Here is a 57,671-nt window from a genome sequence, read left to right on the forward strand (position 1 = left end):
GTGACCGCCGTCCCTTCCCAGGGCCGTCCAGACACCCACGTCTGGGAGGTCTGTCACGACGGTCTGCCCCTCGCAGAGGTGTCCGGCCTGAGCGGGCCCCTCGCCCTGTCCGCCACGCCGTGGCCCGTACGGCAACTTCCCGCGCAGCCGCGCCAGTTCCGTGCCCTGGCCCAGGCTGCCCGCCATCGGCTGCGCCGAGCCGAACTGGACCGACTGAGCAACGGAGACCTCGTCGGCGTTCTCGGCGCGCCCTTCGGTCCCGGTGACAGCTCCACGATCCCGGACCGGACCGCAGACGCGTTCGCTCTCCTGGAGGACGTCGTCCTGACCGGCACCGGCACCGGCCGCTACCGCCAGGGCCGGGTGACAGCAACGCTGCGCAGCGGTACGGGCGAGCCTGTCACCTGGCAGACACTGCTGTTCGCCGCATGGCAGGCACTCCACGTCCACGCGCTGCACCAGGGGCTGCACTTGTGCCTGCCCGGCCCTCGCCCGGCGCCCTGGACCGAGGAGCCCGTCCACATCGAAGTACGGGACGCCGCCGACCTGCGAGGTGCGCTCACGCTGGAGGCTGAGATCGTCTCGATCAGTCTGGTTCCGCGCCCCCACGTGACGGCGGACGTGTCCTTCGGCGACGGTCGCACCACGATCGCCCGTCTGCACTCCGTGGGCTGCGTTCTGCGGGAACCGCCAGAACGCGATCTCGGCCCGGGTGACAGCGGCGTTGCTCAGCGCCGCACTGAAGACGGGCAACAGTGCTTCGCCAACGAACTGCACATGGCTCACGCTGCGGAGGGCGACCTGCGCATCGCCCATGGCACGGCCCGCAATTGTTCGGCACGCCTGGTCCGGCCCCGGCTTCCCCGAGGCGACCTGCTGATGCTGGACCGCCTGGTGGACTCACCTGCCGAGCCCGGCCAGTACCCCGCAGGCTCGTCGTATGTCACCGAGTATGACGTGCCGGCCTCGCCCTGGTACATCGACGAGAACGGGGGACGTACCCCGCACCTGTTCCTCCTGGAGACTTCCCTGCAAGCCGCCGCTTTCGTCGGAGCCTCCCTGGGTGCCTGCATGGAGTACCCGGACCAGGACCTGACCGTACGCAATCTCGAAGGCTGCTCCCGGCTGCTGCAAGCCGTGGACCTGCGCGGCCGCACCATTCGCCAGCGTACGACTTTGCTCGCCCATACGCCGCTGCCGGGCGCGTCCCTCCAACGGTACGGATATGAACTGGCCGTGGGCGGTGAGACGTTCTATACGGGAGAGGCCGTCCACGGCTTCTTCACCGAGCCGGTCCTCGCGCACCAGCAGGGGTTGGACGGGGGCCGTCTCGTGCCGCCCTGGCTTCAACTCCAGACACCACGGCCCGTTACGCGACCCCTGGAGCCGGCCGTACATTCCGGCGCCTCGGGGCGGCTCGCCTTCCTGGCACGCGCCACCACCGAGTTCGTCGAGCACGGGGGACGGTACGGACGGGGCTATCTGCTCTGCGACAAACCCATCGACCCCGACGACTGGTTCTTCGACCAGCACTTCCTGCACGACCCGGTCATGCCGGGCTCGTGCGGCATCGAACTGCTCTTGCAGATGACCCGGGCCTGTGTGCGCTCCGCGGGGATCATCACCGGCCCCCGTCCTGAGCCGGTGCCCCTGCTCGGGGCAGAACTGCGCTGGACCTATCGCGGCCAGATCCAGCCGCACCACCGAGGCATCCAGGCCGAGGTGCACGTACGCGAAGTCGTCCGTGAAGGAGGCGGCTGGACCGTGACGGCGGAAGGCAGCGTATGGCGGGACGGGCTGCGCATCTACGCCGTGCATGACATCGCCCTGCGCGTCCCCGGCGACCGCTCGGCGCGGGGGGACTCATGAGCGTGCACTTCGACGCTGCGGGGGTGCGCTCCGTCCTGACCGACCTTGGACGGCCCTGCTACGTGGTGGCTTCCCAAGGGCGGACAGGCGTCACCGACGAGCGGCCCGGGCGTGACGCGCGGGTGGTGGCCGTGGCGGCCCCTGTCAGCGTGCGGCACCTGGGTTCGCCCGCCTTCCTGGACCGCCACGGGCTGCGGTTCCCGTACATGGCGGGCTCGATGGCCGGCGGCATCTCTTCCGTGGAACTGGTCACGGCCATGGCTCGCGGCGGCCACCTGGCGTCCTTCGGGGCGGCAGGGCTGCCCGCTGACCGCGTCGACGAAGCCGTGCGACGGCTGCGGCGCGAACTGCCGAACCTGCCGTGGGCGTGCAACCTGATCCACAGTCCGGCCGATCCCGCGGCCGAACGCCGGTGCGTCGATCTGTATCTGCACCACCAGATGCCGTGCGTCGAGGCATCCGCGTTCATCCAGCCCACCGCCGATCTGGTCCGCTACCGTGCCGCTGGACTGCACCCCGGGCCGGACGGCGCTGTCCAGATCAGGCACCGTGTCATCGCCAAGGTCTCCCGGGCCGCCACGGCGGCCTTCTTCCTGCGCCCGGCGCCCGGCGAGCTCCTGGCAGAACTCGTCCGCGACGGACGTCTCACCCCGGGCCAGGCCGAGCTGGCCCGGCGGGTACCGCTGGCCGACGACATCACCGTGGAGGCCGACTCCGCCGGGCACACCGACCGGCGCCCCCTGGTGACCCAGCTCCCCCTCCTTCTGGCGCTGCGCGACCGGGAGCGCCACGAGGGAGGTCTGGGCGGCGACGTGGGGATCGGTGCGGCGGGCGGCATCGGCACCCCGCACGCCGCGTTCGCCGCCTTCTCGCTGGGAGCGGATTACGTCGTGACCGGTTCCGTCAACCAGTCCTGCGTCGAGGCGGGGACATCACCGCAGGTGAAGGAGGCGCTGGCGGCGGCGGACATCGCGGACTGCGCGATGGCTCCGGCAGCCGACATGTTCGAGATGGGCGTGGACGTCCAAGTACTGCGCCGCGGCAGCCTGTTCGCGGGCAGGGCGGCCTGGCTCTACCGCCTCTATCGCACGCACAACGGTCTCGACGACCTCTCACCGCCGGACCGTCTGCGGCTGGAGGAACAGGTGCTGGGACGCCCGGTCACGGAAGTCTGGGCCGACGTGGCCGCGTATCTGAGCCGGCAGCGGCCCCAGGAGGCAGAGCGCGCCGCCCGCGAACCCAAGGTGCGCATGGCTCTGCTTTTTCGCTGGTACCTGGGCCTGTCCTCCCGTTGGGCGACCGACGGCGAGCCCACCCGCGTCGGCGACTACCAGATCTGGTGCGGCCCCGCGATGGGCGCGTTCAACGCCTGGGTGCACGGTTCCGCCTGGCAGAACCCGCGCAACCGCCGCGCCCCCGAGCTCGCGCAAGCGTTTCTCGACGGCGCCGCATACCAGGCACGACTGGCCCAACTGCGGTTCTGTGGCGTGCGGTTGCCCACCTGGTGCAGCGCCTGCCCACCGCCCGGGGCAGACTTGCGGCTCCCGCAGGAGGCCACCTCGCAGCCGCAGCTCCCCGCTCCCGTCGTCACAGCTCCGCTCGGCCGGGCCGCGTCACCTCAGCCGTCTTCCGCGGGAAGGGACCTGCCCACATGGTCGAAGTAGACGCCTTCTGGGCCTACGCCATCGGGGCGGGTTACGCCCTGTCGACGGCCGAGGAAGTGCAGGCGGCGACCGGGGACGTCCGAAGGCAACGGGCGGTGCGGGAGCGCCAGTTGGTAGCCACCCTGCTGTTCATGGGGTCGCTGTTCGTCCCCATGGGCATGTGCCTCGCGGTCCGCTTCCCCGGCTGGGAGACCATGTATGCGGTCGGGGCACTTCCGCCGTGGGGGCTCGGTCTGTTCAGTGCCGGTGTCACCGTGTGTGCCGCGCTCGGCCATCAGTGCGCGCACCGGCTGCTGGTGGGAGGCAGGACCTGGGCGGCGGCCCTTCAACTCGTCCTGGCGTACATCGGCATGTTCTTCGTGCTCATCCATGGCTGGGACGGGACCGGGCTCCACCGGCTCCTGGCGCCGAAACCGCAAGCGGACTTCCCCCGCGCGCTTCTTCCCTCATGGCAGGAGATCACCACCTGGCTGCGCTCCCCCGTTGCCCTCACGCTCCTGGTCATGGGGCTCGTTCTCATGCCGGCGCTGCTCCTGCTGAACGCCCGGGCCCATACGCGGGGCGTCCGTGCCCGCCTCGCGCCCTCGGCACCCCGCCGCCGCCTGCCCGGCCTTCGGGCCGTCAGCCAGATACTCCTCGTCGTCCTGGGGCCCTGCCTGGCCCTGGCTATCGGGGCCCACCTGGCGATCAGGGGACTCGGCGTCCCGCTCGGGGGGCTCCTGTGGGCCGCGTCCGCTGCCGTCCTGCTGCGACCGGGCGGGCTGCTGGCAGCTCACAGCCGCCGCATCCTTCTCCCCTCCGTCCACGGCCCGGGCCTACGCGGCGTGCCTCCCACCCCGCCCATCGGCCGGGCAGCCTCCGCGGCCATGCCCGCCGCCCCGGGCCCCCGCTCCTGATCCGGACATCGAGCAATCAGCGCCCTGGAGCGCCCTCATGCATTCGCTTCCGTACACCTACGAGGAGTTGCTCGGCGCCACGATGGCCCGCGCACTCGCAGCGGGAACCCTCCCACCCGCATCCCACGCGCAGGCCACCGTGCACAGCCTCCTGTCGGGACGTCCACTGCCGCCGCTCACGCTGTGCACGGCGGCCGATGCCCGCCAAGCCGTCGACCGAGGGCGTGAGGCGCAGGGCGCGTGGCTGGCGACCGGGCAGGCAGGCAGGCGCGCGACGGTCATCCGGCTACGCAGGGAAGTCGCCGCCGGGCGGGCCGCGTTCATGGCGGTGCTGCGCCACAGTGCGGGCTTCGGCATCAAGGACACGGTCGAGGAATGCCGGGACGCCGAGCGAGTACTGCGCCTCAGTACGTCGAGCCCACGGACCGCCGTGCGGTGGTGGCAGCGTCCCCCTTTCGCTCCCGCGCCCTATCAGGCCGCAGACATCGCTCCAGCCGTCACCGTCTCCTACTGCGACGACTCCCGCCCGCTGGCCGCCATGTTCGAGGGCGCACTGCCCGCGCTCCTCGCAGGTGCGGCAGTGGTCACCGATGTGAGCGCCCGCAGCGCGCCCGTGGCTCTGGCGGCAGCCGCTCTGGCCCGTGAAGTGGGCCTGCCCGCAGGGGTGTGGCAGGTGGCGGTGCGAGGGGAAGCCGCCGGGATGTCCGGCTCCGGCCTGCGCGCCGTCCTGGCCGAACACGCCGACGCTCTCGCTCCTCTGTGCTGTCCTCCGGGCGCGACCGGGCCAGTGGCGCGCCCCCGGCCGCCCTGTCTGCTCATCCTGCGTCACGACGGCAGTGCCCGCGCGGCCGCGCGGGCTGCGGTACGGGCATGCTTCGCGCGCGCCGGCCGCAGCTGCGCCGCCACGCCGCTCGTCGCCGTCCACGCCCGCCGGACCGAGGACTTCCTGGACGCCTTCGTCCGCGAGGCCCGGACGTTCACCGGCACGACGGCGCTGCCGGACGAGCTTCACCTGACCCGCCTGGTGGCGTGGGCCCACAGCCGCATGTCCGCCGGCGCCCGCCCACTCACGGACTGGAGCCCTCCCACGTACCGGCCAGGAGGGGCCCCGCCAGCCCCGGGGCCACTCCTGCTGCTGGACCCTGGCGCCCTGAGCGATCAGCGCCCGGAGATTCCGGTGGGGCCGGTCGCTCTCGTGACGCGGTTCACCCACTGGTCCGAAGTCCTTGACCACGCCCAGCACACGGGACACCACCTGGGTGTCTTCACCCGTGCGCCGATCTCCCAGCTGGCCCCCCAGTTCGCCGGCCTGGCCGGCCGTCGCATCCACCTCAACCAGCCACCACATGCGGGCCTGCTGCCCTGACACACCGTCGTGGCCGACCCCCGACCAGGACAGCGGAAAGGACACATCATGCGCTTCCCCTTCTTCGACCGCCCGACAGCGGGACCCATCGCAGCCGACGGGAGACCAGCACCAGGTGGGGACGGGCCCTGCGCGGCGCCCCCCACCGACCCCCCACGGGGAACGGACTGGCGGCGCTTCGCCCTCGTCGCGACCATCGCCGCCGTCCTGGGCGTGGCCGTGGTCGGCACGACCACGGCGGTCGCCCTGCCCGTGTCGTTCGCCGTCGCAGGCAGGTCATTCCAGGTGTCCGCGGAACGCCTGCACGGCGTGGGCGCCGTGCAGTTCGCCGCATTCGCCCAGGACTCCACCGGCTCGCCGCGCCCCGTGGCCATCGCCGGTATCAACAGTGCCCGCATCACCCGGCTGTGCCAGTCGTCCGTGGTGCACACCCCACTCGGGGCCATCACACTCACCATCAGGTCGGACGACGACGAACCCGTGACCGCCCGCAACCTGGTGCTCGATCTCGACCACCTCGACGGCGACCTGCGCTTCGGCCACGCCCAACTGGGCCGTGATGCAGCGACGTTGGACGCCGTGCCCGGCGTGCACGGCACGTCCGGCGCCTATGGACAACAGGCCCAGACCCTGGACATCGACCAGATGCAGCTCACCTCATGGTCCGTCACCGCCGGGTCCTTCGACCTGCGCGGCGCGCACATGGCCGTGCAGGAAGGCGACCACCCGTGCTTCTGACACAGCTCCTGCGGCGCAGGCCCGCCGCCGCCGCGCTGATCGTGCTCGTCTCCGCCCTGGAAGTTGCCGCCTTCCCCCTGGGCCGGCCCGCCTACCTCACCGTCCAGGGGTCCAGCGGCGCCGTCGCCATCGCGGTGGCCACGGGCCTGGCCGCGTGCGCAGCACACATGTGGTTCGTCCCCGTCCGCGCCGCACGCAGCGGATGGGCAGCGATCGCGCTCGGCGTCCTGTCCTACCCCCTGGCCAATCTCGGCGGATTCCTGGCGGGCATGGTGCTCGCCCTGCTGGGTGGGGCACTGGCCGTGGCGTGGCGGACCGCTCCCTCACCCACCGCCCGAACATGAGAAGCCCCGCGCAAGCACAGGGGGCCATGCGGTGGTTGCCCCTCCTTCTGGGAGCCGAGCTCATCCTGTCCTTCACATCGCCGCCGGCCCCGGCAGTGGCAGACCCCGCCGTCACACCCCGGCCCTGGCTGCACACCGGCGTCACCCTGTACGCCGACTCCCTCACCGTCCGAGGCCTGTTCTGCTTTCCCCTGCCGCTGCGCCCGGGCTCCCCCGCCTCCTGTACGGCCACGTCCATGGACGTCCGGCGCCCCCTCGTGCTCATCGACGACGGCACGGGAGGGGTGTGTGTCAAAGCAGCCCGGGCGCTGCTCACCGGCGACGTCCACTTTCACGCCGCAGTACTGAGCGGACGGCTCCTGGGCGTCCTGCCCGTCGCCCTCCCCACGAGCGCGATCCCGCCCCTCCCCATTCCGTACCTCACCCTCGATGGCGTCAAGGCAAAGGGAGTGCAACTCACCGCGACGAAGGTGTCCCTGACACGCCTGGACATAGCCGCCTCCGCACCATGCGATGGCTGACACATCCCAGCACTTCTGGCTGTCGCTCTACACGAGCTGCCCCTGTGAGGAAGCGGGAGCCAGCGGCTGAAGTGGTCAAGATGCGGCTGCGGCCCGCCGAGGTGGCCGAGCGGTTCGCCGCCCGTTGCGCCCCGAACCGGTGACGGGTGACCGGTGCTCAGCCCGTCGCGCCGTTGTCAGGGACGTGCGAGCCGGGCCGCGAGATAGGGCGCGGTGGCGCTGCGGCGGGCTTTCGCCACCTTGGCCGGCGGGCCCGCCGCGACCACTCGCCCGCCCGCGTCGCCGCCGCCCGGCCCGAGGTCGATGACCCAGTCGGCGGTGGCGATCGTGTCCAGGTCGTGCTCGACGACGACGACCGTGTTGCCCGCGTCGACGAGCCGGTGCAGCTGCCGCAGCAACAGCGCGATGTCCGCGGGGTGCAGCCCCGCCGTCGGCTCGTCGAGCAGGTAGAGCGCGTGCCCGCGGCGGGCCCGCTGCAGTTCGGTGGCGAGTTTGATGCGTTGCGCCTCACCACCGCTGAGTTCCGTGGCGGGCTGGCCGAGCCGCAGGTATCCCAGTCCCACCTCGCGCAACGTCTCCAGGCTGCGGGAGGCGGCCGGGACGGCGGACAGGAACGTGGCGGCGGCGTCGACGGACAGCGCCAGCACGTCCGCGATGTTCTTGCCGCGGTAGGTGACTTCCAGCGTTTCCGCGTTGTACCGGGCGCCGTGGCAGGACGGGCACGGCGCGTAGGTGCCGGGCAGGAACAGCAGCTCGACCGCGACGAATCCTTCGCCCTGGCAGGTCTCGCACCGCCCTTCGGGCACGTTGAAGGAGAAGCGCCCGGCCGAGTAGCCGCGCGCCCTGGCCTCGTCCGTCGCCGCGTACAGCTTGCGCACCGCGTCGAACAGACCCGTGTACGTGGCCAGGTTGGACCGGGGAGTGCGGCCGATGGGCCGTTGGTCGACCAGGACCAGCCGGTCGAAGGACTCGACCCCCGACGCGTCCTGGACGTCCACCTCCAGCCGCGCCTCGTCCGGCTCATCGGGCTCATCGGGTACGAGGCCGAGGTGGCCGCGGACGACCTCGGCGAGCACCTGCGTCACCAGTGTCGACTTACCGGAGCCGGACACGCCGGTCACCGCCGTCAGTACGCACAGCGGTACGTCGACGGACACGTCACGCAGATTGTGGCGGGAAACGCCGCGCAGGCGCAGCCGGCCGTGCGGTGTGCGCGGGCGGTGATCGAGCGGTTGGGCGCGCCCGAACAGGTACTGGCCCGTGGCCGAATCCCCCACCCGCTCAAGGCCGGCGACCGGGCCGCTGTACAGCACGCGCCCACCGCCCTCGCCCGCGCCGGGCCCGATGTCGACGACCCAGTCCGCCCGCCGTACGACGTCCATGTCGTGCTCCACGACGAACAGCGAGTTGCCCGCCGCCTTGAGGCGGTCCAGCACGTCGAGGAGCGGTTCCGCGTCGGCCGGGTGCAATCCCGCGGAGGGTTCGTCGAGAACGTAGACGACGCCGAACAGGCCCGAGCGCAGCTGGGTGGCGATGCGCAGCCGCTGCGCCTCGCCGGGCGACAGGGTCGTCGAGCGGCGTCCGAGGCTGAGATATCCAAGGCCCAGGTCGAGCAGGGTGTCGACCCGTGCGATCATGTCGCCGCAGATCCGGACCGCGACCTCGGTGGTCTCCCCGGACCGGGCGGTCGACGTGGTGGCGTCGGCCTTGGACCGCCCCGCGACGGGCCGCAGCAGCGCAGCGACGCCGGTGAGTGGGAGCGCGTTGATCTCGGCGATGGACCGTCCGGCGAAGGTCACGGCGAGCGCTTCGGGCCGCAGTCCGCTGCCGTGACACTCGGGGCAGGGCACACTCCTGACGAACCGGAGCGCCCGTTCGCGCATTTTCTCGCTCTTGGAGTCGGCGAGGACGTGCATGACGTGCTTGCGGGCGCTCCAGAACGTGCCCTGGTAGCCGTAGTCGATGCGGTCCTCCTCCGGCTCGATGTACACGGAGGGCTGTTCGTCCGTGTACAGCAGCCAGTCGCGGTCCTTCTTCCTGAGCCTGCGCCACGGCCGGTCGATGTCGATGCCCAGACCGTTCACGACACTGCGCAGGTTGGCGCCCTGCCAGGCGCCGGGCCAGGCGGCGATCGCCCCTTCGCGGATGCTCAGCGAGGGGTCCGGTACGAGCAGATCCTCGGCGACGTCGTGCACGACCCCCAGCCCGTGGCACTTTGGACAGGCGCCGGCGGCGGTGTTGGGTGAGAACGACTCGGCTTCCAGCCGGGCGGCCCCGGCCGGGTAGGTGCCGGCACGGGAGTACAGCATGCGCAGCAGATTGGACAGCGTGGTGAGGGTGCCGACCGTCGAGCGGGAGCTGGGCGACCCGCGTCGCTGCTGGAGCGCCACGGCGGGTGGCAGTCCGGTGATTTCCTGCACGTGCGGTGCGCCGACCTGCTGCAACAGGCGTCGGGCGTACGGTGCCACGGACTCGAAGTAGCGGCGCTGAGCCTCCGCGTAGAGCGTGCCGAACGCGAGCGAGGACTTTCCCGAACCGGAGACACCGGTGAAGGCGACCATCGCGTCCCGCGGAACGTCGACGTCGATGTTCCGCAGGTTGTTCTCACTGGCGCCCCGGACATGCACGAAGGGGCTGGTCGCGTCCTTGTTCACCGTTCCTGATTACCTGATCGCGCCGGGAACCGCGCGACGGACGCCGTCGCCGGGCCTTCGCCCACCCGCGCGTACGGAGGGCCCCGGCAGGAGCCGTTCCCACACAAGACGAGTCCCCTTCAGGTGGATCGGGACAGCAGGGGCGATGCCCACAGGGCATGGCCCCTGCTTCTCAGCCGTCAGCCGTGAGCCGTGAGCCGTCAGGCGTCCGGGCATCCGGGCGTCCGGGCATCCGGGTCAGACCCAGATGCGTACGGCCTCCATACGGCGGGACTGGCCCGTCGTCCCCGCGTAGACCGGGTTACCGGAGACCGAACTCAGCCAGCCGTAGCCCTCCACGTGCGCCTGCGCCCCTACGCTGCCCGAGCCGACCTGGACGCCCAGCGCCTCCATGCGGCGCGACTGGCCGGTGGTGCCCACCGTCACGACCTGTCCGTCCGAGCCGCACGCCCAGCCCTGCCAACCGATGTCGGCGAGGTGTGCGTCGGCGCAGACCCCGCCGACACCGCTGGTCGAGACGGCCAGGGCCTCCATCCGGCGGCTCTGCCCCGTCGTGCCCGCCACGGCGCCGTCACAGACGGCGGCCTGCCAGCCGATGTCCTGGACGTGGGCGGCGTAGCAGATGACCCGGGCGTTGGGTGCCAGCGCGGCGCGTGCCCTGCTCGTCGCTGCCTTCAGGTCCGCGACGACCGAGGCAGGCGTCTGGACGGCCGGACCGGACGTGCCCGCCGCGCTGATGGCCGGTGCTGCTGTGGGCGCCGTGACCGACGGCTGGACCTGTGCCTCGGCCGTGCCGACGCCCCCGAGCGTGCCGGCGAGCGCCAGGCCCAGGACAACTCCGGCGGCCTTCGTCATGGTCTTCTTCATGATTTTCCCCTCCTTGTACCGACTGGTCGCCCATATCTGTACCTGTGCGGGGAGCGGGGGAACAACCATGTGTCACAGCTACGGCTGAGACCAGTCCGGGCATGGCGCAGACCGGGACCTTGTGCCGTCACGGGTGGGTGTGCCTCGATCGCGTCACTTTGAACTACCGTGCGAGGCAAGGCAGTTGGAGACAAGGAGGCAGGAGGCAAGGCCCGCTGGACGCCGGACGAGGCGACCGGCGGATCGGCCGGCAGGTTGGGCCCATGGATCTGCGACACGGCCGAGTAGGAAATTCGCGGCTCTCCCGCGATAGCGATCCGAATCAACTGGCCACGCACGGAATTCCCTTGAGGAAGTCGGCCCACGGCGTCCCCCAGTTCCCAGGGACAGTCGAATTTCCGGAGCACCGGAAGCACGACCGGCGCATGGCACCATGCGCACCGTCTGCCGTGCCCCCAAAACCGGCCACGCCGTGCTTTTCCCTCGGAGACGGGATGGGTACGTCCTCGGTAGCCTCCACACCGTATGCAGGGACTGTGAAGCTCGACATCATGGAGATTTTATGACCCCGGAGATAGACGTCGCCTTCGCCGCCATCCGGAGCGAGTACGGAACGGATTCGATCGCCCGGGTGGAGCAGATGCTGGCGGCCGGAAAGGGGGATCGCCATCCGCTACAGAAGGAAGCCAAATGGATTTTACCGGGAGTTTCCCAGCAGGCCTGGCACGATCCATACAGCCACCCCGAGTTGGCACCGGTGGTGCGCGCCTTGGAGGCGAACCACGCGACGATAAGGGAGGAGTTGGAGGCCGCCTGGGGCGCCCGGCGGGAGGCGTTCTCCGATTACGAGCATTACCTCACACGCCAGACGGACTGGCAGGCTCTCTATCTCTTCCGCAAGGGCGGCCTGGCGCAGGAGGCGGCCGGCATGGTGCCGACCGCCTTCCAGGTGCTGAAGGAGCAGGCGGTCGACACCGGGAAGCTCTGTCCCCTGCTGGAGTGCCACTTCTCGACCCTGCTGCCCGGCGCGGCGATCGCTCCCCACTGTGACCTGTGGAACTTCAGCATCAACCTGCACCTGGCGGTCGACATCCCCGAGGGATGCGGCATCACGGTCGCGGGCGAGACGCGGTCGTGGGAGGAGGGCAAGTGCCTGCTCTTCGACTACTCCTTCGAGCACGAGGCGTGGAACCGAGGCACGCGTCCACGCACGTGCCTGCTGGTCGATTTGTGGCACCCGGAGACCACCGTCCCCGAGCGGAAGGCGCTCGTCGCCGCCGTCACCGAGATCCGCAAGCTGATGGGTGAAGGGTGAATCCGAGGAGAGCGCAGGAGCCGCCCTTCCTCGTCACGACCGCACCGGCACGGTCACCGTCTCCACGCTCACCCGGCCGGAGTCACGGAAGAACAGGTCGAAGCGGACCGTGTCCCCCGCCTTGAGCTCCGGCGGATCCGCGACCATGACGTCGACGCCGTACGGGGTCATCCGCACGCTGCTTCGGGCCGGGATCGTGAGGCTGCCCAACGGTTCCATGTGTCCCGCTCCGTCCTTCGTGACCCGGCGGCCCAGCATGACCGCCCCGAGCTGCGGCGAGGAGACGGACGTCAGCACGTCGTCGGTGGCCCCGGTGTTGCTGATGTCGAAGAAGGCGGCCGTGTTCTCGGAGTTGGGGGGCACGAAGATGCGGGCGTTACCGACGCTGATCCTTGCCGGCGCGTCACCCGCCGCACCCGTTGTCGTATAGGCCGTCAGCAGCAACAAGGCCGTGACGCACGTGACCACGGGTACCAGAGCGGCGCTGAGCGCGCCGGCCGTCACACGGCGCCAGGGCGGCGACGCTTGCTCGGCCGGGCCGGCGGGTGAGGGGGAACTCATCGGATCTCCTCCAGGGGCGAGGCGGCGCCGCCGTCCGCCGCGGACGGTGGTGTCGGACCGCCCTTGCCGGCGGAGGCAGACGCCGATGTGGAGCGGTAGCGGTTGCCGGGTGGCGCATAGGCGCGCAGCCGCAAACTGTTGGCGACCACCAGGACGGAACTCGCGGACATCGCCACGGCCGCGAACATCGGGTTGAGCCAGCCGGTGGCGGCCAGCGGCACGGTGACGAGGTTGTAGCCGAAGGCCCAGGTGAGGTTGGCGCGGATGGTGCTCAGGGTCCTGCGGGTGAGGTGGACGGCCGCGACCACGGCCTGCATGTCCTCGCGTACGAGGGTGATGTCGGCGGCGCCGATCGCCGCGTCGGTGCCGCCGCCCATGGCGATGCCCAGGTCGGCCGAGGCCAGCGCGGCCGCGTCGTTGACGCCGTCGCCGATCACCGCCACCCGGCGCCCCTCGTCGCGGAGTCGGGCCACGATGGCGGACTTGCCCTCCGGGGTGACCTCGGCGTGCACCGTGTCGATACGGACCTGCTCGGCCACGGCACGGGCGGCGGCCGGTCCGTCGCCGGTCACCAGGATGGGCTCGATGCCCAGTTTGCGCAGGTGCCGTACGGCGGAGTAGCTGGAGGGCCGCAGGGTGTCGCCGACCGCGAGGACACCGACTGGGTGACCGTCCCTCTCGACCACCACGGCGGTGCGAGCGGCGGCGTGGGCGTCGTCCACGGCGCGTTGCAGCGCCTGCGGGAGTGGGGCGTCGGGTCGTGGGCGGCCCACGGCGACCTCATGGCCCTCGACCCGGCCTCGGACACCGAGTCCGGGAACGGCACGGAAGTCGGCCACGGGGGGCAGCCGGCCGGCGTCCGCGGTCTGGCGGGCAGCGGCGGCGATGGCTCGACCGATGGGATGTTCGGAGCCGTGCTCGACCGCCCCCGCCAGGCGGAGGATCTTTCCCGCGTCTTCCCCGGCCACCACCGTCGTCCCGCCGAGGGACATGCGTCCGGTGGTGAGGGTGCCGGTCTTGTCGAAGACGACGGTGTCGATGTGCCGCAGCCGTTCCAGCGCTTCGGGGCCGCGAAGCAGGACGCCGAGCTGCGCGCCGCGCCCGGTGGCGGCCATGAAGGCGGTCGGGGTGGCCAGGCCGAGTGCGCAGGGACACGCGACGACCAGGACGGCGACCGCCGCGGTCACTGCGGCCGAAGGATCCGCCCCGGCGCCGAGCCAGAAGCCCAGTACCGTGCAGGCCACGGTCACGATCGCGGGTACGAAGACCCCGGCGACGGCGTCGGCCAGTCGCTGCATGCGCGCTTTTCCGGCCTGCGCGTCGCTCACCAGCCGGGTGATCCGGGCGAGTTGTGTGTCGGCGCCGACCGCGGTGGCCCGGACCACAAGCAGCCCGCCGGCGTTGACGGCGCCGCCCACCACGGCCGAGTCCGGCCCGACCTCCACCGGGACGCTCTCACCGGTCACCAGGGACAGGTCGAGGGCGGAGCTGCCGTCGGTGACCACACCGTCCGTGGCGACCTTCTCACCCGGTCGTACCAGGAACTCCTGGCCGACGCGGAGCGCGGAGACCGGGACCCGCCGACCCTGGTCACCCTCGCGCAACTCGACGTCCCTGGCGCCGATTTCGGCGAGCGCGCGCAGCGCCGATCCGGTTCCCCGCTTGGCACGTTCCTCCAGGTAGCGGCCGGCCAGCACGAACAGCGGCACGCTCACGGCCGCCTCCAGGTACAGATGCGCGCTCCCGCCGCCGGCCTCGGGCACCGGACTGAACGCCATGCGCATGCCCGGCCGGCCCGCGCCGCCGAAGTACAGGGCGTACGCGGACCAGGCGAACGAGGCGAACACGCCGAGGGAGATCAAGGTGTCCATGGTCGCCGTGGCATGCCGCAGACCCTTCACGGCCCGCTCGTGGAACGGCTTCGCGCTCCAACACACCACCGGAACAGCCAGGTTGAAGCACAACCACTGCCAGTAGGTGAACTGGAGGGACGGCACCATGGAGAGCAGGAGCACGGGCAGCGCGAGCAATGCCGTGATCAGCAGACGGCCCCCGTCCGTGACGCCGGCGCGAGCCTTCGGCTGCTCGCCTGCCGCGCCCGCGTGCTGCTCGTTCGCGGGTGGCGGCGGCAGTTCGGCCGTGTAACCGGCGCTCTCCACCACGGAGATCAACTGGGCGGCGGTCACCGACGCGGGGTGGGAGACACGGGCCCGTCCTGTCGCGAGGTTGACGGTGGCCGTCACCCCCTGGACGCGGCCCAGCTTCTTCTCGACCCGGCCCACGCACGCGGCGCACGTCATGCCGCCGACCAGCAGGTCGGTGGTCGCACCGGACTCGGCGGCCGTCTCATGCCGTTCGGGAGTGCTCATCGGCTCCCCCGGACTTCACGGTCGACCGGCCCGAGGCCGCGCATGCCCGGCATACCCGGCCCCTCGGAATCCCCGGACGCCGGCACGGTGCGGTGCATGCCAGGGGCCACCGGACCCGCCATGCGGCCCACGGCATAGGACACGGCCGTCAATGACACGAGCAGCACGACGAACGCCCATAAGACCGGGGGGACGAAAAAAACACGCTTCAACTTCACCATGCGTCCATACGGTAGGGGGGTACCCGACCAATGACGCGGCCGGGGTGTGTGACAAAAAACTTTGCTGTTGTCGGGAACCGGAGGACTCCGACATCCGACCCTCTATAATTGGGCATCCCCAGCCGTTTCAAAATATCGAGCTCCGGATCGCCCTGAACGATATCTCCGGCGGGGGGTCAACTCGATTGCCGGGGCGCTGAAATCAGCCATCCATGGTGCGTCAAGATTCGTCCGAGAGGGCTGGAACCAGCAGTCGCTGTCAGCCGACTTGTCGAATAGGGAGCCCGTCCTCCGCTCCCTACACACGCACCGGCACCACCCATCGGCTTCGCAATCTGCATGCTCACCTGGCATGTTCCACAATCGGCTGCCCTGGCACCCGTCTCGAATGTTCGACCTTCAATGAAGAAGTGAACGATTCTTGCAACCCGCTCGCAAGCCAGTCCGAAAACGAGAGGCGAGAGCTTGTGGCTGGCGACGGATGTGAGCCACGATCCCGGGGTGAGCCGCCGTCCTGTTTCAGGGGGACGGATTCTTAGGGGGAATCGTTCCGCAATGTCTGCAGTGAATTCGCCATCTGCTCCGACCCGTCAGCGCCTCGGGTTGCCGCTCCTGGTCCTGGCCGCCGCGCAACTGGTCATCTCACTCGACTACAACATCGTGTACGTCGCCCTCCCCAGCATCGGCAGCACGCTGGGCTTCTCGGGACAGGATCTGCAATGGGTGGTCAGCGCCTACGTGGTGACCACCGCCGGGTTCCTGCTGCTCGGTGGCCGGGCCACGGACCTGCTGGGGCGGCGCAGGGTCTTCATCGTGGCCGCGTCGGTGTACGCGCTCTCCTCGCTGGTGGGCGGGCTTTCGGAGTCCCCGGGCGTACTGGTCGCGGTGCGCGCGGCACAGGGCATCGGCGGTTCGCTGCTGTTCCCCGCCGCTCTCTCCCTCATCAACACCCTGTACGAGGAAGGCCCCCGCCGTAACCGGGCGCTGGCCGCGTGGGGCGCCGCCGGAGCCGGCGGGCTGTGCTTCGGATCGCTGCTGGGCGGGGTGCTCGTCGACGCCTTCGGCTGGCCTGCGGTGTTTCTTGTCAACGTCCCGCTGGCCGGGGCCGTCGCCCTGGCCGGAACGTTCCTCTTCCCCGCGGACGGTCCCCTGACCCGGCGGCGGGACTTCGACCTGCCGGGCGCACTGACCGCCACCGCGGGCATCACCCTGCTCGTCTTCGTCCTGATCCATGCGCCGGAGGCCGGGTGGAGCAGCCGGGGCGTCCTCATATGCGCGGCCCTCTCGGTGATTTCGCTGTCCCTGTTCGTCCTGGCCGAGACCCGCAGTCATGCCCCGCTGACGCCGGGGCACTTGTTCCGCCATCGCGGTCTGCTCGGCGCCATGGCGCTGACCGCGCTGTTCAGCGCCACGTTCAGCTCGCTGCCGTACTTCTTGACCCTCTACTTCCAGACGGTGCACGGCTACAGCGCGATGGCCACCGGGGCCGCCTTCCTCGTCCCGGCGGTCGTCGTGGCCGCCGGGACGAAGGCCGGCGAGAGAGCCGTGGCCGCGCTGGGTGTGCGGCACACGCTGCTGGCCGGCATGGCGACCGGCGCGCTCGGCGCCCTGCTGCTCGCCGTCGCGTTCAGCGCGGACGGTTCCTACGCGGGTCTGCTGCCCGGCATCGTGCTGCTCAGCCTGGGGCAGGGCGCCACCTGGACGGGCATGTGGATCGCGGCCGCCACCGGCGTCCCGGACCAGGACCAGGGCATCGCGTCCGGCCTGGCCTCGACCACCCTCCAGGTCGGCAGCGCCGTGGGCCTTGCCGTCCTGGTGGCCGTCGCCGGCACGGGCAGCCATGACCTGACAGCCGCCGGTCTGCTGGACGGAGTTCGTGGCGCCGCATATGTGATCGCGGCCGGAATCGGTCTCGGCGCTGTGGCCCTGCTGCCCTTCCCACGGCGTGCGGACGTCTGAGCGCGCCCGCTCCCCCCCTCTCTCCTACAACCGTTCCTTACCCGTCACCCCAGACATCCGTTCACGCATGCCGGGAGACCCAGGAGCTCTTGTGTCCAGCACTCTCGACCGACCCCTCAGCCTGCCCGCACCACCCACCGCCCCACCGCGCGATCGAGCTGCCGTGCTGTGCGGGCTCGCCGGCTGGCTCCCGCCACGTGTCGTGACCAACCAGGAGCTCTCCGAACGGCTCGACACCACCGACACCTGGATCCGCTCCCGTACCGGAATCAGCCGCCGCCACTTCGCCGAACCCGGCCAGGCCACCTCCGACTTGGCCGCGGAGGCAGGCCGACGAGCCCTGCGATCCGCGGGTGTGGACGCCGTGGACGCCGTCGTCGTCGCCACCACGACCCCGGACCGTTCCTGCCCGGCGACCGCCCCCCTGGTGGCCGACCGTCTCGGCCTGGCCGGAGCAGCGGCGTTCGACATCAGCGCCGTATGCACCGGATTCGTCTACGGACTGGCCACGGCCGCCGGCCTCATCGCGGCCCGGGTGGCCGAACGCGTCCTGCTGATCGGCGCGGACACGTACTCCACGATCGTCGACCCGGACGACCGGACCAACGCGATCATCTTCGGTGACGGTGCCGGCGCCGTCGTCCTGCGCGCCGGCCAGGCCGACGAACCCGGCGCCGTCGGCCACTTCGACCTCGGCAGCGACGGTGCCGGCGAGGAACTGATCATGGTGGCGGCCGGTGGCTCACGGCAGCGCTCGGCCTCCGCCCGGGCCGCCGCACAGGACCACTACTTCACCATGCGCGGCAAGGAGGTCTACCGGCACGCGGTCACCCGCATGACGGCCTCCGCCCGCACCACGCTGACGCTGGCCGACCGCAAGGCCGACGACATCGACCACATCGTCCCCCACCAGGCCAACCTGCGCATCCTGCGCTCGGTGGCAGAGGACCTCGGGGTGCCCCCGCAACGACTGGTGACCAACGTCGAGTCGGTGGGCAACACCGGCGCCGCGTCCATCCCGCTCGCCCTGGCCGACGCGGCCGCCCAGCACACCATCCACGCGGGCGAACGCGTGCTGCTCACCGCGTTCGGCGGCGGGCTCACCTGGGGGTCCTGCCTCCTGACCTGGCCCGCTCTCACCCGGACCGACCATCCGCACGACACAGGAGGAAGGCAGGAGTCATGACCACCACCTACGACCAACTGGTCGACATCGTCACGAAATTGCACGACGTGCCGCGTCACCGGATCAGCCCCGAAGCCACCTTCGCCCAGCTGGACGTCGATTCTCTGACGATGGTCGAGATCAGCATGCGCATCGAGCGTGAACTCGGCGTCCACATCGACGACAACGAGCTTGAGGAAGACCTCACGCTCGGCGCGACCACCGAGCTCATCGACGCGAAGCTCGCCCAGTAGCCCCGCTCACCACCGCCACCGGTTCCCCACCGAGAGCAGGAATCATGCAGATCGAGGAAGTCATGGGCACGGACATCGGCGTCACGGTCGACGGGTTCGACCACGCGGACGCCGGCGCCGAGGACATCGACGCCATCAAGGCGGCCGTCTACGCCAAGAAGATCGTGGTCCTGAAGAACCAGCATCTGGCGCCCCGGCAGTTCCTGGAACTCGGCCGGCGCTTCGGCCGTCCCGAGACCTACTACGAGCCGATGTACAAACACCCCGAGGTCGAGGAGATATTCGTCTCCTCCAACGTGCCCGAGGACGGCAAGCAGATCGGCGTGCCGAAAACCGGGAAGTTCTGGCACGCCGACTACCAGTTCATGCCGGACCCCTTCGGTCTGACGTTCATCTACCCGCAGGTCGTTCCGGAGAAGAACCGGGGGACCTACTTCATCGACATGGGCAAGGCGTACGGACGGCTTCCCGAGGACCTGAAGAAGGAGGTGGCGGGCACCTTCTCCCGGCACTCGGTGCGCAAGTACTTCAAGATCCGGCCCTCGGACGTCTACCGGCCGATCTCGGAGATCATCGAGGAGGTCGACACGAAGACCCCGCCGGTCGTCAAGCCCAGCACGTTCACCCACCCCATGACCGGCGAGACGGTCCTGTACATCAGCGAGGGCTTCACCGTCGGCATGGAGGACGAGGACGGCGAACCGCTGGAGGGCGACCTGCTCCAGCGCCTCTTCGAAGCGACCGGCCAGCTCGACGACACCTTCGAGCACCCCAACATCCACCTCCAGACCTTCGAGAAGGGCGACCTCCTGGTCTGGGACAACCGCAGCCTGATCCACCGCGCCCGCCACACCACCACCCCGGAGCCGACCGTCTCCTTCCGGGTGACCGTGCACGACGCGCGCAAGCTCTACGACAGGGCCGTCTGAGATGCGGACGTCCCTCCATCACAACCCGCCCGCTCAGGACCACGCCAACGACGACGAACTGCTGACCCAGGTTCTGCGACCGTACAAGGCGCACTGCAAGTACCTGCGGTCCGCGGCGGTGAGCACCCGGTCCAGCCTCGTGTCCGCGCGCTGCGAACTGGCCATCCCGGAGTCCTGCTACATCGACGACACCGGCCATCTCAACGCCGTCGAAGTCAACATCAGCTACAACCAGATGATGTACTACACCGTCGCCAAGGCGGTGAAAGAGGGACTTCTTGAGGAGTTCGCCGGCTGGACGCTTGACGACTACTGGCGCCATCAGCTGCCGGACATCCTGATCGCCCGCTTCAGCGGCAGTTTCCGGCGCCCCATCAACGCCCGTTCCTTCTTCGGTGAGATCGAGTTCCTGTCCGTGGAGCGGCGCTCGCCGGGCGGAGAACCGCTGCTCGTCGCCGAGACCGCCTACCGGTACTGGGACGACACAGGCGGGCGCTGTGACGGCAGCGTGAAACTCGCCTTCGTCAACGCCCCGTAGAGGCGCGGCGACCCATCACCGCGTTCCCATCACCGCGTGCCGCCGCCGCGTCCGGCGGCGGCACGCCCCCCGGCAGACCGACCCGGCAGACCACCCGGCAGACCGAGAGCAGCACGAGAGGCAGACCCGCCCATGGCCGAACCGTCCGCGCCCGGGACACCCGGCGAACGGCTGCACCACCCTCAGCTCAAGACCCTCGTCGATACGGCACGTTTCCACGCCGCACACAACCCGCGGGTCACCGCTGTCACATGCGAGGACCGCGACCTCACGTACGCCGAACTGCACCGGGAGAGCAGCCGCACGGCCCATGCCATCCGCGGCGCCGGGGCGGCGCCAGGGGCTCGCGTCGCGTATCTGGGCAAGGAGTCCGAGCACTACTACGAGATCCTGTTCGGATGCGCCAAGAGCGAGACCGTCCTGGTGCCGGTCAACTGGCGGCTGACCGCCCCCGAGGTCAGCCATGTCCTCCAGGACTCCGGCACTGAACTCCTCTTCCTGGAAGAGGAGTTCGCCCCCGTCCTTGACCGGCTGCCGATTGCCGCGTTGCCGAAGACGGTGGTCAGGCTGGGCACGCAAGACGGCTTCGTCGCCTGGAAGGCGGACCACCCGGACACCGAACCCGCCTCCTCGCCCACCCCCGACGCCCCCCTCGCGCAGCTCTACACCAGTGGGACCACCGGCCTGCCCAAGGGCGTCGTCCTGGCCCACCGGAGCTTCTTCGCCATCCGCGACGCCCTGGCGAACGGCCAACTCGACTGGATCGACTGGCGAGTCGGTGACGTCGCCCTGGTGGGCATCCCCGGATTCCACGTCGGCGGCCTGTGGTGGGCCACCCAGAACTTCAACGCCGGCGTCACCGTGGTCGCGATGCGCGCCTTCGCCCCCCGTGAGGCGATCGACCTCATCCGTGACAAGGGCGTCACCACCGCCTGCGTGGTCCCGGCCATGCTGCGCATGATGCTGACCGAGCCCGGCGTGCGGCCGGACGACTTCAGCACGCTCCGCAAGATCGTCTACGGCGGCTCGCCGATCTCCGAGGCCCTGCTCGAGGAGAGCCTGGCCATGTTCGGCAGCGAGTTCGCCCAGATCTACGGCCTGACCGAGACCGGCAACACCGCCGTGTGCCTGCCGCCCGCCGACCACATCCCCGGCCACCGCCGTATGAAGGCCGCAGGCCACCCGTATCCGGGGGTCGCCAGCCGGGTCATCGACGGGGACGGCAAGGAACTGCCGCCGGGTGCCGTCGGTGAGATCTGCCTGGCCACGCCGGCGCACATGGTCGAGTACTGGGGGCTGCCCGGCAAGACCGCCGAGACGTTGGTCGACGGCTGGATCCACACCGGCGACGCCGGATACGTCGACGACGACGGTTACGTCTTCATCCAGGACCGCATCAAGGACGCGATCCTCGTCGCGGGCGAGAACGTCTACCCCGCCGAGATCGAGAACGCTTTGGAGCGCCACCCCGGGGTGGCCGAGGCGGTGATCGTGGGAGCCCCGGACGAACGGTGGGGCGAGAAGGTCCACGCCTTCGTCGTGCCCGTGGCCGGGCAGGAACCCTCCCCACGGGATCTGCACAGGTTCCTCGTGGACCGGCTGGCCGCCTTCAAGCTGCCCGCCGCCTACGAGTTCATCGAGCACGTCCCGCGCAACCCCAGCGGCAAGATCCTGCGCCGGGAGCTGCGTGACCGCTTCTGGAGCGACGCCGACCGCAAGGTCAACTGACCGGCACCCGCCACCCCGTGCGGCTACCAAGAGAGAACACCATGTCTGAGCCCCTGACGCTGGACGCCTTCCGAGCGGATCTGGCGGAGTTCCTGCACCAGCAGCCCGACGACGTCGACCTGGACGAAAACCCTTTGGACGCCGGCCTGGACTCGCTGCGCATCACCACCCTCGCCGAGCGCTGGCGCGGCGCCGGCGCGGAGGTGAGCTTCATCGAGCTCGCCGAGCGCACCTCCTTCGGTCAGTGGTGGCAGCTGCTGTCCGAACGCCAGGCGGGAGCGGCGCATGCCGACGCCTGACCCGCACGCCGAGCGCCACCCCCTCCTCGCCGCCCAGGAGGGCATCTGGACCGGCCACCACCTCGATCCGGGCAGCCCCGCCTACAACACCGCCGAGTACGTGCACATCCATGGCCCGGTGGACCCGGCCGTCTTCGAGAAGGCGCTGCGTCACGCCGTGGCGGAGGCCGAGGCCCTGAACGTCCGCTTCGTCACCGACGAGACGGGCCGGCCCTGGCAGGTGGGCGTCCCCGGCATCGAGTGGGAACCGCACATCGCCGACCTGACCAGCGCCGCCGACCCGCACCGGGCGGCCCTGGCGTGGATGGCCCAGGACATCGCCCGCCCCCTCGACCTGGAACGCGACCCGGTCTTCGGACACGCCTTGCTGCGCACGGCCCCCGACGCATTCCTCTGGTACCACCGCGTCCACCACATCGCACTCGACGGATTCGGCCTGTCCCTGGTCGCGCACCGCGTGGCGCAGGTGTACACCGCTCTGGTGGAGGACGCCCCGCTGGGCGAGAGCGGTTTCGGCACTCTGGAGTCGGTCCGGCAGGAGGAGACGGCCTACCGCGCCTCGGAGCGTTTCGCCAAGAGCCGCGCCTACTGGACGCGGCGCTTCGCCGACCGCCCGGCGGTCCTCAGCCTCACCGACCAACAGGCGCTGCCCGCCCGCACCTTCGTGCGCCGCGTCGTCGACCTGGATCCCGCCGAGACACAGCGTCTGCGTGCCGTCGCGGACGACTTGTCGGTGACCTGGTCCGATCTCCTGCTGGCAGTCACCGCGGCCTACATCCACCGGGTCAGCGGCGCCCCCGAGGTCGTGCTCAGCGTGCCGGCCATGGGCCGCCTCGGTTCTGTGTCCCTGCGTGTGCCCTGCATGGTGCGCAACATCCTGCCCCTGCGCCTCGCGGTGGACGAGCAGGACGGCCTGCGGGCGCTGTCCGCCAAGGTGGCCGCGGAGCTCCGGGCCGGCCGGCCGCACCAGCGGTACCGCTACGAACAGCTGCGGCGGGACGTGAAGCTGGTCGGCGGCGCGCGACGGCTGTCCGGTCCGGGCGTGAACATCATGCCGTTCGAGTACGACCTCCGGTTCGGGGGCCACCGCAGCACGGTCCACAACATCTCCGCGGGGCCCGTCGACGACCTCGCGGTCAACGTGTACGACCGCGCCGAGGGCACCGGCCTGCGCATCGCCGTCGACGCCAACCCCGACCTCTACGACATGGCGGACCTGGCCACGCACCAGCAGGGTTTGCTGACTTTGCTGCGCGAGGCCCTGTCCGCGCCGGACCGTGCGCTCGGCCGGCCCGCGTACACCATCGTGGACGGCGGCCCGCTGCCCGGCCCGGCCCGGCCGGTGCTGAGCCGCATGGCCGACCATGCCGGCAGGCGCGGTGGCGTCACTGCCGTGGAGCACGACGGGCGGAGCATCACCTACGCGGAGTTGTTCGGTTCCGCGCGGCAGCTCGCGCGCCGCCTCTCGGCCCGGGATGTGGGCCCCGGCGCGGTGGTGGCCGTCGCCCTGCCGCGCGGCATCGACGCCGTCACGGCGATCCTCGCCGTGCTGATGTCGGGCGCCGCGTACTGCCCGCTCGATCCCGACGCGCCGGAGTCGAGGACGCATGCGCTCCTGGACAGCGCACAGCCCGCGCTCGTCCTCACCGACAGCGCACACGCCAATCGTTGCGCGGGCCGGCCCGCTCTTGTGCTGGACGCCCTCGACGACAGCCCCGAGGCGCCCCTCGCCCCGGCCGGAACGGCGAACGCTCCGGCCTATCTCATCCACACCTCGGGCTCCACCGGCCGGCCGAAGGGCGTGGAGATCAGCCACGGCGCGCTCGCCACCTTCGTCGCGGGCGCCGCGCACCGCTACGGCCTGCGCCGCGAGGACCGCGTCCTGCAGTTCGCGCCCCTGCACTTCGACGCCAGTGTCGAGGAGGTCTTCCTCACCCTGTGCACCGGGGCCACCCTCGTCATCCGCACCCGTGAGATGACCGAGTCGGTGCCCCAGTTCTCGCGCGCCGTCGACCGCCTGCGCATCAGTGTCCTCGACCTTCCCACGGCCTACTGGCACGAACTGGCCTACGCCGTCTCCACCGGCACCACCACGCTGCCCGGCGGGGTGCGGACCGTCATCATCGGCGGGGAGGCCGCGCTGCCCGAACGCGTCGCCCGCTGGCGGAACGCGGTCGGCACATCCGTCCAGCTGTTCAACACCTACGGTCCGACCGAGGCCACGGTCGTGGCCACCGTCGCCGCACTCCACGACGGCCCCGCGGACACCGACGACGTGCCGATCGGCGTTCCGCTGCCCGGCATGCGGACCGCCGTCGTCCAAGGCGAGCTCTACCTCCTGGGTGACGCACTGGCGTCGGGCTACCGTGGCGCGGACGCATCGGACGACGCCCGGTTCGCGCCGCTGCCCCAACTGCCGGGCGCGCCAAGGGCCTTCCGCACCGGCGACCTGGTGCGCCTCGGTGACGACGGACAACTGCGGTTCCTCGGACGGTCGGACGACGAATTCAAGATCAGTGGGCATCGTGTCCACCCCTCGGAGGTCGAGGCCGCCCTGCTGGCCCAGCCGCACATCCGCGAGGCGGCCGTCGTCGGGCAGGTGCTGCCGGACGGGACACGCCGGCTCGCCGCCCACATCGTCGCGGAGAGTCCCCGGCCCACCGCCGCCCAGGTGCGAGAAGGGCTGCGGAAGGTCCTGCCCCCTGCGATGGTGCCCTCCGCCGTGGAGTTCACCGAGCGGCTGCCCCGCACCAGCACAGGAAAGATCGACAGGAACGCTCTCCGTACGGTCGTGGAAGAGCGGCCCGTTCCAACCGAGGACGGGGACGGCCCGGTGGCGGCCATCACCCGTATCTGGGCCCAGATCCTGGGACTTGAGCACATGACACCCGAGGACGACTTCTTCGACCTCGGGGCCCAGTCGCTCCAGGCCATCCAGGTCGCCAACCGGCTCGGTGTCGAGCTGGGACGGGAGGTCCGCGTCGCCTGGCTCTTCGAGCACCCGACGGCCGCCGGCCTCGCGCGCCGTCTGGAGCACCGCGCGGACGCACCGGCCGCCGCGTCCGCGTCGCCGGAGGCGGTGTCGCCGGGGGCGGTGTTGCCGGGGGCGGTCCTGGCCGACGCCGTCCTGGACGACGACATCCGGCCCGGCCGCTCGCGCCGTACGGCCGGTGCACCCCGCACCCTTGTGCTCACCGGCGCCACCGGGTTCGTCGGCCCCCATCTCCTGGCCGAACTGCTGAATACCACCGACGCCGAGATCGTCTGCCCGGTCCGGGCCGCCACCCCCGAGGAGGCCGCCGACCGCATCCGTAGGGCCCTGGCCGCTCAGGAGATCCCGCTTCCCGCAGGGAGCGAACGCATCACCGCTGTCCCCGCCGACCTCGCCCGCCCCCATCTGGGCCTCGGCGCCGACCGGTTCGCCGAACTGGCCGAGACCTGCGACGCCGTCATCCACAACGCGGCGACGGTCAGCATCATGCGCGAGTACGCCAGTCTGCGTGCCGCCAACACCGAAGCGACCCGTCAGCTGCTGCGGATGGCGTCCGGGCGCTCGATCCCGGTGCACCTGGTGTCGACGCTGTCCGTGGCCCCGCCCCGCAGCCGGAACCCCGAAGTACCGGAGGCGTTCTTCCCGCCGCATCCGGGGCTGGTCAGCGGCTACCAGCAGTCCAAGTGGGCGTCCGAACGCCTCCTGGAGCAGGCGGCCGAACGCGGCCTGCCGGTCACCCTGCACCGCCTGGGCCGCGTGACGGGAGCACCGGAGACCGGCCAGGTGAACCGGCGCGACTTCCTGTGGAGCGTCCTGGCCTCCGGCATACCCGCCGGCATCGTGCCGGAGCTGTTCGACGCCGAGGTGTGGACCCCCGCCGACTACGTCGCCCGGGCCGTCGTACGGCTGGCCCTGACCGCCGCACCCGGCACGGTCTTCAACCACGCCCCCGTCGCCCCCGTACGCCTGGCCGACGTGTACGACTGGGTGCAGGAGTACGGCTACGCCGTCAAACAGATACCTCTGACGCGGTGGCGCGTGGAACTGCCCCGTTCGGCGGACGTGGCGGCGACGACCGGAGCGTTCTTCGATTCGCTGGCCGTCGGCGAAGACGCCGAGCCGGAGCTCGCGCTGGGCCACGTCCGGGCGGACAACGTGCTGCGCGGGCTCGAAGGCACCGGCATCACGTGCCCCGAGGCCGATCGGGCCCTGGTGTTCCGGTATCTGGACCACTGTGTGAAAACCGGAACCCTGGCGCCCCCCGAACGACGGAAGGACTGACCTGCCGGGAACTCGGACCCGCCTCGCACCGACTACTTGATTGGAGCACTTCCCGTCCCAAGGAGATCGTGTGCAGACGAAACGGCCCGCTGCCGTGGCCCTGGCCGGCGCCCTGTGTCTGGCCGCCACGGCATGCGGGGCCTCGCCGTCCCCGACGGCCAAGGCCGCCGCGGGCACGAGCGCCCCCGGTTATCCGGTCACTCTCAAGAACTGCGGAGCAACCACCACCTACACGAAGGCGCCCAGTCGGGTGGTCGTCATGAACGGCGCCTCCGTCGCCGAGGTCTCCTCGCTGCTGGCTCTGGGGCTCGGTGACCGCATCGTGGCGAACCAGCAGTCCTACGGCCGCTCCGAGGTCCCGGGCCGGGCCGCGGCCATCAAGAAGCTGCCCACCGGCCACATCACACGCAACGACGCCTACGACGTCCCCCGCGAGGCGATGCTCGGCCTGGCTCCGGACCTGGTGCTGTCCACCACGTCGTACGGCTTCGACGCCAAGAACGGCTTCGCGACCCGCGCCGACCTCACATCGGTCGGCGCCAACTCCTATATTTCTCCGGGGGGTTGCGACCAGGACACCTCCCACATGACCATCGACGACAGCTATCAACTCCTTCGCGACCTGGGAAAGATCTTCAACGTCGGCGGGCGGGCCGAAAAGCTCATCACCGAGTCGCGAAAGCGGATCAGCGGCATCTCGGCCAAGGTGAAGGGTGAGAAGAAGCCCAACGTCATGGTGGTGTTCTCCAACATGAGCATGGGCGGCAACGACTTCAGCTCCATCGCGGCCCACGGCATCTGGAACGACATCCTGGACAAGGCGGGCGCCAGCAATGCCTTCGCCTCCACTTCCAAGAGCGCCTTCGCCGACCTGAGCAAGGAGAAGGTCGCCGCCGAGCAGGTGGATGCCCTCGTGGTGATCAGCTACAACGACCCGGACCCCGAGGCGTACGCCCGCAAACTGCTCAAGGAGTTCCCCCAGTGGCCGGCCGCGAAGAACGAGCGCTCCCTCGTGCTGTCCGATTCGATCTACCTCGGGCCCAGCAACGACCTCGCCGTGGAGAAGATCGCCACGTTGCTGCACCCGAACGACGTCTGACCGGACCGGGCCGGCGCGGGCGCCCCAACCCCGTCCTCGTGCTGCTGGTACTCCTTGCCGTGCTCCTTGGCGCCATGATCGTGGCCATCGGCATCGGCGCGGTGACCGTGCCCACGGGTGAGGTGTGGCGGATCATCTGGCACCATCTGACCGGCGGCGGGTCGGTCGCGGATCCCGCCATGGACCAGATCGTCTGGAACTTCCGTACGCCACGCGTCGTGCTGGCCGCGCTGGTCGGCGCCGGCCTTGCCGTCACCGGTGTGGTCCTCCAGGCCGTCGTCGCCAACCCGCTGGCCGACCCGTATGTGCTGGGCGTCTCCTCCGGTGCCTCGCTGGGCGCGGTGCTCGTCATCACGCTCACCAGCGGTGCACTGGGCGGGCTCGGCGTGTCCTCCGCCGCCTTCCTCGGCGCCGCGGCGGCGGCGGCCCTGGTCTTCTTCCTCGGCCGCAAACAAGGACGCCTGGCACCCACGCGCCTGGTGCTCTCCGGGGTCGCTGTGGGCTACTTGTTCCTGGCCGCCACCAGTTACCTCCAGCTGCGGGCCACCCCGACCGAGCTGCGCACGGTCATGTTCTGGATGCTGGGCAGCGTCGCCGGCGCCCAGTGGGGACAGCTTCCCGCGGTCGCCACTGTCGTCCTCACCACCACGGTGGTCCTGACCCTCTTCGGCCGCCGGCTCAACGCGCTGCTCGTCGGCGACGAGTCCGCCACCGCCCTCGGCGTCGACGTGCACCGTCTGCGCGCCGTCCTGCTGGTGCTGTCCTCGCTGGTGACCGGCACGGTCATCGCCGTCGCCGGTGGAATCGGCTTCGTCGGTCTGATGATCCCCCACCTGGTGCGCCTCACGACCGGCGCCGACCACCGCAGACTGCTCCCCCAGGCCGCTCTGGTCGGCGCCATCTACCTGGTCGTCGTCGACCTGCTCTCGCGCACCGTCAACCGCCCCAACGAACTGCCCCTCGGTATCCTCACCGCCCTGTTCGGGGCGCCCTTCTTCCTGTGGCTGCTGCGCCGCAACAAAAGCCTGGACACCGTATGAAGCTCACCGTCGAACAGATCCACGTCGAACTCGGCCACCGCCCGATCCTCCACGACGTGAACCTGGAGGCGCAGCCCGGTGACATCGTCGGTCTCATCGGGCCCAACGGCAGCGGCAAGTCCACGCTGCTGCGCACCATTTACCGCTCTCTGCGCCCCCAACACGGCGTGGTGCGGGTGGACGGCGACGACGTATGGACCCTGTCCGCCCGCGGCGCCGCCCGCCGCACCGCCGCCGTCCTCCAGGACGCCGACGGCAGTCCGGCCGGCATGTGCGTCACCGAGATCGTCGCCCTCGGACGCACCCCGCACCACGGGCTGGTCGGCCGTGACAGCGTCGAGGACCGCGAGGCCGTGGAGGACGCGCTCGACCTGTGCGGCATCCGCCACATGGCCGAACGCGATGTCTCCTGCCTGTCCGGCGGCGAACGTCAGCGCGTGCTGCTGGCCCGCGCGCTCGCTCAACGGCCCCGGCTCCTCGTCCTGGACGAACTCACCAACCACCTCGACATCCGCGCCCGCTTCGAAGTTCTCGACCTCATCAGGGCGACCGGCATCACGACGCTCGCCGTCCTGCACGACCTCGATCTGGCCGCTCGTCTGTGCGACCACCTGGTGGCACTTGACTCCGGCCAGGTGGTGGCCGCGGGCCCGGTCCTGGACGTACTGACCTCAGGTCTGCTGCGGGAGGTCTTCGGCGTGGCCGCCACCGCGGACCGGCACGCCGACGGTGTCGTCCGCATCACCTACGCGGCTCAGCCCCTCGCCCTTGAGCAGCTGACGGAGGCCGAAATCAGCTGAGGGGCCGGTCGTACTGCATTCCCTGGCGGACCTGGGCCGCCGCCTGCGCGCCACCCAGCCGCTCCACCAAGTGGAAGGCCATGTCGATCCCGGCGGACACGCCCGCGCTGGTGACGATGTCACCGTCGTCGACATACCGGTCGCGGGCACGGACATCGACGGTGTCGTCGATGCGGGCCAGTGTGGCGGCGAAGTCCCGGTGCGTGGTCGCGGGGCGCCCCTTCAGGAGCCCGGCCGCCGCCAGCGTGAGCGAGCCGGTGCACACGCTCGCCAGCAGCACCCCTTGGTCGTGCAACTGCCTCAGCCAGTCCAGATGGGCGGTGTCCTTCCCGAGCACCCGTGTGCCGTCACCGCCCGGGTGGATCAGGACGTCGAGTGCGGGGGCCGTGGCGAGGTCGTGATCCACGCCCAGGCGAAGTCCCTTGGCGCAGCGCACCGACCCCTCCGCGCGACCGATCGTGACCAGTCGGACGGGGGCCGTGGCGACGTGCGCGGCCCAGAAGCCGAAAACCTCCCACGGTCCGACGACATCAAGTTCCTCGGCGTCCTCGAACACGAAGACACCGACGGTCAGAGAAGTCCCCATGCCGACGAGCTCACCCACTCTCCCTGCGGGCCGACCGGTCAGGACCCCGACCGGTTGTGGCCCCCGACCAGTTGGGGCCTCGACCAGTGGGCACCAGCCTGACATGAGTGCCGGCGGCGGTACTCGAAAGGGGCCGGCGAAGAACCCGAAGGAATGACGTGCGCGTCCCGGCCGCGGCGCCCCCTCCGCTTCCGCGCGCGCGGCAGAGCGCACTACGCAGCGAACCCCGTTCCAAGTCCCTCAGTCCCCCAGTCCCCCGAGCCCCAAGTCCCAAGTCCCCCAAGCCCCAAGTGACCCAAGCCCCCAAGCCTCCAAGTCCCGCCCTTTCCCAGGGGCATGGGCAGCTGAGTGAGGCAGGCGTACGGGGATCACCAGTGAGGCTCGGTGCCTACCCGCCGGGGCACGCACCGAGCCTCCCGGCCGTCAGGCAGCCTCGGCTGACAGGACGGCTACCGCAGAGCGGGACGGCCCGATGGCCGGCAGTGGATCACCGATGTCCGGACAGGGCTCCTCCGGCTCGGCAAGCAGCTCCAGCAGCGTCCCGCGGGCCCGGGCCACACGGGAACGGATCGTGCCGACGGGGCAGTCGGTGACATCGGCCGCTTCCATGTACGACAGGCCCAGCAACTGGGTGAGCATGAACGCCTCGCGGCGCTCGTCCGGCAGCGTGGCAAGCAGGTCGAGGAGCGCGATGCCCTCCTCGAACCCCGGCACGTCGACCGGCTGGGTCTGTTCGGCGGCACGCCGCCAGTCGTGACGATCGGCCAGGCGGGGCCGCGCGGCGGCACGCCGGAAGTCGTCGATCACCGCCCGACGCGCAATCGACAGCAACCAGGCCCGGGCGGAGGAGCGCCCCTCGAACCGGTGCAGACTGCCGAGCGCCCGGATGAACGTCTCCTGGGTCAGGTCGTCAGCCGACTGCGGGTCCGCGCTCAGGTGCGCGACGTAGCGCTTCACGTCGAGGTGCAGGGCCTGGATGAACCGCTCGACGGCCTCGGCGTCGCCGCCTCGGGCCTCCAGCGCCCACCCGGTGATCAGTTCGTCGACCTCCTGAGTGTTCTCGTGTTTCCTACGTTTCTTGCGGCGCCCATGTAACGGGGGCAGGGCAGGAGTAAGCACCTTGTGTCCTTCACGAATCACGCGTGGAACAGCGGCGCGCGGACACGCCGGTTCCAGCAACAAGGGGACGGCGGCCGTGCGCGCGGGCACGGCCGCGAACCGAGGCGCGGTGTCGACGACTTCCGAAAGCGACCTCGGGAAAACTGCTGTTCTAGACGACAGCGGTCCTCATGGGAGGTCCCCGGGTGGTGATCGCGTGAACAAGATGGAGACGGCACGGCACCCAGCGCGAACGGCTGCGCCGCACCAGACGGCGGGGCCGACGCGGCAGCGCGGGCAGGGTGACCACCAGCCGCAACGGCGCGGCCAGCCACCCGCCCACGGCGCGCAGCAACCGGTATGCGACACGCTCGCCATACCCCAGCCACAGGCCGCACAGCACGGCGACCACCAGGTGAGCCACGGACATGCCCCAGGACGGCATACCGCTCACCAGCCAGTGCCCCAGGCCACCCTCACCGGCGCTCGTGTGAACCGAGTTGCCCATACCCATGGGCGTCTGCATCGGCATGGAGTGGGCATGCAGGCCACTCATGTCCATGGAGCCCATCGGCATCGTACGCATTCCCGTGCCGGGCGAGCCTGGTGCGGCCTCCGCCTGCGCGAGCGCGAAACCCCAGTGGAGCACTGTCTGAGCGCCAACCACGAGCGTCACGATGAGTGTCAACCCGCGTTCCCGGCCGGCCAGCATCCAGCTGACGCCGCCCGTTGCCGCGAACCCGGCCAGCAGCGCCCACCAGGGCACGGTGCACCCCGACATCATGATGTGCCCCAGGGCGGCGAGCAGCACGCACATGGCCGCGAACACTGCGGCCCGTACCGTACGCGCACACCACCCGGCATCCATGACAGGCTTCATCCTTGCACTCGAAGTGCCGTCGTCATGGATCGGTACGCGAATTCACGGGGTGACCCACTCAAAGAAACCGACGTGATGCAGAACTCGGCCAAGTCAGGGAACTCACCGCACGTTCCATCCGACTCTTCGAAGGGGATTGCGTCTCTCGGGAAGTCTCTTGGGACGTCACATAGGACGTCACATAGGACGTCACATAGGACGTCACATGGGACGTCCCATCTCGGTGAATCCGTGTTCGCCCCGGAGGTGGACGTCGGCCACGGCTCGCGTCCCCAGCCGTCAGCCAAGTCCAGGCCACAAAAGGCGAGTTGGGCCAGCCAAGTCAGGTGCGTCAGCGGTCAGGCCACCGATCCAGCCTGGTCATCGACCCAGCCGACCCGCGGACCGGCCTGCGCGATCACGCATGAACCAAAGGCACGCCCGGACCCGCCGGCCACTCCTGCCCGCCACCTGAGTATCCGTACTCATGCGCAGGCGCCACGAGTCCGGGCACCGTGTCGGCCATGAGCAACGCGCCGACCCCGGGCCGGGCGGCGCGGACCCGGGGCCAGGACGCGTGAACCTCACACGACGCAGTTGGCGTTGAAGCGCGCCTTCAGTTCCTCGATCTGGGTGGGCACAGCCGCGATACCGCTCTGGAGATCCTGGACGAGCAGGGTCTTCTCCCGGCCCTGCGGGTTGCGGGCCACCCGGCCGAGCAGGTCGGTGATGCCCTGGGCCAGACGCACCATGTCGTTCTGGATGACAGCGGCGGCGTTCAACGCGTTGGCGTACTTGAGCTCCAGTTCGTCCGTCACCATCTGAGTGTCGTCGTTCTGGAGGTTTCGGAGGCCTTGCATGCTGAGTTCGAGCTGTTGGCGATGGTGGTCCACCGTGGACCCGAGGGTTTTGAGGGAGTCCGTCAGCGCGGTCATCGTGACGTCCGCCTGACCCGCGTACTGGTCCTTGATGTCGTAGGGGACGCCGAAGTTCTGGGCGATGTCCATGACTTCGTGGAGCGTGTGGTACGCGAGCGCCGTGGTGTGGTCGAAGTCCAGCCGCCAGAAGGCGAAGATCCCCCAGGCCACCGCCGCGATCTCGCGCTTGGTGCCGCCCGCCGCCTGGGCGAGCTTGAACATGCGGGCCGCCGTGAAGGACTGGCCGGCCCACACCGGCACCCGGTGGGCCCGGGCGAACTTGGTGGTGTCGGAGTGTTCGTTCCGGGTGGAGGGGTGTTCCTTCATCTGCCCCGGATTGCGCGGGTCGGGCACCGGATTCTGGCCGCGGTCGGTCGTTTCGATCCGGGCGCCCGTCACGGGATTGATACCGGCCGTGCTCTGGACGTCCTGTCCCTCGATCTCCGCCAGCTTGCCGGTTCCCATGGTCGGCGGGAAGTGCCGGGCCGGACCGAAGTACTCCATCACATCGTGGAGCACCATGATCTTGTCCCGGAACGAATGCTTCTCCGGGTCGCGCAGGACCGCCCGGATACCACCGCCCACTCCGGGCAGCTTGGTCGCCAGTCCCTCCAGCGGCTGGCCGGGCTGGAACTTGGGGTCGCCGTGCGTCTGGCTGAAATAGGTCAGATACGCGCCGAAGGGCTTGCCGGCCTTCTTGGGGTCGTGGACCTGGTTGCCCGTCGCCGGGTCGACCATCAGTGGCTGGGACTTCAGGTGGGCCACGCCGGTGGTGAGCTCTTCCTCCATCACGGCCCGCTGCTCCGCCGTGAGGTTCGCCTTGAGGCTGTCAGTGGCTGAATTGACGCGCAGCAGCAGGGAGTTGAGGAAGACCTCGACGTCCGGGCTGGTCTTCACGCCCTGCGCCTGCTGCTTCTCCTCCCTGCGCTTGTCCTTGGCGTAGACCCAGCCCATCAGGCCCCGCGCCAGCTCCTCCACATTGTTGACCTTGATGTCACGGTTCTTGGCGCCGAAATCGGGGTGCTTGCCGACCTCCACCTTGAGGACCGGGTGCATGCCCTTCATCGTGCGCGGTTCCACGATGGCCTTGCGCAACTGCGCCGTGATCCGCTGCCGCTCCGCTTGGAAGCTCGCCTGCTCGTCCGGCTGGAACTTCGCGCCGATCTCGGAGTCCATCTCCGTGAGGATCTGGTTCACCTTGGCGTCCAGCATGGCCGACTTCTGGTTGTCGTCGGCGGTGGCCGTCGCGGCCTTGTACTCCTGCGAAACGTCGTTCCCATTGATGACGAGCGCGCGCTGAACCACGCCCGTGCCCGGGTCCCCGGCCCCCGCGTCGTCGGGGCCGGCCGCCCGCTGGACGGGTGCCTCTCCGCTGAGGACGCGCGTCGCGTTGGCCTCGGCTTCGCGCTCGAAGCGGTCGGAGGGGTCGGAGACCTTGAGGCCGGAGCCGTTGTCGGTGCCCGCGACGGGTCCTTGACGCTGCTGGATGACGTGGGTCAGCTCATGCGCCAGGGTGTGACGGTCGGCTCCGCCCTCACCGACGACGACGTGGCTTCCGGAGGTGTAGGCGCGGGCGCCGACCTCCGCCGCCGAGGCCTTCGCGGCGCCGTCGTCGTGGATGCGTACGTCGGAGAAGTCCGCGCCGAGCCGGGCCTCCATGTCGGTACGTACCGAGGAGTCGAGCGGGGTACCCGAGGTGCGCAGCACGTCGTGCACCGCCGAGCGCTGGACGGGCGCGGCCTGCTCGGTCTGCTGGTGCCCGCAGCCCGCGCCGTGCTGGTGCTGGTCCTGAGCCCAGGAGTGGCCGGCCTGGCGAAGCATCTGGACGACCGCGGCGTTGCCCGCACCGGCCTGCAATGCCATCAGCCCCGTGGGCGCCATCGAGGCCCGCTCCGGTGCGGCGTCTTGGCGCTGGGGCTGCCGAAGCCGGTCGTCGGCCGTCCGCGCGGGCCCGTCCTGGGACTGCCTGGTGGTCACACACTTCCCTTTCGATGAACCGGGATGAACCCGGGCAGCCAACGCCCCGTGTCGCTGGGCGCCCTGGTCGCCCCTGCGCGGGGTGTCCCCCACATCCAGCCACCCAGAGCAGCCGGGTACCGGTACCCAGTATCAACCATCCCGCCAACGGAAGACCGGCGCCCCCAAAACCACCACCCACACCGCCGAACCCCCCGCGGATTCCCCCGACTTCAGTGGTCGACTTGCCGTCGCCCGGCGCAGGAGTTGGTGACCGCGGTCGATGTCGGCCACCTCGATGCCCGCCCTTCGGCAGGCCGCCAGGTACTCCACGCCCACGACGCGGGACCGTGCGGCACGCACCAGCAGGGTGGGAACGCTCGGTGGCGGCACGAGCCACGGCCGGGCCATCTCGGTGTACGTCGTCGCGATCGACTCCGGATGGCAGCGCCACCGCCACCGCCCGTCCGCGCCTTGCAGGAGGTGGTGGGCGATCTCCGTGCCATGCGAGTGGTGTCGGCCAGGTGTACGTCGCGGCGGTGGCCATCGGGGCGCGCGCGGCGCGATGTTGGGCGCATGAGCCGTGTTCGCGTCGCTGCCGTCGTCCTTCTGGTCTCCCTGCTCTTCTGCGCCGCCCCCACCACGCAGGCCGCCCCTCGGCGTGGCGCGGGGACAACCGAGCGCGTCGCCCCGGGTATCGAATACCGGGCGTTCACCCTTCCCACCGCGCACGGTCCGATCCGGATCCATGTGCTGACCGTCGATCTCCACCATCCGGGTGTGCGGGCCGGCTTGCTGTACGCCGGCGCCGTAGCCGACCGGGCACCCGTGTCCGTCATGGCCGACCGCCAGGGAGCCGTCGCCGCGGTCAACGGGGACTTCTTCGACATCACCGAGGAACAACACCCCGGCGTCACCGCCACCGGAGCGGCCTCGGGAGCCGCCGTACTCGACGGACGGCCGCTCAAAGCGGCGGTCCCCGACGCCCAGCGCTTCGGCGGCTCCCTGCCCCCCGGCGACAGCGGTGAGGACGTCTTCGGGGTCGGCACCGACGGCCGGGCCCGCACCGCACGCCTGAGCCTTCTCGGCCATCTGCGCACCCCGCACGGTACGTTGCCGGTGCGCGGCCTCAACCAATACGCGCTCCCCGAGGGGTCGATCGGCCTGTTCACCCCTGGGTGGGGCAGCACCTCGCGCGCCCGCGCCGTCTGCGGAACGGATCACGACCGGGCTGCGCCCTGCACCCACGACGTCTTCGAGGTGACCATCCGTCACGGTCGCGTCAGCAGTACGAGCATGGGCGCCGGCCAGGGGCCGATCCCGGCCGGGACCGTCGTCGTCCTCGGTCGCGAGGGCGGCGCCCGGGCGCTGCGCTCCCTCGTCCCCGGCACGCCGGTCGACGTCGACTACCGTCTCGCGTCCACCAGCCCCGTCCCGTTCGCCTTCGCGCTGGGCGCCTACCCCCTGCTCAGAGATCACCAGCCGCTGCCCGGCCTCGACGCCGTCACCACCAATCCCCGTACGGCGGTCGGCATCGCACACCACGGCCATCTGCTGCGACTGATCGCCACCGACGGCCGGGAGTCGACGGCCACGGGACTCACTCTCGCCGAACTCGCCGACGTTGTACGGGACTTGGACTGCACGGAAGGCGCCTACGTGGATGGCGGCGCCTCCACGACTCTCGTCACCCGCGACCCCACGACCGGGCACGCGACCGTACGCAACACCCTCGACCAAGGCCTGGAACGCCGCGTGCCGAACGGCATCGCGCTGTACAGCCGCCGGGATCGGCCCTGACGGAGCGGATCGGAACGCGGCGCTGCCCGGTGCGTTGAGCCCCGCCGCCTCTCATGGACGGCGGGGCAGCACCTTGAACCGGACCAGGTCGCAGTCACCCTCCGACGCCCACCGCACTCACCGCGCCCCTCTCGCACCTCGCGCGCCCCTCCCTCGCCTCGCTCCCCTCCCCCCCTCGCTTCACCCATGAGCCGCCAGCACGGCCGCAAGGCCCTCCCGCAGGTCCTTGACGAAGTAGTCGGGCACCTCCAGCGAAGGGAAATGTCCCCCGGTCTCGGGCGACGCCCACCTGACGATCCGCCGATACCGCTGCCCCGCCCAGGGGCGCGGACACTTCTCGATGTCGCGGGGGTACATGGTGATGGCCGACGGAACGTCGACGCGCAGCTCGGGGTCCAGCGAGTTGTGGCTCTCGTAGTAGATGCGGGCCGCCGACGCGCCCGTCCGCGTCATCCAGTACAGGGTGACGTCGTCGAGAACCCTGTCCATCGAAATCCTCTCGAACGGGCTGTCCTCGGTGTCCGACCACTCGGCGAACTTGTCGAGGATCCAGGCGAGGAGTCCGACGGGGGAATCGACGAGCGAGTAGCCGATGGTCTGCGGACGCGTCGCCTGCTGCTTCGCGTATGCCGCCCGGTGGCGCCAGAAATGGCGGGTGTCCTCGGTCCACTGGCGCTCGGTCGCCGTCAACCCGACCGTCGTCAACCCGGGCGGTGCTTCCGCGAACGTGGTGTGGATGCCGAGAACATGTTCCGGGAACCTGCCACCGAGGACGGTCGTGATGTTGCCGCCCCAATCTCCGCCATGGGCAAGGAACTTGACGTAGCCGAGCCGTCCCATCAGCCGCACCCACGCGGCCGCGATCCTCTCGGTTCCCCACCCGGTGGTGGCCGGCTTGTCGCTGTAACCGAATCCCGGCAGCGACGGAACGACGACGTGGAACGCCGGCGCGTCCGCGTCTTGCGGCTCCGCGAGCTCATCCACCACATCGACGAACTCGGCGACGCTCCCCGGCCAGCCGTGCGTCAACAGCAGAGGGGTGGCATCCGCACGCGTCGATCGCCGGTGCAGGAAGTGGATGCCCAGATCGTCGATGGTCGTCCGGAACTGGCCGATCCCATGGAGGCGCGCCTCGAACGACCGCCAGTCGTACCCGGTGCGCCAGTAGTTCACCACCTCGACGAGGTCGGCGAGCGGAACACCCTGATCCCATCGGCCGGGGCCGGAGCCGGGGCCGGGCGCGGCACGGTGGACCGTCTCGGCCTCCGGCAGGCGCGCCGCGGTCAGTCGCGCGCGCAGATCATCGAGGTCGGCGTCGGTCGCGTGGGCTTCAAATGCTTGTACGTCGCTGGTCGGACGGGGCATGAGACCTCCTGGCCTTCGCGGAACCGGCCGCGATCCAGAGCGAACCGGCTAAGACGGTTCTAACAGTTCTCCGGAGACCGCCGCAACCGGCTAAGGTGGTTCCATGTGTGCTGCCTTCCCCGATTTCCGCCTCGGCAAAGTGCTGGCGACCAGCTTCACGGGGACCCTGTCGGAGCGTCATGGCGACGCCGTGGAGCGCATTCCCACGCCGCGGCGACTGGTCGACTGGCTGACTGTGAGCGGTCTGGCCGTGGACTCCTGCACCGCTGCCCAGCTCGCTCTGGCCCGGGAATTGAGGGAGTCGATTCACGCGGCGGCAACGGCGGCCGCCCTCCGGGAGACCCTTCCCCCGACGGCCGTCCACGTCATCAACGACCGCAGCATCCAGGGCCGGGCCGCGGCGATCCTGACGTCACAGGGTCAGCGACGATGGCAGCTGAGCTCGACGTCCCGCGTGGAGGACGCCCTCAGCGTGATCGCGGCCGACGCGATCGACATCCTCGCGGGTGAACGGGACGGGAAACTGGCCCTGTGCGCGTCACCCTCGTGCCGAGCCGCCTTCTTCGACACCAGCCAGAGCCGCACCCGCAAGTGGTGCGACATGAACACGTGCGGGAACCGCCAGAAGAAGGCGCGCTTCAACGCCGCCCAGCGCACAGACGCCTGAGGTCACCGCGTCTGCCTCTGAGGTGACCGGTTCCGGCTCCGGTCCGCCAAACCCGGTCAACCGGACCGCGCGTCGGCCCCGAGGCGTTCGGGGCTCGTTTCGGCGAGAGCGGCCAGGACGCGTGCTTGGGGCTGAGGACACGCTGCTCGGGCCGAGACCGCGGGCGGCTGGATCCTTAACGTAGGGCCGCGACGACGCTGCCAAAGGACTCGCGCGGAACTTCGCCGTCGCTCACCGGCCGGTCGAAGACCTGCTCCATCGACGCGGCCCAGCAGGGTGTGCATGCAGTTTCCGACGTCTGTCACGCCCAGCCCGACGAGGAACTGTCGGACGGCGTCGCGGCCGGCGCCCTGGGACAAAATACCTGCCTATACGAACTGCCGGACCCAAGCCGGATCATCAGCTACCGCTGACGCCTGTGACCGAGGATCGTAGTTGGCGGGTGATGCTCCCTGCGGCGCAGGTCGTCAGTAGCGAGAGGGAGCTGGTTGGCGGATCTTGAGGGCCATAGTTGGCGGCCCAGGGTGTGCGTTGATCACGGTGTGTGAGTGACGGTTGTGATCAGCTGCCTGGCGTGGTCTTCGAGGGCCCTGCAAAGGCCGGCGGAGGGGATGGGTTGTTCGACGCCGAGACGACTTTCCGGGAGGACGACGCGTGACCCGAGACCCCTCGCACGCTGATCCGCTGGAGGGCCTGCCTTTACGGTCCAGGATCGCTGAGTTGATCCTGGGCGGGCACCCGCCGCGCGACACCTACCTCGGCTGGCAGAGCTACCGCTCACGCCGCGGCCTGCTCCTTCCCGCTCCGGCGATCTCGCTGCAGCAGTGGAGGACGATCCCGGAGAGCCGCCGCGCGGACTACGATCTCTTCCGCCATCTGACGAACGCGAACCTTCCGCTGCAGGACACCCCCATGCACGACAAGGTGGGCAGGCTGCCGCGTCGTCGCGTGGCGGCGGCAGGAACATGGGCCGCCGGTTCAGGGCCTCGTGCAGCGACGGCGGAGCCACCGGCCGGGTTCCGGCGAGTGCCCCTTCCCGTCGCCGGCGGCGGTCGCTGTCGACCGCCCTGTCGATCATGCCGGCGTGCTCCACCCAGGCCGCAGGCATCCGCGCCGCAGACAGCTCGTCCGCGGGGGCCGGCTCAGCGGGACGGTCGGCCGCCGCGGTCTGCGCGCGGGCGATCTCACGGGCCTGGGCGACGCGCCGCTTCTTCCCCGCCTTCTTCCCGGCCTGGCTCGGCCACTCGTCGACGGGGGTGACCGAGCCGAGGATCCCAAGCAGATGCTCCAACAGCTCATCCTCGGAATGGATCTTGATGTTGTTCGCCTTCACGTGTCCCAGGAGAGCGTCGGCGGTCTTGTCGGAGAAGGCGGGAATCTCACCCTCGGGCGGCAGCCCTCGCCAGCGCATGACGTGCCAGGTCTCGTGGTCCGCCGGGTCCTGGAAGAACACCTGCCGTCGGTCCCTGCGGTCACTGCGGACCACCCACTGGCCCGCGTGCCTGCCGCCTCGGGCGGAGGGCTGCTGGAAGCGCGGCTCGTCAAGGACCGGGTGGTGATACCAGAGCCCGAGGATCTTCACTCCCCGGCGCGGATGGATCCTCACGTGGTGCTTGCGTAGGACCTTGTAGTAGAAGCCCGGTTCGGGAAAGTCCAGGTCGAAACCGCCCTGTTCCATCGCCGCGGCGAACAGGGTGTTGGGGCTGTGGTCCTCACCCGGTGCCCAACTCGGGGCGTATTCGCCCAGTTTGCGGTTCTGCCAGATCTGGACGATCCAGGTCGCGATGACGTGTTCGGCCTGCGCGAGTGTCAGGCTCGCATCGCGTTCCGGGTCGGCTCCGCGGTCCGCGACGTCGCCGCCGCCGGTGAAGCCCCGCAGGTGCTCGAAGAGCATGGTCTGGATCGTGAGGAACTGCCGCTCGACCGCGAACTTGTCGGTCTGCCGCAGCACGCGGGCAGGCAGGATCCGGCAGCCGATCTCGCGTTCGGCTTCCACCAGGTCGTGGTTCTTGTAGGGGCCGCCGTGGTCGGTGGTGACCGTCTCCGGGGCGAAGAACGCCAGAGCGGCGACCCGGTGCCCGGTGAACTCGGCGATCACGTCGGCCGGGACCCCGGCGTAGGGCCACTCCATATCCTCGCCCCAGCCCTCCCGCATCGGGAGCGGCAGCATCACGTCCCCCAGCAGCATCGCGACGTCGACCGAGGCGTCGGACTGCAGCGTGAGCCGGAAGTTCCGGCAGCCCGTGCGTGTAGAGATCGAGCGCGAGGGTCAACGTCGCGGTGACCGCGACGCCGAACACGGTCTCGCGCAGCTTCACCGGCATCGGAGTCGAGTCCAGCACCAGGACCCGACCCGGGCGGTGGACCACCATCCGGCCCGAAACACCGGCCTCCGCGGCGGCCTGAGCCGTCCGTCCGTAGCGCGGCCGGGCGCCACCGGGCCCGAACCACTCCTTCCAGACGTCCGCGAACGTCCAACGGGAAGGGATCCTCTCGGCCACGAGCGCTGCGAGCAGGACGATGAATCGGGTTTGCCGGCCGGCGGCGTCGTTGCTCATGGCTCAGTACGCCACGGTGATGCGGCGGCGGATCGCGGTGCCGCTCTCGATCGTGTCGGCCAAGGCGATCGCGTAGTCGGCGTACGATATGCGGCTGTTGCCGTCGTCGTCGGTGAGCAGGGTGTCCCCGGCGCTGCGGTAGGCCCCGGTCCGCTCGCCCGCTCCGATGACTGCGGCGGGCGACAAGTACGTCCAGTCGAGGTCGTGCACGCCGCGGTAGAGGTCGAGCGCTTCGGACTGGGCCTCGGCGTTGGCCTTCCACGGCGCGGGGAAGTCCGGGTCGTCCATGACCCGGGCGCCGGTAGGCGTGCGTAGGCTACCGGCACCGCCGATGGTGACCAGGCGAGTGACACCGGCTCGGCGGAGTCCGTCGATCAGCGCACGGGCGGCACCGACGATCGTGGCGCGGTCGTTCTCCTGGCCGATCCGGGGGCCGACGGCCGACAGTACGGCGTCGTGGGAGGCGGCGAGGCCGGCGACCGCGGCGGCGTCTGTGACGTCACCGGTGGTCACGGTCAGGGCCTTGTGCTTGAGTCCGTCGATGTGGCCGGCTCGGGTGACCGCGGTGACGGTGTGGCCGCGACGCAGTAGTTCCTCGGTGGTGGGCCGGCCGATGTTGCCGCTGGCACCGAACAGGACGATCTTCATGTGTTGCTCCTTGTTTCTGATGGTCACAGGACGGGCTGGCCGTCGGCGATGATGGCCGCGGTGATGCCGCGCTCGTCGGCGGCGTGCTGGAAGCGCTGCTCGATGTCGGGTTGTTCGGTGTAGAACGGCGGGTTGTGGAACAGGCCGTAGTGCATGGCGCAGACGGTGCCGGCGCCGAGTGCGACGGCGGCCTCGACGCCCTGCTCGGGGGTCATGGTCGCCGGGACGTTGGCCGCGTAGCCCTCGAAGTGGGCGATGACGCCGTTGACCGGGACGAACGCGACGTCGAACGGGCCATAATCGCGGGCGATCTGCCACCAGCTGCCGTGCCACTGGGTGTCGCCGCAGTGGATGACCCGCCGGCCGGCGCCTTCGACGACCCAGGCGACCTGGTCACAGTCGTTGCCGCGCCAGTCCAGCGAGGTCACCGGGGTGACGGTCAGCTTTCCGATGCGGCGTGACTGGCCCAGGTCCTGGGCGACGGGGGTGATGCCCACCTCGTGCAGCGCCGCCGCGCTCGGGGTGTGGCAGCCGATCGTGCCGGTGGCCGCGATCCGGGCGATCAGGTCGTGGTCGTAGTGGTCGGGGTGCAGGTGGGTGATGAGGGCGTGGGTGCCGGGCGGGGTATCGACCGGGTCGACCGGCCGGTGCGGCGACCCCATCACCGGCGCCAGCGGAGCGACGTTCTCGAGTGGGTCGATCAGCAGGCGGGTGTCGCCGAGACGGATCTCGACGCCGGCCCAGGCCAGCCGACGCACGGAAAGGGTGGTGGTCATGGGCAGCGACGCTAGACCGACGTTGTTGAGAAAGTCAACAAGACAGTTTTGAATCTCAACGTCACAATGTAGGGTGGTGGCATGCGCACCTACGGGCAGTACTGCGGCATCGCGAAATCACTGGACACCATCGGCGACCGATGGACCCTGCTGATCGTCCGCGAACTGCTCGCCCTGGGTCCTTGCCGGCACACCGACCTGCGCAACGGGCTGCCCGGGATCGCCAGCAACCTGCTGGTCGACCGGCTCCGCGAACTCGAGGAAGCCGGCCTGATCCACCGCGAGGCCGCCCCGCCGCCGGTGGCCACCACCCTGTTCTCCCTCACCGAGCGTGGCCGCGCGCTGGAGCCGGTGTTGCAGGAGCTGAGCCGGTGGGGTGTGCCGCTGTTGCGTGAGCCGGGCGGCAACGACACCTTCCGCACCCACTGGCTGGACATGCCCGCCCGGGCACTGACCGACCACCGCCCTGACCAGCCGGCAATCGCCCTGCAACTGCACGCCGACGGCAGCGAGGACCTGGTCATCGAAGTCAAGGACGGCTCGGTGCACACACACGCCGGCCGGGTCGACCACCCCACCGCGTCACTGACCGGACCGCCGCACCTGCTGGCTGCGACTCTGCTCGGCGACCTCGATCTGAGCGCCGCAGTACAGCAAGGCCTGCGGCTCAGCGGCGAACGCGAGGCAGTAATGCGCATCCTGCCCCGCTGATCGACCGGCCGCTCGCGGGCCTGCGATCTCAAGCTCTACCGAGTCTGCGCCGGTCTCAAAAACGACGCGGCCGACATGATCGCCGCCCACCTCGCCCACCGCCGCGCGGACGGCGCCAGCACCCGCCGCCGCTTCTTCGCCGACCCCAAGAACCCCGAACTCGCAGCCACCGACCGCGCCCTGACCGAGGTCGTGCTGCGCACCTGCCGACGCATCGGCATCGATCCGCCCTGGCTCCACCGCGGCTCCTGCCAAGGCACACAGCTCGGCTCCGGCCCCGCCCCCCTCACCGACTGGATGGCCGCGCGCCGCCTCGACGTGGAGATCCTCAGTGACCAGGGCGCCCAGCGCGAGCAGCCGGCACGTGAACTTCCCGGTTCCTGCGCCAAGTTCCAGAACGCGGCGGCCGGGTGCGACACCCGCGCAGGCCACGAGCGCGGCGACAGCCTCGGCGGGGTAGTCGGGACGTGCGGCGGCGTACATGTCCGCAGTGGACTGGTAGCCCTCGGCGGAATGGTGGATGGTCATGTCGATCTCCTCGACTGCGCGGGCGGGTCTGGCAGGCACCTCGAAAGGTGCGCTGCTGAGGGCGGAGCCCGACGGGCTCGGGCCGATCGACGGCTTCAGGCCGATCCACCCTGGGCCGGCCAGGCCGCGGCGTCGGCAGCCAGCCATGGCTCGCTCGCGGCGGCGGTGGGGGGTGCTCCGGTGAACGCACGGACATCGTGATGGAGGTGGGACTGGTCGGCGTAGCCACACTCCGCGGCCACCTGCGCGGGGGCGTGCCCCTGGACCAGGCGGTGGACGGCCTGGTCGAAGCGGACCAGCATGCCGGCACGTTTGGGTGTCAGGCCCAGCTGCGAGCCGAAGCGTGACCACATGCGCTGGCGACTCCACCCGGCCCGGGCCGCGAGGTCACTCACGCGGGCTCGGCCGTGGCTCGCGACAATCTGGTGCCAGGCCCATGCCACCTCGGGGTCGGTCACCCTGCCCGCGTGGAGCCGGGTCAGCAGTTCTGTGTCGACCAGCGCGAAGCGCTCCGGCCAGGTTCGCGCATGATGAAGCCGCTCCCGCAGGCGCGGCGTGTCGCGGCCCCACAGGTCGTCGAGTGCGATGACGCTCGCGCCCAACTCCCCCAGCGGCAGCCCGAGCACGGGGTACGCGACAAGCGGAGACAGGCGTATCTGCACACACTCGATGGCCTCGGCGTGTATCTGGAACACGCTGAAGGACAGTCCGGCGACCAGGCTGTCCGAGCGTATGGGGCCGGCTGCGCCGTCTATGTCGAGCGGGCGGTCACCGAACTCGACGGCCACCGTGACGGCTGGGTGCGGGATGGCCCGTAGCTGGACCGAACTGTCGCCGCGAATGCGGAAGCCGGCCATGTCCACGCCGGGCAGCGCGGTGGCCCGCGCCGGTCGCTCGATCTCCCAGGCGGCGGTGGGGCTTGCCTTCCCGCGAACCGGTCGCACGCCTCGACTGTACGAGCGGCTCGGTGCCGGGAGCAACCAAGCGTGCAGCGCGGACATTTCTCCAAGACGCGTCGCGCCGGGCGGCGGAAAAGTGAGGGCGTCATGAACCGGGCGATGGAGGAGCCATGGATGAGACAACCACCCCGCAGGGCCGGCACACATATGGCGACGCAGAGGCGGCGCCGCGCGTCCCGCACAAGGGGCGCGTCCCACACAAGCCCAGCATCCCGAACAGACTGAGCATCCCGAACAAGCCGCGTGTCCCACGCAAGGGGCGGCCGTGGAGCAGGCGGCGGCGGATCACGCTGCTGACCGTCGCCGTGCTGGTGGTCCTCCTCGTGTGGAACACGGTGTCCGTGCTCACGGAGACGGCCAAAGCCTCTGGCGAGCAGATTGTGCGCGTGCCCGGTGGGGACATGCACGTCGTGCAGGACGGGCCGCCCGGTGCGCCCACCGTGGTGCTCCTGCACGGCCTGGCCGGCTCGACGGCATGGTGGGATCCGGTGCTGCCCGCGTTGCGCACCCTGCACGTGGTACGGATGGACCTGCTCGGGCACGGCAAGTCCGCCAAACCCGCCGATGGTTACGGCATCGCCGAGCAGGCACGCCGGGTCGGTGCCGTTCTCGACAGGCTCGGGGTGCGCCGCGCGATCGTCGTCGGGCATTCGACCGGCGGCACCGTAGCCACGTCGCTGGCCGAGCAGCGCCGCGACCTGGTGGCGGCGATCGCGCTGATCGACACCGGCCCGCGGGTGGACGCGTTCCTCGGCGAGAGCTTCGCCGGCCGCCTGACGACCACGCCGGTACTGGGGGAACTGCTCTGGCGGCTGCGTACCGACAGCGTGATCCGCGACGGGGTGAGCACCGCGTTCACCCGCAAGGTGCGGATCACCCACCAGATGATCGCGGACATCCGGGGCATGACCTACCGGAGCCTCACCGCGACCAAAGAGGCGTCCACCGCGTACGTGAAGGAACGACCCGTCCCCGACCGACTCGCCGGCCTCGGCCTGCCCACCTTGGTGATCTTCGGCTCGCGGGACCGGAGATGGCAGCCGTCCTCCGCCCAGGACTACCGCCGAGTCCCCCACGTCCGGATCGAGATCCTGGACGGTGTCGGCCACACACCCATGGTGGAGGACCCCGACACGACCGGAACTCTCCTGCACGGCTTCGTCCTGGAAGCCGCGTCACGCTGACCCGGCATCATCAGCCGTCCACCCCCAACCACCCACCCCGCCGGCACAGCCCGCCGACGGATTCCCCGGCCGCGGCTCAGATGCCCGTGTAGGTGAACTCGTCGGCCGGACTGGTGGGCGAACCGATGTCGTTGACCCACACGGTGATGTTGACCGTCTGGCTGTCGTCGACCTGAGCGGGCGCGGTGGCGGTGAGCTGGGTCTCCGAGATCCAGGTGACCGAATTCGACGGCTTGTCCTTGAACTGCACGGTGGCGTTCTTCGGGAAGCCCGAGCCGGAGATGGTGACCTTGGTCGTCCCCGCCCGCCCGCTGGTCGGGCTGACGCTGGTGACCACCAAAGGGGCCGGTCCGTCATAGGCGAACTGCCCGAGCGGCACAGCGGGCGACGTGCCGAGGATATTGGTCACCCGGACGTCCACGATGCCGACGCCTTTCGGCACGGTGGCGTTGATCTGGTCACCGCCCGGCTTGATCGTGAAGTCGGTGCACGGGATGGGGCCGAAGTCGAGGACGCTGTCCGGGAGGAATGCGTCGCCCTCGATGACGACCGGGGTCCCGCTCCCGCCCTGGCTGGGGCTGACGCTGGTCACCGTCGGGCCCGTGGGAGTCAGCAAGGAGGTCTGGAGCAGGCTGAGGTAGGTGTTGTTGGCATGCTGGTATGCGACCTGCCCCATGAAATCCGCCACCGTGCTGTTGGTCAGCGCCGGGTTGTGCGTCGAGTAGTCCCCGTCGAGCGGCAGCTGTTGCCGCACACCAGGCTGCACGTAGACGTTGCCCTTGGTCAGGCCGTTGAGTACGTCGAACAGGTGGTGCACGGTGATGTTGCCCGCCGGGCCAGGGGGGTCCGGGTACCAATGGTCCTGCTTCACCTCTGCGAGGTCGCTCCAGGCCAGCGGCACCGCGTCCCAGGCGTTGACGTGATGGTTGTTGGGAAAGGGCAGTCCGTTGACGTAGGTCACGAAGCTCTGTAGTCCCGCGGTGGGAGCCGCGAAGGTCTCGAGCGCGAACTGCGGGACGTTGGTCCAGCTCTGCGCCTGCGTGTAGAGGTAGGGGGCGAGCATGGTGGCAATGGAGCCGCCCAGGCTGTGACCGGTCACGTACACCGTCGCACGCGGGGTGGTCGGCGCGGCCTGGACCAGGGCGGCCAGTGCCTGCACCAGGGTGGCGCCCGGGTAGGCGAACGCGCCCTCCGGCACCTGGGCACCCTGCACGTCCCTCGGCGCCGGGATCGATACCATGCCCGTGACCTGGGTGAACGCCGTCATGGCTCCCTTGGAAACCGCGACCGGGGTCGGCGAACCGCTCGCGGTGAACGGGACCACGGTTCCGACGTCCAGGTCTTCCAGGATGTCGGTGATGTTGCCGACCGTGCCGCGCGCGACCACGGCGAACTGGTTGGATGCGTCGATGGTCTTGGCGATGCACACCATGTTGGCGTCGTCCGGACTCAGCGCGAGCCATGCCAGCTGCCAGCTGGCCCGGGTCGCGAGCCAGAGCGCCGTCAGCTGCTGCGAGATACCGGCGGCCACCCGGCACGTCTGCTGGTCCCGGGTCTCCCCCGACGGTCGTGGGGTCGCGGCGGTGGCCGCGAGCGCGGACAGTGTCATGCAGACCTGGGGCGGGGTCGACGTCGCCAAGATCACTCCCGGGGTACTCACCGAACCGATGGATGGACCACTGCCGACCGTAGGTGCCCGGCACGCCGATCCGCGTGCCCGACCGAACCTCAGACGCCCGAACGGCCGCCGGGTTCATCCTGGGGAGCCAATGACGCAGGCGGGGACCGGCGGGGCGCGCAGGAAAAGGCGTAAGGGCCCGGGCTCGACGGCGAGGTGGGTGGGGGGTGGTGGTCAGTGGGTTGCCCACTCGGCGCGACGCCACGGGTTCGGTGGTTTCAGCGGGTGGCGCGTCCGTAAAGGACGAGGGCTCGGGAGAGGGCCGTCAGGGCAGCGGTGCACAGCACAGTGCGCATGATGTTGGCGGCGACCCAGGTGCCCTTGAATGTGTCGACGACCGAGAAGTCCGTCATCTTCGCCACGTCTCCCGCGTCGGCCAACTCATTGTTCAGTGGGATGTTCACGGCGAAGGTGATCACCAGGACGATGAGGTAGGTCACGCACGCCACCCCCACCCAGACGGCCACACCGCGGCGCCCCCTGCGGAACTCGATGACCGCCGAAGCCGCAGACACCAGCAGCGCGAGCACGAAGGCCATGCCGAACAGCCCGTTGCCGTCGATCGCCTTGTTGAACGAGCGCATGGCGATGACGTACGTGTGCTCGTCGCCTGCCGCCAGACCCGGCATCACGGAGACGTCGAAGGCGAAGAAGAGGCCCGCCATCAAGCCTAGGAGGACTGTCGAGACCAGGAGGAGGGCGGTCGTTGACTTGCTGCCCCCGGCACTTGACCCACTGGCGCTCCCGGCAGCCGAACCCTTGGCGCTCCCGGTGGTCAGCGACTCGGGCGGAGCGGTGTACGCGCCCGGCAGACCGCCGGGGTACTGCTGGTGGTCACCTGTCGGCTTGCGGTTCACGGCACGTCCTCGTCTGGGGGGGGGTGGGAGAGATTGCTTGCCATCGGTTTGCTTGCCATCGGTACCGTTGACCGCTCGCGTCATACTGCGATATCAGGTTTCGCGAACAGAGGAAGCCAAGAGGCACCAAGCGGAATTGCGCGAGCCACTTCATAAAAGTGGAATCATTCAAACCGCTTCCACGAATTGACCCCTCCGCAGGAATGTCGAGTTCCGTTCCCGTCAGTTCTTGACCGACCCTAGCGGATTCTGAAGTCGCCTTTCATTCTCGATTCCGCATGACGCATGACGCATGACGCATGAGGTTGGAATCACAGACATGCGCCCCTTGTGCGTGCCGCGGGCGGCCAGGTGGTTTTACCGTCCCACCGAAGGAAAAAACGAACCATGTCATTCCGTCAGGAAACGGCCTGGCTCCCGGCAGCCCTGTCGTGCTCGGCGCCCGGGTGTTGGCTCTGCGAGAAGTGTGGATCGGCGATTATTCGGGGGAGAACCGGAAGCCGTGCTACCGGCGGACCGCCGCAAGCCGTGCTACCGGCGGACCGCCGAAATCAGTCCTCCGGGTCCCTCCTCGCGCTGCGGCGGGGTGCTGATCGGGCGGCCGTAAGCGGCAGCGCGCTCGCGCACGGTGTGGCTCTCGGCCTGCCAGCCGTGCCCGGCCAGCCAGCCCACCGGGTCGTCAGGCATCTCCGAGACCCACATGGACGCCGCCGACCCCGGCACGGCATCCGCGCCGAAGCGCTCGATCACGCCACGGGAGCCCAACGTCAGCCCCATCCGACTGCCTGCCGCCGACTGCGCGCCGATTCGGGCCAGCAGGAGCTCCACCGCATCCTCGGGCAGATAGATCAGCAGTCCTTCGGCGATCCATGCGGTCGGCATGGCCGGGTCATGGCCCGCGGCCGCCAACGCGCCTGGCCAGTCCTCACGCAGATCCGCCGCGACGATGATCCGCTCGCAGCGCGCGACGGCCCCCTCCTGGCGCAGCACCGACGTCTTGAAGTCCAGCGGCTCCGGGGTGTCGACCTCGAACAGCCGGGTGCCCTCCGGCCAGTCCATCCGGAAGGCCCGACTGTCCATCCCGGCGCCGAGCAGCACGATCTGCCGGATCCCGGACGCGGAGGCCTGCCGCAACAGGTCGTCGAGGAACTTCGTCCTGATGACGATGGAGAACGACACGGCCAACCGGCGGCGCCGCGCCGCCTCGTCATCCGGCGGCGGCGAGGAGGGCCACAGTCCGCCTGCGGTGGCGAAGGCCTGTGCCAGGGGGTCGCGGAACAGCGCGTTGTGCCGTTCGGTCTCCAGCGCCCGCACCCTGGCCACCCCCACCGCCGTGGCCCACACCCCCGACGGCTGCACCTGCTCCTGATCATCAGTCATCGCGCCAGCGTAACGACTCACCCGAACCCCCCTACCGTAGCCTGATGTTCAAACGTCTGATGTTTGTGTACGGTGTCCCCATGAAACGCATCAGCGCCCCGCGCCGGACAGCCAGCCTGTCCGCTCAGCTCGTGGACAGTCTCCGCTCTCACATCGAGGCGGGGGGCTGGCCGGTGGGGACGCGGATCCCGTCGGAGCAGGCCCTCATCGAGGAGCTTGGTGTCGGGCGCAGCACGCTGCGGGAGGCGATCGGTGCGCTGGTGCACCTGGGCCTGCTGGAGCCGCGCGCCGGGGACGGCACGTATGTGCGCTCCTCAAGTGAGCTTCAGTCGGTCATGGTGCGGCGGGCGAGTTCGGCGCAGCGGGACAAGGTGCTGGAGCTGCGGACCGTGCTGGAGGAGTACGCGTCGGGGGCCGCGGCCCTGCGCCGCGACGAGGGGCAGCTGCGGCAGATGCGGGAGCTGCTGGCCGACGCCGACGCGGCCTGTGCCGGTGAGGACACGTCCGCGGCCACGAGCGTCGACGCGCTGTTCCATCGAGCCGTGGTGCGGGCCAGTGGGAACGATCTGCTGGTCGAGGTGTACGACCACCTCGGTGCGGCGCTCACCTCGTCCCTGGGGGGTCTGCCCTGGGATGCCGCCCACGCCGAGGACCACGCCCGCCTGCACCGGCGGCTCGTCGACGCGATCGAGGCCCAGGAGGTGGGTGACGCCCGTGCCGCGGCGGCCGCCATCGTCCAGCTCACCCGCGACCACGAGGGCGCCGCGCCGCGAGTGGCGGAGGACGAGCAGTGAGTCCGCGACCCGATGCGATGTCCCGTCAGCGCTCGACGTCCGGGACACCGGCCGCCGTCGTCACCGGGCCCGCCGTGCCGGTGGGGCTCATCATCGCGATCTGCCTTGTCGCGGCGAACCTGCGCACCACCCTCACCGGTGTTGGCACACTGCTGCCGGAGATCGAGCACGGCAGCGGCCTGACAGCGAGCTGGGGCGGGCTGCTGAGCACCCTCCCGTTGTTGACGTTCGCCGCAACGTCACCCTTGGTTGCCCGGGCCTCCCACCGGTGGGGCAGCGCGCGCCTGTTGGTGGCGGCACTCGGCGTGCTGGCCGTCGGGACGGTGGTCCGCTCCCTCCCCTCCGTGAGCTGCCTGTTCGCCGGAACGGTGATCCTTTCCGCGGCCATCGCGTTCGGCAATGTGCTGCTGCCCGCTCTGATCCGACGGAATGTCCCCGCACGCCGCATCCAGAGCGTCAGCGCTCTCTATGTGACGGTCATCGGCCTCATGGCCGCGATGTGGTCCGGGGTCTCCGCGCCGCTGGCCCACACCGTGCCGGGTTCCTGGCACACCGCATTGGCCTGGGGCGTCGCCTTCACCGTCGCGGCGCTTGTCGCCTGGCTGCCCCGGATGCGCGGTGACACGCCTCAGGCGTCCACCGGCGGGACCCACAGCCCGGTGCCCTGGCGGTCGCGGCTCGCCTGGCAGGTCACCTTCTTCATGGGCTTGCAGTCCCTGGCCTTCTACACCGTCGTCGCGTGGCTGCCCAGCATCCTGAGCGACCGCGGCACGAGCAGCACCACCGCCGGATGGATGCTGTTCTGCTACCAGGTGGTATCCCTTGCGGCCGGCAGCCTCCTGCCCGTGCTCACCCGGGGGCTGCACGACCAGCGCCGGGTGGCGGCCGGGGCCTCGGTTCTCGTGGCAGGTGGCTTCGCCGTACTGGCCGCCGCGCCCGAACTGTCCGTCCTGGCGTGCACGCTGCTCGGACTGGGCGGCGGGGCGTGCCTCGTCCTCGCGCTGACCTTCCAGAGTCAGCGTGCCGGCAGCTCCGGTGAAGCCGCCGCACTGGCGGGCATGGCACAGTCCATCGGCTACCTCGTGGCGGCGGCCGGGCCCCTCCTCCTCGGCATTCTGCACGACGCCACGCACAGCTGGACGCTTCCGCTCACCGTCCTGGCTGCCCTCGGCATCGCCACGGTGATCGCCGGACACGGCGCGGGACAGGACCGCCACATCCGCCTGCCTTCCCGCTGAACCCTCCACCCCGCCCCACCCCTCAACTTCACCCGGCTGAACAGCATTTCATGATGCCGTGCAGCCACAAAGGAGCTCGCTCATGTCCCCCTCCCCCTTACGCGCCGCCGAACTCGACGCATGTGCCGATCGACGAGGCGCCCATCTGTACGCGACCGACGCGCAGGTACGTGACACCGCGCCCCTGGACGCCGTGACGGAGGCGATCCGGCGGCCCGGGCTGCCGCTCGCGGCTCTGGTGGCCACGGTGATGGAGGCGTACGCGGACCGCCCCGCGCTGGGTGAGCGTGCCACGGAGCCGTTCACCGACCCGGAGACGGGCCGCACCACGCTGCGTCTTTTGGAGCAGTTCCACACACTTACCTACGGCGAGCTGTGGGAGCGTATCGGTGCGGTGGCCTCCGAGTGGTGCCACCACCCCCAACACCCGTTGCACCCAGGTGACTTCGTCGCCCTGCTCGGCTCCCCGAGCGTCGAATACACCGTGGCGGATCTGGCCTGTGTCCGCTCCGGGGTGGTGTCCGTACCCCTGCCGGCCGGTGCCTCCGCCCACCACCTCACCCCCATCGTCGAACAGACCGGACCGCGGCTGCTCGTCACGCACATCGGCCACCTCCAGGTCGCGCTCGACGTCGCGGCGAAAGCGCCCTCGCTGGGCAGAATCATCGTCACCGGCCACCGCCCCGAACTCGCCGCCCACCAGGCGGAGTTGACGTCCGCGCGCGGCCGGCTCGCGGCGCAGGGCCAGGGCGTCACCCTGGACACGCCGGCCTCGGTCATCGAGCGGGGACGGGCCCTGCCGCCACTCCCCCGGGTTCCCGAGGGGTCGGCGGCCGACGCGCTCAGCGCACTGATCTACACCTCGGGCAGTACCGGCACCCCCAAGGGCGCCATGTACACCGAGCGTCACGTCAGGCAGTTCTGGGTCGACTTCGTACCCGGCCAGGCGGCGCGGCCCTCCATCGTGCTGAGTTACCTGCCGCTGAGTCACATGATGGGGCGGGGCGTGCTGTTCGGCACGCTCGCCAAGGGAGGTCTGGCCTGCTTCGCGGCGTCCAGCGACCTGTCGACGCTCTTCGACGACCTGTCCCTGGTCCGGCCCACCGAGTTCGTCATGGTGCCCCGCATCGCCGACATGCTCCTGCGGCACTACCGGGACGCATTGTCCCTGCGGGAGGAGGCCGGCGGTGATGCAGCCGTGGCGGCGGAGCTGGTGAAGGAGGAGCTGCGGGAGAAGGTCATGGGTGGCCGCCTTGTGTGGGCTGTCAGTGCCTCGGCGCCGTTGAGCCCGGAGATGGCGGCGTTCGTCGAGAGCTGCCTCCACGTCAGGCTGCTCGACGGGTACGGGTCGACGGAAGCCGGGATCGTCTTCCTCGACGGCCGGGTGCTGCGGCCGCCGGTGACCGACCACAAGCTGGCCGATGTTCCCGAGCTGGGCTACTTCGGCACCGACTCGCCGTACCCCAGGGGCGAACTGCTGGTCAGGTCCGACCGGCTCGTGCCCGGCTACTTCCGGCGCCCGGACGCCACCGGCGAGGTCTTCGACGAGGAGGGCTTCTACCGCACGGGCGACATCATGGCCCGCGTCGGCCCCGACGAACTGCGCTACGTGGACCGCCGCTCCAACGTCCTCAAGCTGTCCCAGGGCGAGTTCGTGACGGTGTCCCGCCTGGAGGCGCTCTTCAGCGGCAGTCCGCTCGTCCACCAGATCTTCCTGTACGGCAACAGTGCCCGCGCCCACCTGGTCGCGGTGCTCGTGCCCACCGAGGACGCCCTCGTCCGCGCCGACGGGGACACCGGGCGCCTCAGGCGCATTCTGCGTGCATCCCTGCGTGGCCTTGCCACCGAGGCGGGACTCAACTCCTATGAGGTGCCACGCGATTTCCTGGTCGAGAGCGAACCGTTCAGTCCGGAGAACGGGTTGCTCTCCACCGTGCGCAAGCCGTTGCGGCCGGCTCTGACGAAGCGGTACGGCGAGCGGCTTGAAGCCCTGTACACCGAGCTGTCCGACCGTGCGGCCGACGAACGGCAGGCACTGCGTCAGGCCAGCGCCGACCAGCCGGTGCAAGAAGTCGTGCTGCGGGCCGCGCGCGCGGTCCTCGGGCACCAGGACGATGTCGTGGCGCCCGGCACACGTTTCCTCGAACTCGGCGGTGACAGCCTCACCGCGCTGTCGTTCGCCCAGTCCCTGCAACAGATCTTCCACGTCGACGTCCCTGTCGCCGTGGTCATCAACCCGGTCAACACGCTGCGGCAGGTGGCCGGTCACATCGAGAGGGCGCTCGCGTCGGAACACCGCCGACCCACCGCCGACAGCGTCCACGGCCCCGGGGCGGCGCGACTCGTCGCGGCCGATCTGCGCCTGGAGGCGTTCCTCGATCCGCAGACCATCGCGCAGGCACAAACGCGGACCGGTTCGCTGCCCGAGGCCCAGACCGTCCTGCTGACCGGCGCCAACGGCTACCTGGGCCGCTTCCTGTGTCTTGAGTGGCTGGAACGCCTGGCGCAGCGCGGTGGCACGCTGGTGTGTGTGATTCGAGGTTCCTCCGACGCGACGGCCCGGGCCCGACTCGACGCGGCCTTCGACGGCGGCGACCCCGAACTCATGGACCGATACCGCACCTTGGCCACCCGGCATCTGCGCGTGATCGCAGGCGACATCGGGGAACCGGACCTCGGCCTCGACCACGAGACCTGGCGGAGACTGGCGGACACCGTGGACCTGATCGTCCACCCGGCGGCCTTGGTCAACCATCTCCTGCCCTACGACCAGCTGTTCGGCCCCAACGTGGCGGGGACGGCTGAACTGATCCGGCTGGCGATCACGTCCCGGATCAAGCAGTTCACCTACCTGTCGACGGTCGCCGTCGTATTCGGCCATGAGGCAGCGGCCGACGAGGGGGCGGACGCACAGCCTGCGGGACCCGCGACCTCGAAGGTGCTTACGCCGACGGTTACGCGGCCAGCAAATGGGCCGGCGAAGTACTGCTGCGCGAAGCGCACGAAACGTTCGGCCTGCCGGTCGCCGTCTTCCGCTCGAATCTGATCCTCGCGCACCCGCGCTACCGCGGCCAGCTCAACATCTCGGACGTCTTCACCCGCCTCCTGCTGAGCCTGTTGGCCACAGGCATCGCACCCGGCAGCTTCTACGCCCCGGGCACAGGCGAGGCCGGGCACTACGACGCCCTCCCCGTGGACTTCACCGCGCGGGCCATCACGTCGTTGGGTGACGACGCGCGAGAGGGCTTTTGGACCTACAACGTGGTCAACCCGCACGACGACGGCATCTCCCTGGACACGTTCGTCGACTGGTTGACGGCAGCCGGCCACCCCTTGACACGCATCCAGGACTACGCCGAGTGGCTTGACCGCTTCGAGACGGTCCTGCGGAGCCTGCCCGACCGTCAGAAGCAGCATTCGCTACTCCCCCTGCTGCACGCTTTCGCCCACCCGGAGCAGCCCCGCGCCGGATCCGCCCTGCCGGCCGACCGGTTCCGCGCGGCGGTACGCGCGGCAGCCCTTGACGAGGACAACGACATCCCTCACCTGTCACCGGACCTGATCACCAAGTACGTGACTGATCTCCGGATGCGGGGCCTGGTATGACGTAACCCGCCCCCTGCCTCGGCGCAGTTGCTCGGCCGGCCCGGTGCGCGAACCCGCCCGGCTCCGAAGAAGCGGAGTTCCTGAGTTCTCCCGCCCTACGGATGGCCGGCTCCGCACCGTGCCCCACAGGGCAGACGAAGGCACATCAGTGACGAGGCGGGTCCGTCCCGTTCAGCTGCGAGTGGTGAACTGCGGCGGAGCTGTACGACGTACGGTCGTTGCGAGCCCGTATCCGGCGCTGCTGCTCGATGAGCAGACCGTCGACGTTCTCCGTTCGGCCGGTCCTGCGCCGCAGCAACGTCACGATGAGGAACACCACGACTGTTGCGAGCAGACCGAACATGACCAGTATCGTGACCAAGATGCGTCCCCCCGGAGCATGCAGGGGTGTCGCCCAACCCCTGTACCGGCTCGGATCATACGTCCGTCACGGACCAACCGGGTCGAGATCGACGAGATTCCGCTGACGTACGGTCAGGACACCGGCACCGGCACCGGCGTCGCTTCGCCGGGCATTGACGACCCCGCCTTCCTGGGGACGGCCCCGCCGCACCGGCGAAGTGCGCCGCACCCGCTCCTCACCCGCCCCGCACTCCCGTGCCTCAGCCCCGTGCCACCACTCGCAGCGTCTTGACGGACGGATCCGCCGCGTCCGGGATCAGGACACCGTGCTCCACGCCGCTGCGCAGGTAGTCGAGCACCGCATCGGTGATGACCTCCCCCGGAGCGACGGCGGGAACCCCCGGAGGGTAGGGGCTGATCATTTCCGCGGCGATCCTGCCCGCCGCGCGCTCGGCGGGCACGTGTTCCACCGGGGCGAAGAACGCGTCACGCGGCAGCATCGCCTGCTCCAGTTCCAGCGTCGCGGGGTCGGGCAGGTGGACCGGGGACTGCTTCTCGATGGAATCGGCGTTGTCGACGAGCGCGCGCAGCGAGTCCAGCAGGATCTTCTCGGTCTCGTCGTCGTCCGCGTGGGTGATGGAGGCACTGATGCGGCAGCTGTCCGAACCACCCGTGTCCACATGCCGGTGCTCACGCAGCCATTCGGTCGCCTGCATGCCGGTGATGCCGAGTTCCCGTACGTCGATGACGAGCTTGAGGGGGTCGTACGAGGCGGCGAATCCCTCGTCGATGACCTCGCGGCCCATGGGCCGCAGGCCCGGTAGGTCGTCGAGCGCCGACCGGATGCGCAGCGCGCGGTGCAGTGCGGCGTCCAGGAGGTCGTGACCCTGTTCGACCATCTGGCGGCGCCAGCCGTCGAGGGTCGCGTAGACGAGCGACGAGGCGCTGGTCGTGCCGAGCAGATCCTCCCGCTGCTTGAGCGCCTCGGGCGACACCCGGTCGTACTGGAGGTGGAAGACGGAACTCTGCTCGATCGCACCGCCCATCTTGTGGACGCTGGTGACCACCAGGTCGGCCTCGGCGTCCATGCCCCAGGCGGGCAGCGCGGAGTGGAACGGAAGGTGGGCGCCCCACGCCTCGTCCACGATCAACGGGACGTCGTACTCGTGGCACACCCGGGCCACGCCCGCCACGTCCGCACACGTGCCCCACTCGGTCGGCGTGATCAGCAGCATGCCTTTGGCGTCGGGATGCTCCTCCAGGCAGCGGCGTACATCGTCGGGCTCCGGAGGGTGCGCCAAGTGCCGCTCGACGTCGAACTTGGGCCGGACCCAGATCGGCTGCACCCCGTTGACGACGACGGCCGCGATGACGGACTTGTGCGCGTTGCGCGACAGGAGCAGCTTCTCGCCGGGACCCGCCACGGCGGGCATGGCCGTCTTCACCGAGAGGGAACTGCCGCACGTCGAGAAGAACGCCTGCTCGGCTCCGACCGCGTCGGCCATCAGCTCCTGCGCCTGACTGAGCACACCCTGGGATTCACGCCGGTCGTCGAGGCCGTTAAGTGCGAGGACGTCCGCACGGAACAGGTCGAGTCCGAGGATGTCGGCCACTCGGGGATCGACGCCGCGACCCTGCTTGTGCCCCGGCGGGCCATACGCCACGTCTCCGCGACGACGGAACTCCTGCAACGCC

43 protein-coding genes and 2 pseudogenes (1 of these 45 running past the window's edge) are annotated in these 57,671 nt (G+C 70.2%); 26 read left to right on the forward strand and 19 right to left on the reverse strand.

Going from position 1 to position 57,671, the window contains the following annotated elements; translation table 11 throughout:
• The 7 genes from ACGFW5_RS24745 to ACGFW5_RS24775 are packed head-to-tail and all read left to right on the forward strand — an operon-like array spanning position 1 to position 7,398.
• Positions 1-1,869, forward strand: a complete 1,869-nt coding sequence (locus tag ACGFW5_RS24745) for a 3-hydroxyacyl-ACP dehydratase (RefSeq protein WP_393836476.1) — start codon at positions 1-3, stop codon at positions 1,867-1,869.
• Positions 1,866-3,533 (forward strand): PfaD family polyunsaturated fatty acid/polyketide biosynthesis protein, encoded by a 1,668-nt coding sequence (locus ACGFW5_RS24750; RefSeq protein WP_393836477.1) that lies wholly within the window; start codon positions 1,866-1,868, stop codon positions 3,531-3,533. Before ACGFW5_RS24745 ends, ACGFW5_RS24750 begins: the two co-directional genes overlap by 4 nt.
• Complete coding sequence (locus ACGFW5_RS24755; protein WP_393836478.1) at positions 3,521-4,429, forward strand: hypothetical protein; 909 nt, start codon at positions 3,521-3,523, stop codon at positions 4,427-4,429. Before ACGFW5_RS24750 ends, ACGFW5_RS24755 begins: the two co-directional genes overlap by 13 nt.
• Positions 4,430-4,466: 37 nt before the next feature.
• Entirely contained in the window at positions 4,467-5,795 is a 1,329-nt protein-coding gene (locus ACGFW5_RS24760) for an aldehyde dehydrogenase family protein (RefSeq protein ID WP_393836479.1), read from the forward strand.
• A 48-nt stretch (positions 5,796-5,843) separates the two neighbouring features.
• Positions 5,844-6,533, forward strand: coding sequence for a DUF6230 family protein (locus ACGFW5_RS24765; protein WP_393836480.1), 690 nt, complete (start codon positions 5,844-5,846; stop codon positions 6,531-6,533).
• Positions 6,524-6,877 carry a DUF6114 domain-containing protein gene (locus ACGFW5_RS24770; RefSeq protein WP_393836481.1) on the forward strand — a complete coding sequence of 118 codons (354 nt, stop codon included), beginning with the start codon at positions 6,524-6,526 and terminating at the stop codon, positions 6,875-6,877. The genes ACGFW5_RS24765 and ACGFW5_RS24770 overlap by 10 nt, the downstream gene beginning before the upstream one ends.
• Before the next feature lie 26 nt (positions 6,878-6,903).
• Entirely contained in the window at positions 6,904-7,398 is a 495-nt protein-coding gene (locus ACGFW5_RS24775; RefSeq protein ID WP_393836482.1) for a hypothetical protein, read from the forward strand.
• 176 nt (positions 7,399-7,574) lie between these two features.
• Here the strand turns inward: ACGFW5_RS24775 and uvrA are convergent, their stop codons facing one another.
• Both uvrA and ACGFW5_RS24785 read right to left on the reverse strand, forming a co-directional pair.
• Positions 7,575-10,052: an excinuclease ABC subunit UvrA gene (uvrA, locus tag ACGFW5_RS24780; protein ID WP_393836483.1), complete on the reverse strand. Its 2,478-nt coding sequence runs from the start codon at positions 10,050-10,052 to the stop codon at positions 7,575-7,577.
• Between the two features lie 237 nt (positions 10,053-10,289).
• Complete coding sequence (locus tag ACGFW5_RS24785; RefSeq protein WP_393836484.1) at positions 10,290-10,919, reverse strand: polysaccharide deacetylase; 630 nt, start codon at positions 10,917-10,919, stop codon at positions 10,290-10,292.
• 562 nt (positions 10,920-11,481) lie between these two features.
• Between ACGFW5_RS24785 and ACGFW5_RS24790 the strand changes: the two genes are divergently transcribed.
• Positions 11,482-12,234: an aspartyl/asparaginyl beta-hydroxylase domain-containing protein gene (locus ACGFW5_RS24790; protein ID WP_393836485.1), complete on the forward strand. Its 753-nt coding sequence runs from the start codon at positions 11,482-11,484 to the stop codon at positions 12,232-12,234.
• Between the two features lie 33 nt (positions 12,235-12,267).
• Here the strand turns inward: ACGFW5_RS24790 and ACGFW5_RS24795 are convergent, their stop codons facing one another.
• The 3 genes from ACGFW5_RS24795 to ACGFW5_RS24805 are packed head-to-tail and all read right to left on the reverse strand — an operon-like array spanning position 12,268 to position 15,385.
• Entirely contained in the window at positions 12,268-12,795 is a 528-nt protein-coding gene (locus ACGFW5_RS24795) for a copper chaperone PCu(A)C (protein ID WP_393836486.1), read from the reverse strand.
• Positions 12,792-15,164, reverse strand: coding sequence for a heavy metal translocating P-type ATPase (locus tag ACGFW5_RS24800; RefSeq protein WP_393836487.1), 2,373 nt, complete (start codon positions 15,162-15,164; stop codon positions 12,792-12,794). The genes ACGFW5_RS24795 and ACGFW5_RS24800 overlap by 4 nt, the downstream gene beginning before the upstream one ends.
• The gene (locus tag ACGFW5_RS24805) at positions 15,161-15,385 is read right to left on the reverse strand and encodes a hypothetical protein (protein WP_393836488.1); all 225 of its coding nucleotides are present in this window, start codon (positions 15,383-15,385) and stop codon (positions 15,161-15,163) included. Before ACGFW5_RS24805 ends, ACGFW5_RS24800 begins: the two co-directional genes overlap by 4 nt.
• Before the next feature lie 555 nt (positions 15,386-15,940).
• Here ACGFW5_RS24805 and ACGFW5_RS24810 point away from each other — a divergent pair.
• The 11 genes from ACGFW5_RS24810 (at position 15,941) to ACGFW5_RS24860 (ending at position 29,469) form a co-directional block, all read left to right on the forward strand.
• The gene (locus tag ACGFW5_RS24810) at positions 15,941-17,344 is read left to right on the forward strand and encodes an MFS transporter (protein ID WP_393836489.1); all 1,404 of its coding nucleotides are present in this window, start codon (positions 15,941-15,943) and stop codon (positions 17,342-17,344) included.
• A 121-nt stretch (positions 17,345-17,465) separates the two neighbouring features.
• Positions 17,466-18,530, forward strand: a complete 1,065-nt coding sequence (locus tag ACGFW5_RS24815) for a beta-ketoacyl-ACP synthase III (RefSeq protein WP_393836533.1) — start codon at positions 17,466-17,468, stop codon at positions 18,528-18,530.
• Positions 18,527-18,763 (forward strand): acyl carrier protein, encoded by a 237-nt coding sequence (locus ACGFW5_RS24820; protein WP_393836490.1) that lies wholly within the window; start codon positions 18,527-18,529, stop codon positions 18,761-18,763. The genes ACGFW5_RS24815 and ACGFW5_RS24820 overlap by 4 nt, the downstream gene beginning before the upstream one ends.
• Before the next feature lie 44 nt (positions 18,764-18,807).
• Entirely contained in the window at positions 18,808-19,692 is an 885-nt protein-coding gene (locus ACGFW5_RS24825; protein WP_393836491.1) for a TauD/TfdA dioxygenase family protein, read from the forward strand.
• A 1-nt stretch (position 19,693) separates the two neighbouring features.
• Positions 19,694-20,230: an FcoT family thioesterase gene (locus tag ACGFW5_RS24830; RefSeq protein WP_393836492.1), complete on the forward strand. Its 537-nt coding sequence runs from the start codon at positions 19,694-19,696 to the stop codon at positions 20,228-20,230.
• Between the two features lie 132 nt (positions 20,231-20,362).
• Positions 20,363-21,958 carry a long-chain-fatty-acid--CoA ligase gene (locus ACGFW5_RS24835; protein ID WP_393836493.1) on the forward strand — a complete coding sequence of 532 codons (1,596 nt, stop codon included), beginning with the start codon at positions 20,363-20,365 and terminating at the stop codon, positions 21,956-21,958.
• Between the two features lie 41 nt (positions 21,959-21,999).
• On the forward strand, positions 22,000-22,257 hold the full coding sequence (locus ACGFW5_RS24840) for a phosphopantetheine-binding protein (RefSeq protein WP_393836494.1): 258 nt from the start codon (positions 22,000-22,002) through the stop codon (positions 22,255-22,257).
• The gene (locus ACGFW5_RS24845; protein WP_393836495.1) at positions 22,244-26,530 is read left to right on the forward strand and encodes an amino acid adenylation domain-containing protein; all 4,287 of its coding nucleotides are present in this window, start codon (positions 22,244-22,246) and stop codon (positions 26,528-26,530) included. The genes ACGFW5_RS24840 and ACGFW5_RS24845 overlap by 14 nt, the downstream gene beginning before the upstream one ends.
• A gap of 70 nt (positions 26,531-26,600) precedes the next feature.
• On the forward strand, positions 26,601-27,629 hold the full coding sequence (locus ACGFW5_RS24850; protein WP_393836496.1) for an ABC transporter substrate-binding protein: 1,029 nt from the start codon (positions 26,601-26,603) through the stop codon (positions 27,627-27,629).
• 74 nt (positions 27,630-27,703) lie between these two features.
• On the forward strand, positions 27,704-28,669 hold the full coding sequence (locus ACGFW5_RS24855) for a FecCD family ABC transporter permease (protein WP_393836534.1): 966 nt from the start codon (positions 27,704-27,706) through the stop codon (positions 28,667-28,669).
• Complete coding sequence (locus ACGFW5_RS24860; RefSeq protein WP_393836497.1) at positions 28,666-29,469, forward strand: ABC transporter ATP-binding protein; 804 nt, start codon at positions 28,666-28,668, stop codon at positions 29,467-29,469. Before ACGFW5_RS24855 ends, ACGFW5_RS24860 begins: the two co-directional genes overlap by 4 nt.
• Here ACGFW5_RS24860 and ACGFW5_RS24865 read toward each other — a convergent pair.
• The 4 genes and pseudogenes from ACGFW5_RS24865 to ACGFW5_RS24880 form a co-directional block, all read right to left on the reverse strand.
• Complete coding sequence (locus ACGFW5_RS24865) at positions 29,462-30,055, reverse strand: DJ-1/PfpI family protein (RefSeq protein ID WP_393836498.1); 594 nt, start codon at positions 30,053-30,055, stop codon at positions 29,462-29,464. The two genes, ACGFW5_RS24860 and ACGFW5_RS24865, sit on opposite strands and share 8 nt — an antisense overlap.
• Before the next feature lie 423 nt (positions 30,056-30,478).
• Positions 30,479-31,174, reverse strand: coding sequence for a sigma-70 family RNA polymerase sigma factor (locus ACGFW5_RS24870; RefSeq protein WP_393836535.1), 696 nt, complete (start codon positions 31,172-31,174; stop codon positions 30,479-30,481).
• Positions 31,175-31,325: 151 nt separating this feature from the next.
• On the reverse strand, positions 31,326-31,982 hold the full coding sequence (locus tag ACGFW5_RS24875) for a hypothetical protein (RefSeq protein ID WP_393836499.1): 657 nt from the start codon (positions 31,980-31,982) through the stop codon (positions 31,326-31,328).
• A 2,237-nt stretch (positions 31,983-34,219) separates the two neighbouring features.
• Positions 34,220-34,906: pseudogene (locus ACGFW5_RS24880) on the reverse strand (DUF4157 domain-containing protein); the annotation flags it as partial.
• Positions 34,907-35,461: 555 nt separating this feature from the next.
• Here ACGFW5_RS24880 and ACGFW5_RS24885 point away from each other — a divergent pair.
• The gene (locus ACGFW5_RS24885; RefSeq protein ID WP_393836500.1) at positions 35,462-36,685 is read left to right on the forward strand and encodes a phosphodiester glycosidase family protein; all 1,224 of its coding nucleotides are present in this window, start codon (positions 35,462-35,464) and stop codon (positions 36,683-36,685) included.
• A 180-nt stretch (positions 36,686-36,865) separates the two neighbouring features.
• Here the strand turns inward: ACGFW5_RS24885 and ACGFW5_RS24890 are convergent, their stop codons facing one another.
• Positions 36,866-38,050, reverse strand: coding sequence for an epoxide hydrolase family protein (locus ACGFW5_RS24890; RefSeq protein WP_393836501.1), 1,185 nt, complete (start codon positions 38,048-38,050; stop codon positions 36,866-36,868).
• A 103-nt stretch (positions 38,051-38,153) separates the two neighbouring features.
• On the opposite strand from ACGFW5_RS24890, the gene ACGFW5_RS24895 reads away from it, so the two are divergent.
• Positions 38,154-38,717: a CGNR zinc finger domain-containing protein gene (locus ACGFW5_RS24895; RefSeq protein ID WP_393836502.1), complete on the forward strand. Its 564-nt coding sequence runs from the start codon at positions 38,154-38,156 to the stop codon at positions 38,715-38,717.
• Positions 38,718-39,252: 535 nt separating this feature from the next.
• On the opposite strand, the gene ACGFW5_RS24900 is transcribed toward ACGFW5_RS24895, so the two are convergent.
• From ACGFW5_RS24900 to ACGFW5_RS24910, 3 genes are all read right to left on the reverse strand, one after another.
• Complete coding sequence (locus ACGFW5_RS24900; RefSeq protein ID WP_393836503.1) at positions 39,253-40,905, reverse strand: hypothetical protein; 1,653 nt, start codon at positions 40,903-40,905, stop codon at positions 39,253-39,255.
• A 373-nt stretch (positions 40,906-41,278) separates the two neighbouring features.
• The gene (locus ACGFW5_RS24905; RefSeq protein WP_393836504.1) at positions 41,279-41,923 is read right to left on the reverse strand and encodes an NAD(P)-dependent oxidoreductase; all 645 of its coding nucleotides are present in this window, start codon (positions 41,921-41,923) and stop codon (positions 41,279-41,281) included.
• Between the two features lie 23 nt (positions 41,924-41,946).
• Entirely contained in the window at positions 41,947-42,699 is a 753-nt protein-coding gene (locus ACGFW5_RS24910; protein ID WP_393836505.1) for an MBL fold metallo-hydrolase, read from the reverse strand.
• Positions 42,700-42,780: 81 nt separating this feature from the next.
• Between ACGFW5_RS24910 and ACGFW5_RS24915 the strand changes: the two genes are divergently transcribed.
• Complete coding sequence (locus ACGFW5_RS24915) at positions 42,781-43,410, forward strand: winged helix-turn-helix transcriptional regulator (RefSeq protein WP_393836506.1); 630 nt, start codon at positions 42,781-42,783, stop codon at positions 43,408-43,410.
• Positions 43,411-44,033: 623 nt separating this feature from the next.
• Here the strand turns inward: ACGFW5_RS24915 and ACGFW5_RS24920 are convergent.
• Positions 44,034-44,882: a helix-turn-helix domain-containing protein gene (locus ACGFW5_RS24920; RefSeq protein ID WP_393836507.1), complete on the reverse strand. Its 849-nt coding sequence runs from the start codon at positions 44,880-44,882 to the stop codon at positions 44,034-44,036.
• A 125-nt stretch (positions 44,883-45,007) separates the two neighbouring features.
• Between ACGFW5_RS24920 and ACGFW5_RS24925 the strand changes: the two genes are divergently transcribed.
• Entirely contained in the window at positions 45,008-46,081 is a 1,074-nt protein-coding gene (locus ACGFW5_RS24925) for an alpha/beta fold hydrolase (protein WP_393836508.1), read from the forward strand.
• Positions 46,082-46,157: 76 nt separating this feature from the next.
• On the opposite strand, the gene ACGFW5_RS24930 is transcribed toward ACGFW5_RS24925, so the two are convergent.
• The 3 genes from ACGFW5_RS24930 to ACGFW5_RS24940 all read right to left on the reverse strand — a co-directional run bounded on the left by ACGFW5_RS24930 (position 46,158) and on the right by ACGFW5_RS24940 (position 49,996).
• Positions 46,158-47,726: an IPT/TIG domain-containing protein gene (locus ACGFW5_RS24930; RefSeq protein ID WP_393836536.1), complete on the reverse strand. Its 1,569-nt coding sequence runs from the start codon at positions 47,724-47,726 to the stop codon at positions 46,158-46,160.
• 251 nt (positions 47,727-47,977) lie between these two features.
• Positions 47,978-48,616 (reverse strand): DUF1772 domain-containing protein, encoded by a 639-nt coding sequence (locus ACGFW5_RS24935; RefSeq protein ID WP_393836509.1) that lies wholly within the window; start codon positions 48,614-48,616, stop codon positions 47,978-47,980.
• Positions 48,617-49,147: 531 nt separating this feature from the next.
• On the reverse strand, positions 49,148-49,996 hold the full coding sequence (locus ACGFW5_RS24940; protein WP_393836510.1) for a class I SAM-dependent methyltransferase: 849 nt from the start codon (positions 49,994-49,996) through the stop codon (positions 49,148-49,150).
• Between the two features lie 80 nt (positions 49,997-50,076).
• On the opposite strand from ACGFW5_RS24940, the gene ACGFW5_RS24945 reads away from it, so the two are divergent.
• From ACGFW5_RS24945 to car, 3 genes and pseudogenes are all read left to right on the forward strand, one after another.
• On the forward strand, positions 50,077-50,790 hold the full coding sequence (locus ACGFW5_RS24945) for a FadR/GntR family transcriptional regulator (RefSeq protein WP_393836511.1): 714 nt from the start codon (positions 50,077-50,079) through the stop codon (positions 50,788-50,790).
• On the forward strand, positions 50,787-52,028 hold the full coding sequence (locus tag ACGFW5_RS24950; protein WP_393836512.1) for a CynX/NimT family MFS transporter: 1,242 nt from the start codon (positions 50,787-50,789) through the stop codon (positions 52,026-52,028). Before ACGFW5_RS24945 ends, ACGFW5_RS24950 begins: the two co-directional genes overlap by 4 nt.
• A gap of 82 nt (positions 52,029-52,110) precedes the next feature.
• Positions 52,111-55,634, forward strand: a pseudogene (gene car / locus ACGFW5_RS24955) (carboxylic acid reductase).
• Between the two features lie 145 nt (positions 55,635-55,779).
• On the opposite strand, the gene ACGFW5_RS24960 reads toward car, so the two are convergent.
• The gene (locus ACGFW5_RS24960) at positions 55,780-55,977 is read right to left on the reverse strand and encodes a hypothetical protein (RefSeq protein ID WP_393836513.1); all 198 of its coding nucleotides are present in this window, start codon (positions 55,975-55,977) and stop codon (positions 55,780-55,782) included.
• A gap of 259 nt (positions 55,978-56,236) precedes the next feature.
• Positions 56,237-57,671 carry the 3' portion of an aminotransferase class I/II-fold pyridoxal phosphate-dependent enzyme gene (locus ACGFW5_RS24965; protein WP_393836514.1) on the reverse strand. 29 nt of this gene lie beyond the right edge of the window, so only the last 1,435 of its 1,464 coding nucleotides appear in the window; the start codon falls outside the window, past its right edge; it ends in the stop codon at positions 56,237-56,239.

The organism is Streptomyces sp. NPDC048416, from assembly GCF_043200435.1.
In the GTDB taxonomy this organism is placed as follows: domain Bacteria; phylum Actinomycetota; class Actinomycetes; order Streptomycetales; family Streptomycetaceae; genus Streptomyces.

What these genes read in the sequence shown, in the direction of transcription:
- ACGFW5_RS24900 (WP_393836503.1), bottom strand. Translation starts at nt 40,905, where the DNA reads ATGCTGCTGGGGGACGTGATGCTGCCGCTCCCGATGCGGGAGGGCTGG.
- ACGFW5_RS24925 (WP_393836508.1), top strand. Translation starts at nt 45,008, where the DNA reads ATGGATGAGACAACCACCCCGCAGGGCCGGCACACATATGGCGACGCA.
- ACGFW5_RS24945 (WP_393836511.1), top strand. Translation starts at nt 50,077, where the DNA reads ATGAAACGCATCAGCGCCCCGCGCCGGACAGCCAGCCTGTCCGCTCAG.
- ACGFW5_RS24825 (WP_393836491.1), top strand. Translation starts at nt 18,808, where the DNA reads ATGCAGATCGAGGAAGTCATGGGCACGGACATCGGCGTCACGGTCGAC.
- ACGFW5_RS24765 (WP_393836480.1), top strand. Translation starts at nt 5,844, where the DNA reads ATGCGCTTCCCCTTCTTCGACCGCCCGACAGCGGGACCCATCGCAGCC.
- ACGFW5_RS24775 (WP_393836482.1), top strand. Translation starts at nt 6,904, where the DNA reads ATGCGGTGGTTGCCCCTCCTTCTGGGAGCCGAGCTCATCCTGTCCTTC.
- ACGFW5_RS24800 (WP_393836487.1), bottom strand. Translation starts at nt 15,164, where the DNA reads ATGAGCACTCCCGAACGGCATGAGACGGCCGCCGAGTCCGGTGCGACC.
- ACGFW5_RS24845 (WP_393836495.1), top strand. Translation starts at nt 22,244, where the DNA reads ATGCCGACGCCTGACCCGCACGCCGAGCGCCACCCCCTCCTCGCCGCC.
- ACGFW5_RS24855 (WP_393836534.1), top strand. Translation starts at nt 27,704, where the DNA reads ATGATCGTGGCCATCGGCATCGGCGCGGTGACCGTGCCCACGGGTGAG.
- ACGFW5_RS24860 (WP_393836497.1), top strand. Translation starts at nt 28,666, where the DNA reads ATGAAGCTCACCGTCGAACAGATCCACGTCGAACTCGGCCACCGCCCG.
- ACGFW5_RS24890 (WP_393836501.1), bottom strand. Translation starts at nt 38,050, where the DNA reads ATGCCCCGTCCGACCAGCGACGTACAAGCATTTGAAGCCCACGCGACC.
- ACGFW5_RS24915 (WP_393836506.1), top strand. Translation starts at nt 42,781, where the DNA reads ATGCGCACCTACGGGCAGTACTGCGGCATCGCGAAATCACTGGACACC.
- ACGFW5_RS24905 (WP_393836504.1), bottom strand. Translation starts at nt 41,923, where the DNA reads ATGAAGATCGTCCTGTTCGGTGCCAGCGGCAACATCGGCCGGCCCACC.
- ACGFW5_RS24835 (WP_393836493.1), top strand. Translation starts at nt 20,363, where the DNA reads ATGGCCGAACCGTCCGCGCCCGGGACACCCGGCGAACGGCTGCACCAC.
- ACGFW5_RS24755 (WP_393836478.1), top strand. Translation starts at nt 3,521, where the DNA reads ATGGTCGAAGTAGACGCCTTCTGGGCCTACGCCATCGGGGCGGGTTAC.
- ACGFW5_RS24785 (WP_393836484.1), bottom strand. Translation starts at nt 10,919, where the DNA reads ATGAAGAAGACCATGACGAAGGCCGCCGGAGTTGTCCTGGGCCTGGCG.
- ACGFW5_RS24805 (WP_393836488.1), bottom strand. Translation starts at nt 15,385, where the DNA reads ATGGTGAAGTTGAAGCGTGTTTTTTTCGTCCCCCCGGTCTTATGGGCG.
- ACGFW5_RS24960 (WP_393836513.1), bottom strand. Translation starts at nt 55,977, where the DNA reads ATGTTCGGTCTGCTCGCAACAGTCGTGGTGTTCCTCATCGTGACGTTG.
- ACGFW5_RS24760 (WP_393836479.1), top strand. Translation starts at nt 4,467, where the DNA reads ATGCATTCGCTTCCGTACACCTACGAGGAGTTGCTCGGCGCCACGATG.
- ACGFW5_RS24895 (WP_393836502.1), top strand. Translation starts at nt 38,154, where the DNA reads ATGTGTGCTGCCTTCCCCGATTTCCGCCTCGGCAAAGTGCTGGCGACC.
- ACGFW5_RS24910 (WP_393836505.1), bottom strand. Translation starts at nt 42,699, where the DNA reads ATGACCACCACCCTTTCCGTGCGTCGGCTGGCCTGGGCCGGCGTCGAG.
- ACGFW5_RS24940 (WP_393836510.1), bottom strand. Translation starts at nt 49,996, where the DNA reads ATGACTGATGATCAGGAGCAGGTGCAGCCGTCGGGGGTGTGGGCCACG.
- ACGFW5_RS24790 (WP_393836485.1), top strand. Translation starts at nt 11,482, where the DNA reads ATGACCCCGGAGATAGACGTCGCCTTCGCCGCCATCCGGAGCGAGTAC.
- ACGFW5_RS24750 (WP_393836477.1), top strand. Translation starts at nt 1,866, where the DNA reads ATGAGCGTGCACTTCGACGCTGCGGGGGTGCGCTCCGTCCTGACCGAC.
- ACGFW5_RS24810 (WP_393836489.1), top strand. Translation starts at nt 15,941, where the DNA reads ATGTCTGCAGTGAATTCGCCATCTGCTCCGACCCGTCAGCGCCTCGGG.
- ACGFW5_RS24865 (WP_393836498.1), bottom strand. Translation starts at nt 30,055, where the DNA reads ATGGGGACTTCTCTGACCGTCGGTGTCTTCGTGTTCGAGGACGCCGAG.
- ACGFW5_RS24840 (WP_393836494.1), top strand. Translation starts at nt 22,000, where the DNA reads ATGTCTGAGCCCCTGACGCTGGACGCCTTCCGAGCGGATCTGGCGGAG.
- ACGFW5_RS24885 (WP_393836500.1), top strand. Translation starts at nt 35,462, where the DNA reads ATGAGCCGTGTTCGCGTCGCTGCCGTCGTCCTTCTGGTCTCCCTGCTC.
- ACGFW5_RS24795 (WP_393836486.1), bottom strand. Translation starts at nt 12,795, where the DNA reads ATGAGTTCCCCCTCACCCGCCGGCCCGGCCGAGCAAGCGTCGCCGCCC.
- ACGFW5_RS24830 (WP_393836492.1), top strand. Translation starts at nt 19,694, where the DNA reads ATGCGGACGTCCCTCCATCACAACCCGCCCGCTCAGGACCACGCCAAC.
- ACGFW5_RS24820 (WP_393836490.1), top strand. Translation starts at nt 18,527, where the DNA reads ATGACCACCACCTACGACCAACTGGTCGACATCGTCACGAAATTGCAC.